The following is a 42,465-nucleotide window of genomic DNA, read 5'->3' as shown; positions in this document are numbered from 1 at the left end:
GCGGCAGACCTCGTCGTGGTTCGGGTTGTTGTGTGGAAACTCGATCCGAACCCACGACGAGGTCTTTGTGTTGGTATGTCCCTCTAACCGAGCGCGTTGCGTACAGAACTTCTGGCTACCTGCTTAGGGGGCCATCGTCGCCGTTCAGGCTTCGCCGCATGTAGGTGTCTACCGGCTGCGCCAAGTCGGGAAGGTTGGCGTGCTTAAGTCGGACACGTCCCCATAGTCACTCGGACGGCTGCTCCCACTCGCGGTATTCACGATCTCGTAGTGGCGTGATGGTCGCTGTACGGCATCTCATCACGGCGGAAGCCAACATCCGCTCATCGGCTAGAAGGCGGCACCTGATCATGGTGTTCCCGTGTATGCATCCACTACAGGCGGCGATGGGTGGACCGAGATGGGTCGGCGCGCTGGGCCCATCGTCGCCAGCGGCACCTACTGGATAATGCGGCACACGGCGACGAGCAGATGCGGCGTCACGTGCTCCGAATGTGCTCGGGGACGCGTGGTCCCTGCTGGGCAGCCGTGGTCACCACCGGGCACGGATGGTCACCGGGCCGCCGGCGCGCCAGCCGTGTGCTCCACATGTGCTCCACAGGACCGATCAGGGCGGGCAACATCCCAGCTGGTCACGTTTGGGTATGCCTGGGCACCGGTGGTCACCGCTGGTCAGTCCGGGGTCGGGTAGCATGTGCCTTCGCGCCCTCGTAGCTCAGGGGATAGAGCAACGGTTTCCTAAACCGCAGGTCGCAGGTTCGATTCCTGCCGGGGGCACCACTCCACCTCGCGCGAGCGTCCGGCGATGCCCTCAGAGGCTGCCCAGACCCAAAAAATCAGCCACATGCCCGGCCCGGCGGTCGCGTTTACGGCGTCTCGTGGCATGCGATCGCGCGGGGCAGCAGATAACTTCGCTTAACTCGTACCGGAAAATGCTTTTTTGCAATGCCGCAGGAAGGCCGCTAAGGCCGGGCTGCTGCGGTCTTGCCAGACCAGCGCCAGCAGCGCCGGAATCTCGATTCCATCGATGGGGATCGCGGTTAGATCCGGGTAAGCGCCGGCCATTGATTCGCTCAGGATCGCGATGCCCAGGCCGCGCCGGGCCAAGCCGGCGACCGTGTCCGGCGAGGTCGCCACCAGGGCGACCGCCGGATCGATATCGAGCGCGGCGCGGGCCTGGTCGAGCACGTTGCGGATGCCGGTTCCCACCGGCAGGCAAATGATGGGGTACGCCGAAAGCGCGGTTATTGAAATGCGGCCTCGGGCTGCCAGTTCACTGTTCGGCGGGGTCAGCGCGATCAGCCCGTCGCTGGTGATCACGTGCGTCAGGAGGTGTTCTGGTGGCTTGCCGGCCAGGCCGACCAGGGCCATGTCGAGGCTGCCGGAGCGCACGCGGGCGACTAGTTGGTCGGAGTTCTCCTCGACCAATTCGAGTTCGATGTTCGGATGATCCTGGTGGAACTCGGCAAGCGCATCGAAGAGGGGCGCTACCTCGCAGCCGATCACCATGCCTACGGTGAGGCGGCCGCGGATGAGTCCTTTCACGTCGTCGATCGCGTCGCGCAGGTCGGCGGCCGCGTCGAGGGCGGCGCGGGCATGGCGAAGGGCGGCCGAGCCGGCCTCGGTGAGCCGCGCGGTGCGTCCGGTGCGGTCGAAGAGAGGGGCGCCGAGCTCGTGTTCCAGGGCTTTGATCTGGGCACTTACCCCGGATTGGGTGATGTGTACGCGTTCGGCGGCGCGGGTGAAGTTGGCCGTCTCGGCGACCGCGACGAAGTATTCCAGCTGCCGCAAGTCCATGACTGGCGATTGTAGTTGCTATTAGAACTATGCGTTGGACTTGTCGTTCGCTCCACGGAAGGCTTGGGACATGACCGATCGCGAGAAGGCGTACCGACCTGAGGATCTGACCCGACTGTTCGTGGAGCGTGCCAACGCCAAGGACGCCGAGGGCCTCGCGCTGCTGTATGAGGTGGATGCCGTGATGGCGTTCCCGCCGGGCAGTCAGACGCGCGGGCGTAAGGCGATCCAGCAGCTGTGGGAGCAGCTGTTGCCGCAGATGCCGCGGTTCGAGCCGGAGCAGCCATTGCCCACCCTGGTGAGTGATGACCTCGCGCTGACCTCGACCCCACCCAAGGACGGGTCCGGGGCTCGCGCGCAGGTGGTGCGACGGCAGCCCGACGGGTCGTGGCTGCGCGTGCTCGACCAGCCGGAGTTCGTCCGGCCGGATGTCCACTGAGGTCAGTGGCTCGCGCCGGTTCCGGCTGCCCCGGGCGGGACAGCCGGAACCCGACGTTCAGACCGCGAGTCGCTGGCCCGCGTGAAGGAGGTGCGGATTGGTCAGTACCCCGTCATTGGCCCGGTAGAGGGCACGCCAACCACCAGGGAAGTCGTAACGGTTGGCGATGCCGGCGAGGGTGTCGCCGGGGCGCACGACGTGGATACGCGTGGACGCCGCTGAGGTCTTTCGAGCCGTTGCCTTCGTGGACTTGACCGGCTTGTATGCGTTTCGCTTGCCGCAGTGCGGCCAAGCGCCGAGGCCCTGACCGCGGAGTACGCGCTCGGCGACCAGAATCTGTTCGGCCTTGGTGGCCCGGTTCGCCGTGGTCGCGTACTTCGCGCCGCCGTAGGCGCGCCATGTCCCGCGGCTGAACTGAAGGCCGCCGTAATAGCCGTTACCAGTGTTGATGCGCCAGTTTCCGCCTGACTCGCAGCGGGCTATGGCGTCCCAGTTGACGCTCGCAGCTTGAGCGGGAGAGGCGGGAGCGAGAAGTGCCACGGATCCGGCAAGGCCGGCGGCGACCATGCCGAGGGCACGGTGAAGCTGCTTGTGGATCTGAACCATGTCAGTTGTCCTCCACGCCTGCGAGGTCAGCTGTCGGGTTCGGGCAGAGGTGCCCGGCCGCAGGTCGCGGCTTCACCCCGAGGCGCCTAAGCGCCGAGGAACTCTTGGGTCCCCCGCTCCATGCCTTGGGTTTCTCGATCCGTGGTCGGCGGCAGGATTCGGCGTTCCGACCACGGTGTCCGCGATTGCGGACTGCCGACGGTAGCCACCACCCGACGAGGCTGGCCATGCCTGCAAGCGGGGCCGGTGAACTTGTTCTCATAAATTAGCCGTTTTGATCTTGCTTTGTGTGAATAACTCCATAGATTTCGGGGTGTTGATTACTGATCGGTAACCACTGGTGCGGAGCCTCCACCGAGGGTGCACAATCGGCAGCCATGAGCGATGGAACGCGCGAGTTCGACGTGATCGTCTACGGTGCCACCGGCTTCGTCGGCGTCCTGGTGGCCCGGTATCTCGCCGGCCACGCACCAGCCGGGACCCGGATCGCGCTGGCCGGACGCTCACCGGCGAAACTGGAGTCAACCCGGTCCGGGCTGGGCGTCGACTGGCCGATCATCGTCGCGGATGCCACCGACGCCGAGGCGCTGGCCGCGATGGCCGTCCGCACGCGGGTCGTCATCACCACCGCGGGGCCGTATGCGAAGTACGGTCGGATCCTCGCGCGCGCCTGCGCCGAGGCAGGCACTGACTACGTGGATCTCACCGGCGAAGTTATCTTTGCCCGGGACAGCATCGACGAGAACCACGAGGTCGCCCGGCGCACCGGGGCACGAATCGTGCATTCGTGCGGTTTCGACTCGATTCCGTCGGACATCGGAGTCCACGTGCTACATCGGCTCGTCGAGGCGGACGGTGCCGGTGAGCTCACCGACACCACACTCGTGGTGACGAGTATGCGTGGCGGCGTCAGCGGCGGCACGATCGACTCGATGCGCAACCAGGTCGACGTGATGAAGCGGGATCCTCGACTGCGCAAGATCGGCGCGAGTCCGTACTCATTGAGCCCGGACCGTGCGGCGGAGCCCGACCTCGGCCGGCAAACGGACATGGTCACGCTGCCGGCATCCGAAGTGGACCCCAGCCTGCGTGGTCACCTGGCTCCGTTCGTGATGGCGTCCTACAACACCCGGATCGTCCGGCGCAGCAACGCGTTGCGTGGGTGGGCGTACGGTCGGCGGTTCCGCTACCGGGAGGCGATGAGCGTCGGAGCCTCCGCGCTCTCCCCCGTGCTGGCCTTCGGCACGAAGGTCGCGTTGAGCGGCCTGATCGTCGGGCTGGCGCTGCCGCCGACCCGGTTCCTGCTGGATCGCGTGCTGCCGAAGCCGGGCACCGGGCCCAGCGAGCGCACCCAGAGCACCGGGCACTTCACCATGGACATCTTCACCACCACGACCGAGGGGGCGCGCTACACCGCGAGGTTCCGTGCCAAGGGCGATCCGGGGTACGCGGCGACGGCCATCATGCTCGGCGAGTCCGCGCTCGCCTTGGCTCTCGACCGGGACAAGCTGCCGCCGTCCGAGGGTGGCGTGCTCACGCCCGCCACGGGCATCGGGGACGCCCTGGTGGATCGGCTTCGCGCCGCCGGCATTGAGATCACTGCCCGCAAGCAGTGATGCCCGTCAGCTCGGCCGGCGTGCGATGAACTCGAAGACGTGCCAGTGCTTCGGTCCGCCGAACGCCGGGCCAGGCGCGTCCTCCTCGTGCCAGTGCTCGATCTCCAGGCCGTCGACCAGCGAGCGCGCCTCGGCTACGCCGAAGAACGTCATCGCGGGATCGCCGGCCCAGGAGTCATGCTCACCAAAGACGTTGACCGCCAGCCGGCCGCCCGGTCGCAGCCGGGACCGCAGCACCGTCCACAACCGATCGAACGACTCCCGCCGCTGGTAGGGCAGCGAGTAGCCGGCGTGAATCAGGTCGGCCTCGGGCAGGCTGGACAGGTCCTCGAAGCCGCTCGTCCGTACCGTCAAGGCCGGGTGCCGGCCGCCGATCGCGCGCAGCAGGAGCGCCTCGGTTCCCGGCTCGCTGTCGATCGCCAGCACACGCCAGCCGGCATCGAGCAGTGCGCGCGTCTCCCGGCCGGCGCCGCATCCGAGGTCGATCGCGGTGCGCCCGTTACCGGGCCCGGCCAGGGTCATGGCCCGCCGGCACAGATCCCGGACCGGCCGCGTGGTCTGGCCGGAGTTGTACCTGGCCCAGTGGCCGGTGGTGTGACGGTCCGACATGGCCTGATCATGCCGGTCCCACGAAGATCCGGCAAAGGTGGCAAAGCCTCCCCATAGCCTGCGATCCCCGGCAGGTCAAGGGCGGTATCGAGGAGCCGACGCAATCGAAGCAAAGAAGCATGCCGGACCTTTATATCGATCGCTACTAGCCCGAACCAGGCCCATATGGGCAGGATTCTGACGTGACCGCCAGCCCTCTGCCCTATCCGCTGAGGTTGACGGGAACCGGCATCGTTCTGCGTGAGTGGCGCCCCGACGACCTGGCAGATCTGGTCACCCTGCTGGACGAGCCGGAGATCGCGCGCTGGACGCCGATGCCGTCACCGTTCGACGCCGAGTCCGGACTCGCCTACCTCAAACGCGCCTACCACGGCCGCACCAACGGCAGCCGCATCCAGCTCGCCATCACCGAGGACGGTGGCCGTCCGCTGGGCGAGGTGCTGCTCTTCGGCGTGAACGCCGATCTCCGCGAGGCGGAGCTCGGATACCTGGTGGGCCAACCCTACCGGCAGCGCGGCCTCGCATCGGCCGCGCTTGCCGCACTTTCCGGGTACGCGTGCGGCACGCTCCGCCTGCGCCGGCTGCTCTTGCGGATCGACCCGCAGAACACGGCGAGCACCTCGGTGGCCCGCCGGTGCGGCTACTGGCTGACCGGTGAGGCGCCGATCCACCAGGAGGGTCCGTACGGGCCGATCCGGCTGGAAACTTGGGAGTACGTCGACGGCCGGTCCGGCACCCGCCCGGAACGCCGCGGAAATGTCGCAGCCCGGAGGTACGGTCGCCGGTAAGTCGACTCGGGGGGAGTGCCGATGATCAACGTGGATCGGGTGCGGGTGATGGCGTACCGGGTTGCCGCTCTGGGGTTAGCGGATCGCACCGCCGACCGGCCGGCCGACCTGCCGGTGCTGGACCTCGGCATCCAGGAGTACACGCCGGGTTCACCGCAGGTCGCCCTCACCGCACGCAGCAGCGCCGAGCCCGAGGACGAGCGGCTGATCAGCGTCTGGGCCGCCCGCGGCGCGCCACACCTGCACCGGCGAGCCGACCTGCCGGCGCTGGTGCGGCAGCTCTGGCCGCTCACCGACGCCGACGCCAGCGCACGGATCAACAGCGCGCAGATCCCCGACGGTGTGCCCCTGGGGATCCGGGCGTTCACGGTCACGGCCGAGGCGTTCCGCGAGGTGGTGACGGCCCCGATGCCCCGCGGCGACGCGAGCACCGAGGTGAGCCGGCGGGTGCCGGCCGAGCTGACGTATGAGTGTCGTGGCTGCCAGGCTCGGCACATCGCCGGCAACGTCTGGCAGCACGCCGGCCTGGGCGGCGGGGTCGAGGTGCTCTCCCGTGGCCGCGACGCCCTGCTCGGTCCGATTCCGGACGCTCCCCCGATGCCGGCGGCGAACGCCGGGATCGACCGGCTGATCGAGACCTACCTGGGTTACCTCGGCCCAGCGACCCCGGCGGAGGTGGCGAAGTACCTGGGCAGTTCGACCGCCGAGATCCGCAAGGTGTGGCCGGCCGATCTGGTCGAGGTCCGGGTGGACGGTAAGAAGGCGTGGCTGCCGGAGGCGCGCGTCGCCGATCTGGAGTCGGCCGCGGCGCCGCACGGTGTCCGCTGGCTTCCCGGCATGGATCCGCTGCTGCAGGCGCGTGATCGGGATCTGCTGCTGCCCGGCCGGGAGCGCCAGAAACAGGTGTGGCGGCCGCTCGGCAACCCCGGTGTGCTGCTGGTCGACGGCGAGATAGCCGGCGTGTGGCGCGCCCGGATGGCCGGCCGTAAACGGGTCGACCTGGCCGTGACCCCGTTCGATTCGTTCGACGCCGGCCGGCGCAAACGGATCGAGAGCGAGGCCGCCGAGGTAGCTCGGGCCCGCGGTGTTCCGGAGGCGGTCGTTGCCTATGACTGACCTGCGAAGGAGCCGCCTAGCGGCGTGATTGTGTGGCCTGCCACACTGCGGCGTGGCCACGATCGGGTTTCTGCACACCGCCCATGCGCATGTCGCGACGTTCAAGCAGCTCATCGCGGAGATGGGGCCTGGGCAGGAGGACCTGCACATGGTCGATCAGCGTCTGCTGGCCGACGCGCAGGCCCATGGCGTGACACCGCAGCTGGCCGGGCGGGTGGAGAGCCGGCTGGGCGCGCTCGTGGCCGGCGGCGCCGACCTGATCGTCTGCACCTGTTCCACGATCGGCGCGGTCGCCGAGAGTGCGGCGGTGGGGGTGCGGGTCCTGCGAGTGGACCGCCCGATGGCCGACGCGGCGGTGGCCGCCGGTCGGTGGATCGGCGTGCTGGCCACCGCCGAGTCCACCTTGGAGCCGACGTTTCAGCTGCTCCGGGAGAGTGCGGCCCGGGCCGGCGTGGAGGTGACGCTGGTTGCTGGGCGCGGCTTCTCCGCCTGGCAGTATTTCGAGTCCGGCGACCTGGAGCGCTACTACGCGGAGATCGCAATCGAGGCCCGCAAGCTGGCGCCCGGCCTGGACGTGATCGTCTTCGCGCAGGCGAGCATGGCTCCGGCTGCGGCGCTGCTCGACGATCTTCGCGTGTTCACCAGCCCGCGGGCGGCGGTGAGCGCGGCGGTGGCCGAGGCGGTGGCGATAGACGCGGAATCCGAGGGCGATCACGACTGACGATCTGCCGGGTGGTCGGCCCGGCACGCGACAGCTCCGGGTCTCTGAGCGATGACGACCTGCTCGGTAGCGCTCCGGGGACGCGACAGCTCCGGTTTCGGAGAGCGACGACGAACTACTCGCCGGCACACAATCCGGCGACGACGACCCGCTCGCCAGCAACCCCACCGCACGACAAATCCGGTTTCTAAGGACACTCACGCCTGACAGGCTCCCGGCCATGCAGAGCACACCGATCGGCGTGACCGAAGCCGTGACCAGGGCAGAAACCGCCGCCTTCTCGTACTCCTCGGAGCCGGAGGCCGGCCGGCTGCTGGCCGCACTGGCTGCGGCCGTGCCCACCGGCGGGCGGATTCTCGAACTAGGCACCGGCATCGGCGTCGGCGTGGCCTGGATCCTGCACGGACTCGGCAATCGCACCGATGTCGAGGTCGTCACCGTGGAGTACGACGAGGCGACCGCAGCCATCGCCGCGCAGGCCGCCTGGCCGCCGTGGGTCGGGCTACGGATCGGCGACGCCGAGCAACTGCTTCCCAAACTAGGCACCTTCGACCTGATCTTCGCTGACGCACCGGCGGGCAAGTGGACCGGACTCGACCTCACCATCGCCGCGCTCGCGCCACGCGGCGTGCTGCTCGTCGACGACATGGATCTCGCTCGCTACCACAACCCCGAGCACGTGGCGAGCGTCGAGAACGTCCGGCGGACCTTGCTGACCGATCCACGGCTGACAGCCGCCGACCTGCCGACCGGAAGCGGGTTCATCTTGGCGACCCGACACTAACGATATATCGTTACCGTCATGAGAGGTTACGGCCGCCGGATGCCGCGCGGCGACGTGCGTACCGCGGTTCTCCTTCTGCTGGCCGAGCAGCCCATGCACGGCTACCAGTTGATGCACGCGATCGCCCACCGCACCGGCGGCCGCTGGCAGCCCAGCCCGGGCGCGATCTATCCGACGATCAGCCAGCTGGAGGACGAGGGCCTCGTCTCGGTGACAGCGAGCGCGGGCCGCAAGCTGGCGACGCTAACCGCAGCCGGCCGGGAACACATCAGCGAGAACTCCGGCACCTGGTCCGACCCCTTCACCGCGTTCCCGGAGCGATCCGGCTCCACCGACCTGCGGCCCCTGCTGGAGCAGGTGCACGACGCCGCACGCCAGGTCGGGCGGACCGGCACCGAGGCCCAGGTCACGGCCGCCGCACGCATCCTGGCCGACACCCGCAAGGCGCTCTATCTGCTGCTGGCCGAAGGGCCCGACGCACCCGAGGAGACACCATGACCCAGTACATCGCGACCGCGAGCGTCGCCACCGGCAACGCACCGCGCTACGCCAAGCAGCTCGCCTCCCACCTGGGCCGGCGCAGCGAGATCAAGGAGCTCGGCGAGGACATCGCCATCGTGCTGACCGTCGGCGAGTGCCGCCTGCACAGCACCGAGGCCGCCCTCGAGCTGACCGCCACCGCCGGCAGCGACGACGACCTACGCACGGTGACCCGCGTCGTCGGCTCCCACCTGGAGCGCTTCGGCCAGCGCAACGAGCTGGCCGTCGACTGGCGGTTCGCGGCGTAACCAAGGGGGCAACCTTTACCCGTACCCCGGCTGGTTTTTTGTGGCCCGGGATGGGCATGCCCGCCGCATGCCTGTCGAGCTGGACCCTCCGCTCCCCGCCCACCTTCAGGTGGAAGTGACCGCGGCCTGCAATCTGCGCTGCACCATGTGCCTGGTGCGCTACCGCCCGCCGGTCAACAAGCTGGCCGGCGCCATGCCGCCGGAGCTCTATCACCGCCTGGTCGATGAGGTGCCGTTGCGGCAGCTCACCCTGCAGGGTCTGGGCGAGCCGCTGCTCTCGCCCTACCTGCCGGAGATGATCGCGGCCGCTGTGCACCGGAAGATCCGGGTCGGGTTCAACACCAACGCCACGCTGCTGAACCGGCGCCGGGCCGAGGAGCTGGTGGCGAGCCGCGTCGACTGGCTGCATGTGTCGCTGGACGGAGCGAGCGCGGGGGCCTACGAGGCGATCCGCGAGGGTGCCCGCTTCGACACGGTGATCGAGAATCTGCGAGGGCTGGTGCGGGCCAAGCGGGACGCCGGCAGCGCGACGCCGTGGATCCGGGTGGTCTTCGTGGCGATGCGGGACAACGTGGCTGAGCTGCCGGATCTGGTACGGCTTCTCGGCGAGATCGGCGTCGACGAGCTGCGCGTGCAGAACCTGTCGCACAGCTTCGACGACACCGATCCGGCCGGGCGGTACCAGGAGATCCGCTCCTTCACAGCCGACCAGGCACTGTGGACCGGCGCGGATCTGGAGCTGGCCGGGAACGCTTTCGCCGAGGCTGCCCGGATCGCGGCCGACCAGGGCGTACGGCTACGGCTGCCGAACTTCCGCGACGAGGGTGGCGGCGGCTGCACCTGGCCCTGGGACGCGGCCTACATCACGAGCTCCGGCATGGTGCAGCCGTGCTGCATGGTGATGGGCGACGACCGGGTCTCGCTGGGCAGCCTGACCGAGGCGGGCTTCCCGGAGATCTGGCGGGGTGAGCCGTACCGGGACTTCCGCCGGCGGCTGGCGAGCGCCGAACCGCCGGCGGTCTGCAAGGGGTGTTCCCTCTACCACCACACCTTCTGAGCTACGGGAGGAAGACCGCCCGTACGCAGCCGTCCTCCTTCTCCTTGAAGATGCGGTAGCCCTCGGGCGCCGAGTCCAGCGGCATCACGTGCGTGGCGAGGTGTTCCGTGGTCAGTTCGCCCTTCGCCATCCGTTGCAGCAACATCGGGATGTAGCGCTGGCCGTGCATCTGGGCGCCCCGCACGGTGAGGCCCTTGTTCATCAGGGCGCCGAGCGGGAACTTGTCGACGAAGCCGGCGAAGACGCCGAGGACGAAGACCGAGCCGCCCTTGCGGCAGGCGTGGATCGCGTCGCGCACCGCCACCGGCCGGTCGGTCTGCATCCGCAGCTGCTGTTTCAGCTGGTCGTACCCGAATTGCAGGCCCGGCGAGTGTGCTTCCATGCCGACCGCCTCGATGCAGACGTCCGGGCCCCGGCCACCGCTGCGCTCCCGCAGTTCGGCGGCGACGTCGGTGCTCTCGTAATTGAGCGTCTCGGCGCCGATGTGCTTCTCCACCTGGTGCAGGCGGTTGTCGAGGCGGTCGATCACGATCACCCGGTTGGCGCCGAGCAGGACCGCTGCCCGGGCCGCCATCTGGCCCACCGCCCCGGCACCCCAGACCGCCACCACGTCACCGGGCTGTACGCCACCGAGGTCCGCTCCCATCCAACCGGTCGACGCGGAGTCGGACGCGAACACGGCACGCTCGTCGCTCACCTCGTCCGGGATGGTGAACGCGCCCACGTCGGCGAACGGCACCCGGATGTACTCGGCGTGGCTGCCGGCGTTGCCGCCCATCGCGTGCGAGTAGCCGTAGCAACCGCTCGGCGCCTGGCCCCACAGCGTCTCGGTGATGGCCGGGTTGGTGTTGCCGTTGTCGCAGAGCGAGTAGAGCTTCTGGTCGCAGTACCAGCAGCTGCCGCAGGCGATGAAGGACGAGACCACCACCCGGTCGCCGACCCGGTGCCGGCGCACGTCCGGGCCCACCTCGACGACCTCGCCGAGGAATTCGTGGCCGAGCACGTCACCCTTCTGCATGAAGGGGATGTAGCCGCCCAGCAGGTGCAGGTCAGAACCGCAGGTCACGGTCCGGGTCACCTTGACGATCATGTCGCCGGGGTTGCGCAGTTCCGGGTCCGGGACGTTGCCCACCGCCAGCTTGTTCACGCCCAGCCATTGCAGCGCCTTCACAGCAGCCCTCCCTCACGGCCGCGCCGGGTGGCGGCCTGCAACGGCCGGTTCCACAGGGTCGGCACCGTGGTGGCCGGTCCGTAGGGCAGCAGGACGTCACCGGCCTCCAGCAGGGAGCGGGTCTCTCGCAGGGCGCGGCGTACCTCCCCGCTGGTGACGTCGGATCCTTCGGGGATGCGTACGGCGATCTCGGTGCCGCGGTCACCGGGCGCGGCTCGCAGCTGAACCTCGACCCGGTCCGCGATCTCCTTCAGTGACCCGGGCAGCGGCGCGCTCTCCAACTCGGGCAGAGGCCGGTAGACGGTCACCACATGGCGATGTCCGCCGTCGCCGGCGCGAGCCGAGCGTCGCTTCCGGGCCACGATCGCGGCTCCGGCCGCGATCGGCACAACAATCAAAAAAGCCATCCTGGTACGCACGTCCGAGGGCTTACCTCGAGGAGCGGGGACTAAACCGCCATGGGTAGCTGTGAACTTCCTGGGTACTTCGTGACGACATCACGACCTTGGAGGTGTGTTCATGGCGCAGGACCTCGGCTCTCAGGCCCCCGCCTCCGGAACCATCCGGAGTCTGATACCGGCCCGCATCGACCGGCTGAGCTGGTCACCGTTCCACACCCGGATCATCCTGGCGCTGGGCACGGCGTGGGTCCTCGATGGACTCGAGATCACCGTGGCCAGCGCGGTCGGCCCGGTCCTGGCCGAGCAGGAGACGTTGGCTTTGAGTTCGACCCAGGTCGGCCTCATTGCCACTGTCTATCTGCTCGGCGAGGTGTTCGGCGCGCTCTTCTTCGGCCGGCTCTCCGACGCGCTCGGCCGCAAGAACCTGTTCATCATCACCCTCGGGGTCTACCTCGGCGGCAACGCACTCACCGCGTTGACCTGGGGTAACGGCCCTGCCGCGCTGGTCTTCCTGTATCTCACGAGATTCATCGCCGGAGCCGGTATCGGCGGCGAATACGCCGCGATCAACTCCGCGATCGACGAGATGATGCCGGCCAAGTACCGCGGGCGCGTCGACATCGGTGTCAACGGCACCTACTGGGGTGGCGCGATCATCGGCACGCTCGGCACCTACATCCTGCTCAACAACATGGACCTGAACTGGGCCTGGCGGATCGGCTTCCTGATCGGCCCGGTCATCGGTCTGGCCATCTGGGGCCTGCGCCGGCACCTGCCGGAGAGCCCGCGCTGGCTGATCATGCACGGCCGCGAGGACGAGGCCGAGGAGAACATCGCCCGGATCGAGCGGGCCGTCGAGGCCTCCGGCCAGACGCTGCCGCCGCTGGACGAGTCGAAGGCGATCGACATCCGGCCCAGCCGGCCGCACGGCTATCTCTCGCTGCTGCGGGTGCTGTTCCGGGTCTATCCCTCCCGGTCGACGCTGGGTGCCACGCTCATGATCACGCAGTCGTTCCTGTACAACGCGATCTTCTTCACCTACACGCTGGTGCTGACCAAGTTCTACGGTGTCGACGAGAAGACCGCTCCGCTCTACCTGGTGGCTTTCGCGGCCGGCAACCTGATCGGTCCGCTCACCATCGGCCGGCTCTTCGACACGGTCGGCCGGCGCAAGATGATCGCCGGCACCTACATCCTCTCCGGCGTCCTGCTGGCGATCACCGCGGTGCTCTTCCATCAGGGTGTGCTGAACGCGACGACGCAGACGATCGCCTGGAGCGTCATCTTCTTCTTCGCGTCGGCGGGTGCCAGCTCGGCGTACCTGACGGTCAGCGAGATCTTCCCGCTGGAGATCCGGGCCCAGGCCATCGCGGTCTTCTTCGCCATCGCGCAGTGCTTCGGCGCCATCGGCCCGGTCTTCTACGGCGCGCTCATCGGCGAGGGCGAGGACCCCGGCCGGCTCTTCATCGGCTTCCTGATCGGCGCCGCGGTCATGGCGGTCGGCGGCATCGTCGAATGGATCATCGGCATCGACGCCGAGGGCAAGTCGCTGGAGGACGTGGCGACGCCGCTGTCCGCCGTCTCGACCCGCCCACGAGCCACCGGCTGATCCGCCGGGTCCAAGGTATACGCAGGCCCGGGAGGGGTAGTCGGCTCGCATGAGACGCCTGCTACGCACCCCGGGCCTGCTGCTCGGCATCGGCCTCGGTGGATTCCTCGACGGCATCGTGCTCCACCAAGTCCTCCAGTGGCATCACATGCTCTCCAGCTGGCGCTCCCCGGACACCCTGCCGGGCCTGCGGATGAACACCCTGTGGGACGGCCTGTTCCACGTGGTGGCGTGGCTTTTCGTCCTCGCCGGCATCGGCACGCTCTACGCCCGGGTCACCCGGAATCACCGGCAGGCCTGGACGTCCGGCGCGCTGTGGGGCTGGGCGCTGGTCGGCTGGGGTCTGTTCAACCTCGTCGAGGGCCTGATCGACCATCAGATCCTCGGCGTGCATCACGTCCATCCCGGCCCGCACCAGCTCGGGTGGGACCTGGGCTTCCTGGCCCTGGGCGCCGCGCTGATCGGCGCCGGGTGGGCACTCCAACGGCGCGCGGCGCCGTGACCGCTCACTCTCCCGGCGGCGGCGCGGGCTTGCTGCTGGTCCTGCTTCTGGCGTTCGGGTACGAGCTGACCGCACTGCACGCCCCGGGCTGGAGCCGGTGGCGCGCCGCCTCGTTCCTGACCGGCTGCGTCGTCCTGCTGATCGGCCTCGCCCTGCCGGCACACAGCATGACCGACCACATGCGCGGCCACCTGCTGATCGCCATGATCGCCCCGCTGGGTCTGATCCTCGGAGCGCCGGTGACGCTGCTGCTGCGTACCCTCCCGGTGCCCACGGCCCGGCGCCTGACCCGGCTCCTGCGCTCCGGCCCGGCCCGCTTCATGGCCCACCCGGTGACCGCGCTGGTCCTGGTGATCGGCGGCCTGCCGCTGCTGGCCCTGCCCGCGGCACACGCGCACCCGCTGGTCCTAGCGCACTTCCTACTCGCCGGCTGCCTGTTCGCCTGGGTGATCGCCGGAGCGGACCCGGCACCGCATCGTCCCACGGTGCCGGTGCGCCTGGTGATCCTCGGCGTAGCGATCGCCGCCCACGCCATCTTCGCGCAGATCCTCTACGCGACCGCGCCCGGCGACGACCAGCGCACCGCCGCCACCCTCATGTACTACGGCGGCGACCTCGCGGAGCTGCTGCTCGCCTTCGCCGTCGTGCAGTCCCGCACCCCAAGAAGGTCCGCTCACGCTCCCTTTGAGGTACGCGTGACCGGCCGTTCCGCCGAAACGATCCCGTCCCCGCTCTCCCGCGCGAGCTGACCACCGCGCACTGCCCCACCGCGACCGCCGGGAAACACCAGTCCGTCGCGCTGCGGGCAGGACCCGGCGCGGTTGCTCGCCACGTAGACGACGGCGATTGCCCACGTTCGCCGCCGTAACCGCCAGGTGATGCTGTTTCCCGGCGGTCGCGTTGGGGCGGTGAGGGAAGGCCGGGGCTCGCGCCGGGAGAGCGGGGACGGGATCGTTTCGGCCGGGCGACCGGTCACGCGTACCGAAGGCTCTCTGGACCAGGCTGCTGGCCAACTCGGCGGCCTCGGTGCGGGCCGGAGGGGTCTAGACCAGGCCGGCGCTGCCGGCCAGGGCGGCGGCCTCCGTGCGGCTGGATACGTGGATCTTGCGCAGGAGCGAGGCGGTCAGGCGCTTCACGGTGCGTTCGGAGACGTGCAGCAGGCCGGCGATCTCGTTGGTTGACGAGCCGCCGGCGATCAGGCGCAGCAGGCGCCGGTCGGCCTCGTCGAGATGTGCGACCGCGGTCTGCGGAGGGCTTGGCTGGACCAGCGCGGCCAGCAGGAACGGCGGCAGCACCGCCCACCCGTCCAGCGCGGCCAGCAACGGCTGCCGCAGCTCGGCGACGTCGGCGCCGCGGCTCAGGACGCCGGCCGCGCCGGCGCGGACCGCTTCCATCACCGGGCCCGGCTCGTCGTCGTCGGTGACGGCCAGGACGCGGGCCTGTGGTGCGGCCTGGCGGATCGCGCTGATCGCCCGCGGTCCGCCGGCAGGCGGCAGGCGCAGACCGACGAATATCAGATCCGGTACGGCCTCGCGCACCGCTCTCGTGGCCTGCCCCGCCTCGCAGGCCGTTGCCACCACGGTCGCGCGCCCACCGCTCAGTTCGGGAAGCAGCAGCTCCAGGCCACGGACGAAACGCTCATGATCGTCCGCCACGGCCACCCGGATCCGTTTCTCCATGCAGCGGGGGATGCCCGCCCTGGGCCGACTCATGCGTCCGATTCGCGACCGGAAGGGCCGGAGGGCCGGAGGGGTCAGCGCGGGTGAGCCGCCACGAACTCGGCGATGTACTCGTCGAGCTTGCGCTCCGGGCGCCAGCCGAGCTCCATCGCCTTGGTGATGTCGGCCTGGCCCCGGGTGCGCTCGCCGCGCCGCACGGGAACCAACTGGTACTCGCAGCCGAACATCTTGGCGACGTCGAGCAGGGGCCACTCGTGACCGGCGCCGAGCAGGTAGCCGTCGCCCGAGCCCTTCCGGGCGACCAGCAGCAGGCCGCGGACGATGTCGTCGATGTGGGTGAAGTCGCGGGTCTGTGTGCCCGGGGACACCACGGTGAGCGGTTCACCGGCCAGGTACTGGTGCTCGAAGATGCCGATCACCGTGGCGTACTTGCCGGTGGTGATCTGTCCGGGCCCGTACACGTTGTAGAAGTAGGTGATCGCGTAGTCCAGGCCGTACCAGTTCGAGTAGTTCCGGATGTACTCGATGTTCTTGGCCTTGGTCCACGCGTACGGGTTGAGGTTCTCGTCCTGCCCGTCGTTGCCGAACTTCGAGCTGGACCCGGCGTAGATCAGCTTCGCGCCGTGCCCGGCCGAGAACTTCACCACCTCCTTGGTCCCCAGCAGGTTGAAGTCCCAGGTCAGATCGTGATCCTCGAAGGACTGGACGATTCGCGAGTACTCGCCCATGTGAAACACGAGCTCCGGGGCGGTCAGGCCCTGACCGGCCCAGATCTTCGCGATGTCGACGGTCGAGCCGTCGATGTAGCTGACCCGCGGGTCGTTGACGTGGTTCTCCGGTGTGCCGGTGAAGTAGTTGTCCAGGGAGACGATGGCCGCGTCCGGGTACTCGGTCAGCAGCGACTTGATCAGCGCGCTGCCGACAAATCCGGCACCGCCGGTCACCAACAGGGTTCGGCTCAACGTACTTCCTTTTCTTCCGGTCCTCGAAGCGCCGACCAGGCTACCAACCGCCCAGGCCCGATACCCTCAACGACTGATGGGACTCCGAGCGCGTGGCCGGTTCACGCTGTTTCTGGCGACGGTACTCACCGCCTGCACCGGCCCTGCCGATGTCCCGGCCTGGGAGCGGATCGACCTTCCCGGTGCGAGTGGCGTGGAGTTGCACGCCGCCGCCGACTGCGACGGCCTCTGGTACGTCGCAGGCGCTCTCCGCGACACCGGCGGCCGGACCCGCCCCGCCGCCTGGACCAGCACGGATGCCGTCACCTGGCAGCCGGTCCGGTTCAGTCCGCTGCCCACCAGCCAGTACGGCCCACAGAACGTGATCTCCGCGGTGGCCTGCGCGGCCGGGCGGGTCGCGATGCTCGGCTCGGCACCGGGCGGCGCACACGGCAACCCGCGGGTGAGCACCTGGCGCCGGCTTCCGGACGGCCGGATGGCGGAGAACGCCGCGCCGTTCGAGACGTACGGCGGGGACACCGCGGTGGATGTGGCGCACCTCAGCGCCGGGCCGGACGGGTTCGCGATGGCCGGGAACCGATCGACCGGCGCGGCCGCCTGGCTCTCCCCGGACGGCACCGGCTACACACTCTTCGAGAACGCGCCCGGCCTCGCCTCGGACGCCTCCGGCCGGACCGTGGCCCGGGACGCGGTGGCCCTGCCGGATGGCCGGTGGGCACTGGTCGGCGGCCGCGACGACCGGGCCGCGGCCTGGTTCAGCCGGGACGGCCGGCGCTGGGAGTCCGCGGACCCCCCGGCGGCCGGAGCGGACTGGACCGAACTGCAACGGGCGGTACGCGTCGGCGACGACGTGGTGGCGGCCGGCCCGCGCGGCACGACGTTCGCGACCTGGCGGCTGCGCGGCGGCGCCTGGACCGAGCTGGGCACGTTCGGCGGCGCACCGACCGGCGTGCGGTCCCTCACCGCGACCGGCGATCACCTGCTGGCGGTGGCCGGCGGCCTGTGGATCTCCGCGGACGGCGCGGACTGGCAGTCCCGCGCCGTCCCCGAGACACCGGTGGCCGCGACCGGCCGTGACCGAACCCTGCTGGTGGTCACGGCCGGCGCGGCCTGGCGATCGACGTTCTAGCCGCTCACCAGCCGGACGGTGCCGGCGGCGGGACGACCGGCGGCCGGTCGTCGCAGGTGATGGTGTTCGGCACGTACGGCCCGAGCCAGCCGCCGTCGTTGCCGCCGAGGTCGGTCAGGCTGAACTCGGAGCCCTCCGGGGTGAACCGGAACCGGCCGCAGTTGTTCACACCGACCGCACCGACGTTGCGGGCGTCCACGTTCTCGAAGGACGCCGAACCTCCGGCGCGGGCGCTGACCACGCTGGTGCCCGTACCGTCGACCCTGATGTCCTTGAATTTGACGCGATCGATCGAGTAGAGGTCCTTCACCGGCCAGTCGGCCACCAGCATGATCGCGTTGTAGGTGTTGTCCAGGAAGTGGTCGCCGGTCACCTGGACGTCCGCGTCGATGCTGCGTTCCAGCGCGAACAGCCAGATCGCCCCGAGGCCGATCTTCCAGTTCAGCTCGTACGTCCCGGCGCGCACCGTGGTGTTGTCGGTGAACCGCAGGTACCCGGTGAACGGCTCGGCGCCGAAGCGGGTGCCGGCGTGCAGGGCGCTGCCCTCCCGGATCGGGTCGGCGATCAGGTTGTTCGACACCGTGGTGTCGGTGCCGCCGTAGATCGCGATGCCGTTCGCCAGCGTGGGCGTCTGAATCGTGTTCCGGTCGAAGGTGTTGCCGGAGTTGGCGGTCTTCTCCGACCACATGGCCAGCGCGTCGTCGCCGGTGTTGCGGACGAAGTTGTTGCGCACCAGCGAGCCGGTAACCCCAGTGTGGAAGTTCAGCCCGTCGGCGATCTGGTCGACGATGATGTTGTCGGTGACCCGGACGTTCGACATCGGACCGTCGAACCAGAGGCCCACCTTGGTGTGCTGGATGTGCAGGCCGCGGACCGTCGAGTCGCTCATCGCCCCGCCGATGCCGTTCACCTGGTCGGTGTCGATCCGCTCCCGGACATCGCCCTGGATCGCGAAGTCGGCGAGGTGCACGTTGCGGCTGCCGCCGTCCGCGGCGCTCTTGCCGTAGAACCCGACACCGGTGTGCACCGATCCGTCGGGCGCCGGCTCGTCCAGCGCGACCTCACGGCCCTTGATCGTCGTGTACCAGTTGCCGGCGCCGGTGATCGTCACGTCGTCGACCAGGATGTGCCGGTTCACCTGGAAGACGCCCGGCGGCAGGTAGACCTTGCGGTGCGTCTTCTTCGCGTACGCCACGGCCTTGTCGATGGCCGGCGCCGAGTCCCGGCGACCGGTCGGATCCGCGCCGAAGAGCAGCACGTTCACCGCGGTCAGGTCGACCTTGGGCAGGCCGACCAGCTCGGAGTCGAGCAGGTCGATCGTGGTCGGCACGCTGCGTGCGGTGAGCCGGATGGTGTCGCCCGCCCGGTACGTGCGCCCGAGGTGCAGCCGCTGCTCGTCGTAGAAGTGGGTGGGCCGGAACGGCTTGGTGATCACCGGGGCCGGCTCGGTGGCGGCCGGCACACACCCGCACTCGGTGATCCACCAGTCCGGGTGCAGCAGGTCGGCCTGCGGGTCGTTGGTGAAGGGGTACTGGTTGTAGAGCCAGGAATACTGCGAGGTCAGCGTCATCGTGCGGGTGGCGTGCCGGGTGCTGACGGTCAGCGGTGCGGTGATCCCGCCGCCGCCCGGCGCGTCCGGAATGCTGTACCGCACGGTGATCGCGTTGGCCGCCCTGGGGAGCGTGAACTCTACGTACTCCCCCGGGGCGAGCGTGACCGCGGACCGGCCGGACGCCTCGGAGGGCAGCGTGTAGGCGGTCCGCTCCGGCCCGATCACGGTTCCGGTGGTGGTGGCGTGCTCCGCCTCCTGCTCGTGGAAGGCGACGGCGGCGCCGCGCCCGGTGACCAGGGCGGGATCGAGAGCGGCTCGGGTGACGGCCGGATCTGCCGTGGGTGCGGGTGCACCGGCGGCCGCCTGCGCGGTGCCGGTCACACCGAGCACCACGCCGGCGACGAGGGCGGCCCAGCGCGGTGGCACGCCGGCCCGCCTCGAATCAAAGGACATCGAGGGCTCGTTTCTCTTCGATGCGAAGGAGCGAAGTGAGCCGACGATAGATTGTCAGTGATCTAACCCACAAGAGACAGTAGTAATTTTTCGGCTTTCTGCTCGGTTCTTGCAAACCTACGCAAGTTTGAAGCGGTCCACGATTCGCCGCAGGTCACCGGACATCCCAGCCAGCTCGGACGCGGCCCGGTCCGCCTCGGCGACACCGGTTGTGGTCTGCTGCACCGACGCCGCGACGGCGTTGATGGTGTCGGCGACCCGGCTGCCGGCGTCCGCCGCCTCGGAGACGTTGCGGCTCATCTCGTTGGTGGTGACGGTCTGCTCCTCCACCGCGGAGGCGATCGTGGTCTGGAACTCGTTGATCCGGCCGATGATCTCGCTGATCTCCGCGATCGCGGCGACCGCGCCGGCGGTGTCGGTCTGGATCGCGGCGACCCGCTGTCCGATGTCCTCGGTGGCCCGGGCCGTCTCCTGGGACAGCTCCTTGACCTCACTGGCCACCACCGCGAAACCCTTGCCCAGCTCGCCGGCCCGGGCCGCCTCGATGGTGGCGTTCAGCGCCAGCAGGTTGGTCTGCTCGGCGATCGCGGTGATCACCTTGATCACGTTGCCGATCTCGGTCGACGACTCGCCGAGCTTGGCCATCACCGTGCTGGTGTTCGCGGTGACCTCCACCGCCCGCGACGCCACGTGCACGGCCTGGGTGGCGCTCTCGCTGATCTCGCGGATCGACGCGCCCATCTCTTCGGCGCCGGCCGCCACCGTCTGGATGTTCAACGACATCGTGGCGGCCGAGTCGGCCACCGTCGCGGCCTGCTGAGCGCCCCGGCCGGCGCTGGACGAGCTCTGCCGGCTCGTCTCGGCGAGCGCGTCGGCCTCGGCGGCCAGCGTCTGCGCGTGCGCGGTCAGGTCGGTCACCGTCTCTCGCAGCGTGCCGGTCGCCCGGCGCAGCGACTCGGCCATGTGCCCGACCTCGTCGCGCTGGTGCACTTCCGGGTCGCCGGAGAGGTCACCCGCGGCGACCTGGTCCAGCACCCGGCCGACCCGGCGCAGCGGCTCGATCAGCAGGCGGGCCACGTACAGCGCGCCGGCCACGGCCAGCACCAGGGCCACCGCCAGCACCGCGATGATCTCGGTACGCGTGTGCGTCACCATCGAGTCGAACTGGTGCCCCTCGAGCAGCGCCGTGTTGGCGTACTCGATCTCGTCGTTGAGCAGGCCCTCGTAGGTCTTACGCAGGTCCCGGTTCTCGCCGAGCGCGAGCTCGGTCGCCGCCCTGGGCTTCGACTCGTAGAGCTGGAACTCCGCACCCACCGCCTCGAACCAGGCGTCGGTGGCGGCCTGGATGGCGTCGACCCGTGCCACGGCCTCCGCATCGGCGACCGACCGGGCCCCGGCGAGGGAGGCGTCGAGTGACTCCTTGCGGCCGAGCGCCTCCTCGGCGAACTTGGCGTCCCCCTTGATGAGGTAACCGCGCTCATCATTGGCGGCGGCCTTCGCGGTCAGTGCGGCGGCGTTCAGGTTGGTGGCGTACGGGAGCACCTTCGCGATCTCGTTGCTCCGGGTTTCCTGCAGCTGGTTGATCCCCACGATGCTGAGCGCACCGGTCGCCACGGTCCCGGCGATCGCCACTCCGGCGACCGCGAGCACCTTGGTGGAAACCTTCCGGTCCCGGATCCACTGCCCAAGCCCACGATCAACGGCCATCTTCATACCTCTCATTGTCGTTACGCGTCCTGATCGGCGTGACGGATTCGAGGCTGAGAGAGCTCAGATGAACGGAAGATGAATCAGAATTCGGCCGGTGGCACGTTGAACGGGGTGATCACCTGCACCGCGGACGGCCGGGACCGGATCGGCCCGGGCAGCGCACCGTGCGCCCGCAGCAACACCAGGCAGGCGTGCCGCAGGTCGGTACGCAGATCCTGGTGCAGCACCGCGGAGAGCTGATGGGCCCGGAGCAGGGCGACGTTCTCCCGGTCCAGCCCGTGCGCCACGAAGACGTCATAGTTGCGGTGCTCGGCCGCGAACGCCGTGACCACGGCAGCGTTCCCGCAGGTGCCGGCCGAGTAGACGGCCCGGATCGACGGGTTCTGGGCGAGCGTGGCGCGTACCGCGCCGGTGTCCGCGCTCTCGACGGTGAGCAGGCGACGGGCCGGGGAGCGTTCCAGCAGGAGTGCCCGGAAGCCGGCCTCCCGCTCACCCTTCCCGTTGATCACCAGCACGTCGCCGGCACGGTCCGCGAGCCGCTGTTCCACCAGGTAAGCGGCGGTCGCACCGGCGTCGAAGTCGTCCACCCCGACGTGCGCGATCCGCTTGCCGGCCGGCAGGTCACCGTTCAAGGTCACCACCGGTACGCCGAGCCGCGCCACCGCGTCCGCCACCTCCGGCAGCGGCGGGGCCATCACGACCACTCCGTGCGAACGGGAGCGGCCGACCCGCTCGAGGGTCCGGATCAGGTCGTTGCCGGGACCGTCGGCGAGATGAATCCGCGGCCGCAGCGCTGCCGGGGCGAACGCCGGCAGCTCCGCCTCCAGCGCGTCCCGTACCGCCGCGCCGTGGCGGCGGGACGAGTGCAGGACCACGTCGATCAGAAAGGTACGACCGCCGAGCGGCGCCTGCGCCTGCTGCCGGTCCAGCTCGGCGATCGCCTGGTGCACCTGATGGATGGTGCTTTCCCGGACCCCGCCACGGTTGTGCAGCACGCGATCCACGGTGGCCTGGCTCAGCCCGGATTGCGCGGCGATCTCCCGAATGCGGTACGGGTGCTTCACGCGTACAGGATGAGGGGTTTTTGATGGTTTATGGAAGGTCCTTGATGTTTTTCCGCTCCTTCGCGTGACGGATTGAACCCGCCGACGGGACACTCCGTCGGGTGTGATCATGCGATCGACTCGGTAAGGTGGACCTGCCTTGCCGAGAGGCGCTGCAACGGACCAAGGTCCGCCACGCTCGGCCGGGTTAAATGACGCAAGGGCGCCTCCTGAGAGGGAGGAGCCCTCTTTTCATGTCCGAGAAGTTCCGTTCCATCAATGGCCTCGACTTCGCGGTCGCCGACCTGAGCCTCGCCGAGGCCGGCCGTCACCAGCTGCGCCTCGCCGAGCACGAGATGCCCGGCCTGATGTCGCTGCGCACCGAGTTCGGCGACTCGAAGCCGCTGGCCGGCGCCCGGATCGCCGGCTCGCTGCACATGACCGTGCAGACCGCTGTGCTGATCGAGACGCTGATCGCGCTCGGCGCCGAGGTCCGCTGGGTCTCCTGCAACATCTTCTCCACTCAGGACGAGGCGGCCGCCGCGGTCGTCGTCGGCCCGAACGGCACGGTCGACGCCCCCGCCGGTGTCCCGGTCTTCGCCTGGAAGGGCGAGACGCTGGAGGAGTACTGGTGGGCCACCATGCGGCTGTTCGACTTCGGCAACGGCCGGGGTCCGAACATGATCCTGGACGACGGCGGTGACGCCACCCTGCTGGTGCACAAGGGTGTCGAGTTCGAGGCGGCCGGCGCGGTTCCGCAGACCACCGAGGACGACAACCACGAGTACTCGATCATCCTCGAGACGCTGCGCGAGAGCCTCAGCTCGTCCAAGGACCGCTTCACCAAGATCGCCGCGGAGATCAAGGGCGTGACCGAGGAGACCACCACCGGTGTGGCGCGTCTCTACAAGCTCGCCAAGGAGGGCACGCTGCTCTTCCCGGCGATCAACGTCAACGACGCGGTCACCAAGAGCAAGTTCGACAACAAGTACGGCATCCGGCACTCGCTGGTCGACGGCCTGAACCGGGCCACCGACGTGATGCTGGGCGGCAAGCTCGCCGTGGTCTGCGGCTACGGTGACGTCGGCAAGGGCTCCGCCGAGACGCTGCGCGGTCAGGGCGCCCGCGTCGTCGTCACCGAGGTCGACCCGATCTGCGCGCTCCAGGCCGCGATGGACGGCATGCAGGTCGTGCGGATCGAGGACGTGGTCGGCGAGGCCGACATCTTCATCACCACCACCGGCGGCACCGACATCATCACGGTCGAGCACCTGTCGGCGATGAAGCACAACGCGATCGTCGGCAACGTCGGCCACTTCGACGACGAGATCGACATGGCCGGGCTAGCCAAGGTCCCGGGCATCGAGAAGGTCGAGATCAAGCCGCAGGTGCACGAGTGGCGCTTCCCGGACGGCCACTCGGTGATCGTCCTGTCCGAGGGCCGGCTGATGAACCTGGGCAACGCCACCGGGCACCCCAGCTTCGTCATGTCGAACTCGTTCACCAACCAGGTGATGGCCCAGATCGAGCTCTGGACCAAGCCGGGCGAGTACGACAAGCAGGTCTACGTCCTCCCGAAGCACCTGGACGAGAAGGTGGCCCGGCTGCACCTGGACGCGCTCGGCGTCCGCCTCACCACGCTCACCAAGAAGCAGGCCGAGTACCTGGGTGTGGACATCGAGGGGCCGTACAAGCCGGAGCACTACCGCTACTGAACCAGCCGCGACGCGCTCGACCGGGGCGACCTGGTCGAGCGCGTCACAGCGCCCGGGCATCCTTCGGGAAAGCGCCCGTTGCGCCGGTTATAGGCTGGTTATGCTGCGGATATGTCTTTCCGTAGCGTTATCGCCACCATGAGTTTGATCGCCGCTTTAGTGGTTGCGCCGGCTACCGCAGCGTCCGCGGTCGAGGCCCGCCCGATCGGCCCGGACGCCGACTTCCTCATCGCCGCCCATCAGGCCAACCTGACGCAGATGAAGGCCGGGAGGTACGCCGCCCGGAAGGCCGGCAGCGCGACCGTACGCGACCTCGGCCGCCAGTTCGCCACCTACCACCGCAAGCTGGACGGTGCCGTCCGGAAGGCCGCCCGCAGCCTCGACGTACGCCTGCCGAGCTCACCCAACTCCGAGCAGCTGACCCTCCTCCGGCAGTACCGGGCAGCGCCCGCCGCCGAGTTCGACACCCTCTTCGTCGACAGTCAGCTCCTCGCCCACCGGCGAGCCATCAAACTGGGGCAGATCGTGCTGGCCACCGGTACCGAAGCCGTCGTGCGGGACCTCGTCACCGCCGTCGTGCCCGTCGCCCGCAAGCATGCGGCCGCACTGGCCGTCGCCCGCAAACAGATCGGTGGTGCCGCTGAGCAGTAAGGATCGGCCAACGGGGACAATGATCTTATGAGCCCCGAGGAGATCCTGTTTTTCGCCCTGGGCGCGGTCGCGGTCATCGTCGCGGTCCGTTGGGTCACCGAGAAGACCGGCCTCCCCGCGGCCGTGCTCCTGACCCTGATCGGCATCGTCTACGGCTACCTGCCGGGCCCGAACGTCGATCTGAAGCCCGAGCTGATCCTCACGTTCGTCCTGCCGCCGCTGCTCTACAACGCGGCGCTCGACTCCTCGCTGCTGGACATCAGGCGCAACATGCGTACGGTGATCAGCCTTTCCGTGGCGCTCGTCCTGACCACCGCCCTGCTGATCGGCGTCGGCTTCTCCTTCTGGGTGGCCGGCGCCACCCTCGCGGCCGGCGTCGCGCTGGGCGCCGCGGTCGCGCCACCCGACCCGGTCGCGGCGCTCGCCGTCGGCCGCAAGGCCGGTCTCCCCGGCAAGCTGGTCACCCTGATCCAGGGCGAGGGCCTGCTCAACGACGCCACCGCCCTGACGATCCTCACCGTGGCGGTCACCGCGCACCAGACCGACAACTTCAACTTCGACAACGCGGTCGGCAAGTTCGTCATCTCCGCGGCCGGTGGTGTGCTCGTCGGTATCGCGGTGGCGTACACCGTACGGTTCCTCAAGGGGCTGCGGTCCGACCCGCTGAGCGCCAACGCGCTCTCCCTGATCACGCCGCTCGCCGCGTACCTGATCTGCGAGAACTCGTTCGTGCACCACTACGTATTCATCTCCGGCGTGCTCGCGGTCGTGGTGGCCGGCCTGATCATCGGACACGACACCCCGCGGTACGCCACCGGCGCCAGCCGCCTGCAGACCACCGCGGTCTGGCGGCTGATCGACTTCCTGCTGGAGGGCGCGGTCTTCCTGCTGATCGGCATGCAGGTGCCGGACGTCGTGGACGGGCTGGGCAAGTACCGGACCAGCGACATCGTCATCGCCCTGGCGATCACTCTCGGTGTCGTCCTGCTGCTGCGCCCGCTCTGGCTGGCGGCCACCCAGCTCCTGCCACGCCAGCTGCACACCCGCCTCGGCGGCCAGGAGCTCAGCGAGGTGGAGGACGACACCAGCAGCAAGCGCGAGGTCCCCCTGACCGGCAAGGAGGTCACCGCGCTGAGCTGGGCGGGAACCCGTGGCGTGATCACCCTCGCGGCGATCTTCACGCTGCCGGCCGGGTTCCCGGACCGGGAGCTGCTGTACTTCTGCGCGATCGCGGTGGTGCTGGTCACCCTGGTCGGACAGGGCCTCACCTTCGCGCCGCTGGTCCGCTGGCTGGGCCTGCGCGCCAACAAGAAGGATCAGGCCCGGCTGCGCAACGAGGCTCGCTCGGCGGCGGTCCGGGCCGCCCTGGACCGGCTCGACGACATCCAGGAGCAGCACCACGACCATGTCGAGGACGAGGCCATCGAGACCATGCGCAAGCAGCTCCAGGTCCGGCTCGACCGCTACCGCCGCCGGCTCGACCTGCTGGAGCAGGTCGAGTCCCACGAGGTGCCGAAATCCCCGCAATACGAGGCGGCACTCATGGTCCGGCAGGCGGTCATCGACGCGGAACGCGAGGAACTGCTGCGCTGGCGCGACGTGGGCCGGCTCGAGGACGACAGCCTGCGGGTACTCAACCGCGAGCTGGACCACGAGGAACTCGTCCTTCCAAAGCGCCCCAAGGACCACTAGCTCTTCATTTCGGGGTACGCGTAACCGGCGTCCCGCCGAAGCCGACGCGTCCCCGCTCTCCGGACGCGAGCCCGGCCGTCCCGCACCGCCCCAGCGCGACCGCCGGGAAACAGCATCGCCTGACGGTTACGCCAGCGAACGCGGGAAGTTGGCCGGGTTGCGCGAGGAGGGCGGGCACGGGACGTCCGGCCCAACGCGGGTGCTGTCTGGCGGCCGTCGAGTCAGCATTGAGCGTGGGCCAAGCAAGATCACCGCTTGGGGCCCTGCCTCTAGATCGGGACGTCGCGGCGGCGCAGGGCCAGCAGGCCGGCGCCGCCCAGGGCGGCCGCGATCAAGGTCAAGATCAGCAGGGGTACGGGTGTGAAGTCAGCCCCGGGCAGATGAGGCACATGGGTGAACGGCGACAGGTCCATCACCCACCGGTCCAGCTCCAGCAGCGGCCCGACCAGCAGGATCAGTAGCGCACCGGCGACCACGCCCCACGCCGCGGAGGCCAGTTTCGGCGCCACCCCGATCAGCAGCATCGCCGCACCGGCCAGCACCCAGACGGCCGGAAGCTGGGCCATCGAGGCGCCCAGGACCGGGCCTGGATCACCGTGCACGACACCGGCCAGGACGCCCTCGGCGAGCAGCGCCGCGGCCGGGCCGAGCAGGGCGAAGAGCAGGTGGCTGCCGGCCCAGGCGAATCGGCTCACGTCGGTGCTCAGCATCGCCTCGGCGTGCCCGCTCTGCTCCTCGTCACGCATCCGCAGCGCGGCCTGCACCGCGTAGCAGGCGGCGATCAGCCCGCACATCCCGGCGACCGTGGCGAAGTAGGCGTCGACGATCGCGTCGCCGCCGCCGATCCGGCTGAACATCTCGTTCACCCCGGCGGAGTCCTCGGCCAGCTGCACCACGCTGCTGCCGACCCCGCCGAAGACCAGGCCCAGTGCGGCGAATCCGGCGGTCCAGCCGAACAGCAGGCCGCGGTGCAGGCGCCAGGCCAGCGCGACCGGGGAACGCAGCCCGGGCGACGCGGTGGCCGGTCCGAGCCGGGCGGCGAGCAGGCCGGTGCCCAGGTCGCGCCGGGTCGACAGGTACGCCGCCGCGGCCACCGTGACCAGCGTGAGGACCACGGCCGGCGCCACGAACAACCAGTCGTTCGCCCCGAACGGGAAGACGCGGTGCATCCAGCCGATCGGCGACAGCCAGGACAGCCACTCCAGCCGCCCGTCGCCGAGCGCCGAGATGTCCCCGCCGAGGCGCAGCACGTACGCCACCCCGAGGGTCAGGACCGCGATCGTACGGGCCCCGCGCGCACCGCCGCTGAGCTGAGCGGCGACCGCGCCCACCCCGGCGAAGATCCAGCCGGTGAGGGCGAAGACCGCGCCCAGCGCGACCGACCCGCTCGCCGGTTGCCCGGCACCGATCATCGTGGCGGCCACCACCGCGCCCATCACCAGGCTCGCCAGACCGGTGGCGAGCAGCGCGGCGCCCAGTTGAGCGTGCCGCCCGACGACCGTCGCACGAATCAGCTCGGTACGGCCGGCGTCCTCGTCGGCCCGGGTGTGCCGGACGACGGTGAGCAGCGCGAACAGCCCGATCATCACGGGCACGAAGCCGCCCCGCCAGACCACCAGCTCGCCGGTGCTGTCGCCGTGCAGCGGGCCGTAGAGAGCCACGAAGCCCGCGTTCTCCGCGCTGATCCGGGCGTAGTCGGTCCGCTCCTGGTCGGTGGCGAAGAGGGTGTCGAAGGCGGAGAGATACAGGTACGGCAGGAGGCCGAGTCCGAACACCCAGAGCGGCATGGTGATCCGGTCGCGCCGCAGGATGAGCCGGAGCAGCCGGCCGGCCCCGGTCATCGCCCGCTCCGCTCGTCGGTCGCGTAGTGCCGCAGGAACAGCTCCTCCAGCGACGGCGGCTGGCTGACCAGGCTGCGCACCCCGGCGGCGACAAGCGATTTCAGCGCGGGCTCCAGCGCGTCGGCGTCCACGTCGAAGGCCACCCGGCCATCCTCAGTGGACAGATCGTGCACGCCGGAGAGGGCGGCCAGCCCGTTCACCGGGCTGGTCAGCTCGGCACGGATCGTGGTCCGGGTCAGGTGCCGCAGATCGTCAAGCGTGCCGGTCTCCACGGCCCGGCCGGCGCGGATGATGGTCAGCCGGTCGCAGAGCGCCTCGACCTCGGAGAGGATGTGACTGGAGAGCAGCACGGTACGGTCCCCGCGCCGCTTCTCCTGGAGGATCACCTCGCGGAAGACCTCCTCCATCAGCGGGTCCAGGCCGGAGGTCGGCTCGTCCAGGATCAGCAGCTCCACATCGGAGGCCAGGGCCGCGACCAGCGCCACCTTCTGCCGGTTGCCCTTGGAGTAGGCCCGGCCCTTCTTGCGCGGGTCCAGCTCGAAACGCTCGATCAGGTCGTTCCGGCGCTTCGGATCAAGGCCGCCACGGAGCCGGCCGAGCAGGTCGATCACCTCGCCGCCGGTCAGGTTGGGCCAGAAGGTGACGTCGCCCGGCACGTACGCCAAGCGGCGGTGCAGCGCCGTCGCGTCGGCCCACGGGTCACCGCCGAGCAGCCGCGCGGTCCCACCGTCGGGCCGCATCAGCCCGAGCAGAACCCGGATGGTGGTGGTCTTGCCCGCGCCGTTCGGCCCGAGGAATCCGTGCACCTCGCCGGTCCGCACGTGCAGGTCGAGCTCGTCCAGCGCGGTCACCGCGCCGAACCTCTTGATCAGTCCGTCGACATCGACTGCCTCGGTCATGACACTCCCCTAGAGTTCACCGCCGAACCGATCCAGGGCCTTCAAGGCCTGATCGGTCTGCTCAGGAGTGAGTAGCGGCTGCGCGAAGATCTCCACCGACGCCCGGATCATGCGCAGATAGCCCGGCAGCTCGCGGACGTCCTCGCCGAGCACGGCCGAGAGCTGATCGCTCATCAGGAACATGCCCATCTTCATGGCACCGAGGACCGCCGCGTACGCCCGCGGGTCGGACGTCTCCACGTGCGTGGTGGCCAGCCAGCGCTCGCCGTGCGTCACCGCCTGCGCGAACATCGCGGAGCCGCGGGCCGAGCCGTCCATCAGTGACCGCACCAGGTACTGCTGGAGCGCCATGACGTCCGGCGTGATCGGGCCGAGGGTGTGCGAGTCGGTGAACTGCATCTGCAGCTGGGTGATCCGGCCCATGGCCCACTCGTCGCAGGCGTCGCGGAGCCCTTCCTTCGACCCGAAGTGGTGCCGGAGCAGGCCGGAGGAGACGCCGGCGGCCTGCGCGATGTCCCGGATCGTGGCGCCGGCGATGCCGCGCTCGGTGAAGAGCGCGATCGCGGCGTCACGGATCCGGGCCCGGGCGGTCAGATCACTGTCGCTACTCACGCGTGTAGCTTACTACACAGGTGTATAGCTCAGGTAGTCGTCGATTTCCCGTTCACGGTGGCCTCCGGCACAGCGCTGGAGGAGAGGCCCCACCGGGCGAGCAGTTCGGCGTACGTACCGGACTCGATGAGCCGCTGCAACGCCGCCCGCAGACAGTCCCGCAGCGCGGTGTTGTCCTTGGCGACAGCGATGCCGAACAGGCCCGGCTCGTACTGCTCATCCGACGCGAGCTGGTAGAAGGCGCTGGTCCGCGAGTCACTGACCAGGTAAGCCGCCGGCGGGAAGTCGTTCAGCACCGCAGCGGCCTGACCGGTACGCACCTTCGCCAGCGCGTCGGCGTTCGTCGGCCGGCTGTCGATGGTGATCGGCCGGTCGCCGCAGCTCTTCTGCAACCCCCGCAGCATCTCCTCCTGGAAGGTCCCCTGCTCGGCCGCGACCGTCTTGCCGCAGAGCCCGTCCAGGCCGGTGATGCCCTGCGGATTTCCCCGCTGGACGACGATCGAGGTGCCGGTGCTGAGGTAGTTGACGAAGTCGGCCTCCTTCTGGCGTTCGGCCGTGTCCGTCATCGACGACAGCACACCGTCGTAGGTACCGGCGTTGACCTCGTCCAGGGCGGTGCTGAAGGAGTCGACCACCATCTCGGTCCGGATACCGAGCACCTCGCCGAGGGCGGCGGCCAGGTCCGGCTCGAAACCGATGACCGTACGACCGTCGGCGGCGAAGAACTCCATCGGCGCGTAACTGGCGTCGTTGACGAAGCGGAGCGACCCGCGGGCCCGGACCGCCTGCGGCAACTGGTCGTGCAGCGCCTGGTCGATCGTCACCGTGCCGATCGCGTCCAGGGCACCTGCCTGCGTGACCTCCTCGCCGCGGGCACAGCCACCGGCCGCCAGCATCGCGACCGCACCGACCGTCGCCGCAGTCCGCCGGAAGAACCTCATCTGCCTGCTCCTTCACTCAGTGGTGCACCGGCGATCTGCGGCCAGGGAGCCGGACGCCCGAAGAGATAGCCCTGCGCCTCGTCGCAACCCGCCGCGGCGAGCCACTCGCTGACTTCGACGGTCTCCACACCCTCGGCGGTGGCCCGGCTGCCAAGGCCGTGCGCGAGCTCGATCACCGAACGGACGATCGCCTGGCTCTGCGGGTCGCGGGCCACGTCGGCGACGAACGCCCGATCGATCTTGATCTCGGTGATCGGCAGGCCGCGCAGGTGCGACAGGCTGGTGTAGCCGGTGCCGAAGTCGTCCACCGAGATGCCGACACCCAGCTCGCCGAGTTCGGTGAGGGTGCGGGCCACGGTGCCCTTGTCGCTCGCCAGCGCCGTCTCGGTGACCTCCAGGGTCAGCCGGTGCGGCGCGGCGCCGGTCGCGGCGAGCACGTCCCGGACGTACCGCGGGAAATCGGGCACCTCGAGGTTGCGGGCCGAGACGTTGACCGAGAGCGGCCAGTCGTGGCCCTGTTCGGTCCAGGTCGTCTGATCGGCGAGGGCGCGGCGCAGCACCCACTCGGTGAGCGGGACGATCAGGCCGGAGTGCTCCGCGGCCGGGAGGAACTCACCCGGTGGCAGCAGGCCGCGGTGCGGGTGCTGCCAGCGTACGAGCGCCTCGACCCCACTGATCTCACCGGAGGCGACGGCGATCTTCGGCTGGTAGAAGAGGACCAGCTCGTCGCGTTCCAGCGCGTGCCGCAGTTCGGCCTGGACGACCAGCCACTGATGCGGATGACCGGTCTCGCCGCCCGCGTAGACGACGACGTTCGCGGTACCCCGCTTGCCCTGGTACATGGCCGAGTCGGCGCGCTGCTTCAAGTCGTGGAGATTCATGCCGTGCTCGGGGTAGAGGGCGGCCCCGAAACTCGCCTCGATGGACAGCGGCACGCCGTCGAGCACCATCTCGTCGGAGATCCGGTCGGAGAGCTGCTCCAGCAGCGCCACCGCCTCGGCACGGTCACGGCCGGGCAGCAACAGGGCGAACTCGTCACCGCCCAGCCTGGCCAGCACGTCGTTCGTACCGAGGCAGGCCCGCATCCGCGCGGAGACCTCCCGGAGCAGCTCGTCGCCGGCGTGGTGGCCGAGGGTGTCGTTGACCTCCTTGAACCGGTTGAGGTCGGCGAGGACCACGGCACCGGTGTCGCCGCCGCGGGCGGCCGCCTTGAGCTCTTGCTCGGCCCTGGCCCGGAATGCCGCCCGGTTCGGCAGGCCGGTCAGCGCGTCATGCGTGGCCTGGTACTCCTGGCGGGCCGCGTACCGGCTCAGCGACCGGGTGGTCGACCAGGCGAGCACGGCCAGGACCAGGTAGAGGGCGGCGAGGGCGCCGCCCACCCGCCACCAGGCCCGGCTCACCTGCGCGTGCGACTGTTCGGCGATCGACTGGTACGGCAGATACAGCTCAAGAACCCCGACGGACTGCCCGGACGCGCTCGCGACGAGCGGCTGGAGCACCCGGATCACCTCGGTGCGCCCGCTGATCACCGTGGCCCGGGACCCGCCCGCCGCGGCGGCCCGGAAGTCCGGGTCGGAGGTGGGCACGCCGCCGCTGGTCGAGCCGTCGTCGGAGAAGACCACCCGCCCCGTGAAGGAGCGCAGGCGCAGCTTCAGCACCGAGCCCCGGAACACGGCGTGCTCGGTGGCCGCCTGCATCCGATCGAGCTGGGCGGTGGTCAGGCCCTCGGTGACCCCCTCGCTGGGCGTGGTCTCACCGCTGTTCAGGGCGGGCGCGATCGCCATCTCGGCGATGACCGCGGCCTGCGCCAGCCCCTGTGCCCGGCCCTGCTCGGCCGCATCGTGCTGGTAGCCCTGCAACATCACCGCACCCAGCGCCATCACCGGCACCAGGCTGGCCGCGGCGTACGTCGCGAACAGGCGAGAACTGGTCCGAGCGCGCGGGCGTCGGCGAGCTCGGCGGAGTGACATGCGGGACTGATCGACGGCCGGCCCGCCGGCTTGAGGGTTCCCCGCCGCTTACTGGAAGCGGCCGCCGTTCGTAGGGCGGGTGCGGGCCGATGGCGATCCTGGGCAGGCGAGAGCGGGGATTACGCGTACCTATGCGGGGTTTTCCGGCGGCGCGGCCGCGCCGGTCATGATGGCCACCGCTTCGGACATGGAATGCGTTTTCGGGGTGATCACCGCGACCCGGCGGCCGAGGCGCTGGATGTGGATGCGGTCGGCGACCTCGAAGACGTGCGGCATGTTGTGGCTGATCAGGATGACCGGCAGGCCGCGGTCGCGGACGTCGCGGATCAGCTGGAGGACCCGGTTGCCCTCCTTGACGCCGAGCGCGGCGGTGGGCTCGTCGAGGATCACCACCTTGCTGCCGAAGGCGGCCGAGCGGGCCACCGCAACGGCCTGACGCTGTCCGCCGGAGAGCGACTCCACGGCCTGGCCGATGTTCTGCAGGGTGGCGACACCGAGCTCGCTCATGTGCCGGGCAGCCTCCGACCGCATGTGCTTGCGGTCCAGCATGCGAAAGACCGATCCCAGTACGCCGGACCGCCGTTCCTCCCGGCCGAGGAACAGGTTGTCGGCGATGTCCAGGCCGGGAGCGACCGCGAGGGTCTGGTAGACGGTCTCGATGCCGGCCTGCCGGGCGTCCATCGGGCTGCGGAAGTGGACCGGGCTGCCGTCCAGGAGGATCTCGCCGCGGTCCGGGATGAGGGCGCCGGAGAGGGCTTTGATCAGGCTGGACTTGCCGGCGCCGTTGTCGCCGATCACGGCGAGGATCTCACCGGGGTAGAGCTCCAGGTCGCTGCCGTCGATCGCGACGACCCGGCCGTAGCGCTTGGTGAGGTCTTTGGCCTGCAACACCGGAGTCGTCACGTCTTCACCTTCCTGATCCACTGGTCGAGGGAGACCGCGATGAGCACGAGCAGACCGATCGCGAAGCCCTGCCAGACCACCTCGACGCCACTGAGCTGCAGGCCGTTGCGGAAGACGCCGACGATGAGCGCCCCGATCAGGGTCCCGATCACGCCGCCGCGGCCGCCGAAGAGGCTGGTGCCGCCGAGCACCACCGCGGTGATCGAGTCGAGGTTGTACTCGGTGCCGACGTTCGGGCTGGCCGAGGCGAGCCGTCCGATGAGGATCCAGCCGGCGACCGCGTAGAGCAGACCGGCCACGGTGTAGACCGAGAAGAGCACCCGCCCGGTACGGATACCGGCCAGCCGCGCCGCCTCCACGTCGTCACCGGTGGCGTAGACGTGCTTGCCCCACGCCGTCGAGCTCAGCGCGTACGCGAAGAAGCCGAAGAGCAGCAGCATGATGATCGACCCGTAGCTGAGCCGGAACGAGCCGATCGGGATCGACTCACCGGTCCAGGTCATCAGGCCGGGCATGTCCGTGCCGCGTACCGTCTCGCTGTTGCTGACCACCGAGTTGAGCGAGAAGAAGATAGTCAGCGTGCCGAGCGTGACGATGAACGGCGGCAGCTTGATACGGGTGACGAGCGCACCGTTTATCGCGCCCATCACGGTGCCGCAGGCGAGGCCGAGCAGCAGCGCGATCGGTCCGGGCAGGCCGGCGTCGGTGCAGAAGAGCGCCATCAGGATCGACGAGAAGACCGCGATCGCGCCGGCCGACAGGTCGATGCCGGCGGTCAGGATGATCAGTGTCTGCCCGAGCGCCAGGGTGGCGATGACGGTCACCTGGAGGAGCACCAGGGAGAGGTTCGCGGCGGAGAAGAACCGGCCGTTGACTATCGAGAACGCGATGATCGCCACGAGCAGCACGGCCAGTGGCCCGAGAACCGGGTTGCCGTGCAACAGATGTTGCAGGCGCAGCCCGAACGAGTCGTGGCTCTTGACCTCGAAGTCCGCGGTGGTGGTCGCCATGTGTCAGCCCCAGCAGTTCTGCTTGCCCCACGCGGAGTCCTTCGCCTCCACGCCGGCCTGCGGGTCGTCGGTGATCAGCTGTACGCCGGTGTCCACGAAGTTCTTGCCGGCGGTGTTCTGCGGTCTGGTGCCGTCCTTCGCGTACTGCGCGATCGCGGCGACTCCCAGCTCCGCCATCCGGATCGGGAACTGCATCGAGGTGGCGCCGATGACACCGTTCGCCACGTTGTCGACGCCGGGGCAGCCACCGTCGACCGAGACGATCGTGACGTCCCGCTCCTTTCCGGCCGCTTTGATCGCCTCGTACGCCCCGGCCGCGGCCGGCTCGTTGATGGTGTACACCAGGTTGATCGACGAGTCCTTCTGCAACAGGTTCTCCATCGCGGTACGCCCACCCTCCTCGTTGCCGTCGGTGACGTCGTGTCCGGCGATCCGCGGGTCGTTCTCGTCGCCGATCCGGCCCGGGTCGCCGACATCGATGCCGAAGCCCTCCATGAAGCCCTGATCGCGCTGCACGTCGACGGAGACCTGGTTCGCGTTGAGGTCGAGCATCGCGATCTTCGCCTCGGTGCCCGCCTTGTCGAACTTCGCCTTCGCCCACTGCCCGATCAGGCGGCCGGCCTCGAAGTTGTCGGTGGCGAACGTGGCGTCCGCGGCGTCGGCCGGTTCGACCGGGGTGTCCAGCGCGATGACCAGCATGTCCGCCTCGCGCGCTCGGTCGATGGCCGGCACGATCGCCTTGGAGTCGTTCGGCGTGATGAGGAAGCCCTTGGCACCGAAGGAGATCAGGTTCTCGATCGCCAGGACCTGCGCCTCGTTGTCGCCGTCCACCTTGCCGGCGAAGGTCTGCAGTTCCACTCCCAGCTGCTCCGCGGACTTCTGGGCGCCCTGCTTCATCGTCACGAAGAACGGGTTCGTGTCGGTCTTGGTGATCAGGCCGGCGACCTCTTCGTTCCCGCCCCGGTTGCAGGCGGCGCCGGCGAGCGCCAGGAGCATGCAGCTCGCGGCGGCCAGGAGCCTGGATCGCTGACGCATGCCTCCTCCAGACATCGAGAGACAACGTTGTCTTGGAGTAGACGCCCACGTTTTGTACGTGTCAACAATTAGTTCCGAGTTAGTTGCGTTGTGTGATCATCGCTTGCGGGGTGTCCCACATGTCCGGAAAGCCGACCATGAACGACGTGGCCCGTACCGCCGGGGTGAGCCTGAAGACGGTCTCCCGGGTGGTGAACGGCGAGCCGAGCGTCACCCCCGACCTGGCCGCCCGCGTCCGCGCCGCGGTCGAGTCCCTGGACTACCGGCCGCATCTTGGTGCCAGCATGCTGCGGCGTAACGATCGGCGCACCCGGATGATCGGGGTGCTCCTGGAGGATGTCGCGAACCCGTTCTCCGGTGCCCTGCACCGGGCCATCGAGGACGCGGCCCGCGATCGCGGAGTGCACGTGCTCACCGGCAGCCTGGACGAGGACGAGCAGCGGGAGCGCGATCTGGCGCGCGCGTTCCGGCAGCGGCAGACCGACGGGTTGATCGTGGCGCCGGCCGGTTCTGATCAGTCTTACCTGAGCCGGTTCACCGGCACTCCGATCGTCTTCGTGGACCGGCCGCCGTCCGGCTTCGGCGCCGACACGGTGGTCTCGACGAACGTCGCGGGTGCCGCCGGCGCGGTCCGGCACCTCGTCGCGCACGGCCATCGCCGGATCGCCTTCCTCGGCGACTACCAGCGCAGAGCCACCGCCCGGGAACGATTCCGGGGCTACCTGCAGGCCCTCGGGCACCGGCCCGGGCCGGTGGTGCACGACGTGCGCGGCGAGGTCGCGGCGGAACGCGCCACGCTGGCGCTGCTGCGCCGCGCCGACGCACCCACCGCCCTCTTCACGGGGCAGAATCTGATCACCATCGGCGCGGTCCGGGCGTTGCAGCGGATCGGCCTGCACCAGTCGATCGCCCTGGTCGGCTTCGACGACTTCCCGCTCGCCGACCTGCTTGATCCACCGGTCACCGTGGTCGCACAGCACCCGGCCCGGATGGGTCGTGCGGCCGCCGACGCACTCTTCGAACGCATCGACGGCCACAACGGCCCGCCGCGCGAGATCAGGGTGGCGACTACCCTGATCCCGCGCGGCAGCGGGGAGATACGTATCGCGCCCGCCCGTTGACGCCGGCGGCGCGGAACCGAGCCGGTCCCACGCCGCCGGGTCGTTCACCTACGGGAAGTTGACGACGTACGAGGGAACGGTCGCCGTGCCCTGCGCCGGTGCACCCGTGTTGTTGACGACGTGGTCGATCACCCCGTTGCCGCCGAGTGAGACGGTCAGCAGGTTGTGCAGCCGCACCCCGGACTTAACCGGCACCTCGAAGCCACGATCCGCGTGGATCGACGGGTTCACGTTGAAGTAGCAGTAGCTACCCATGCCCCAGGCCTCGTGCGTGTTCACCGAGTCGGCGACCTTGTAGGCGGCGTACCCGTTGGCCCCGGTCCGCCAGGCCGCCTGCGTCGGCGGGTCGTACGGCATCTCGTTCTGGAAGAAGTAGGTCCGGCCGCCGTTGCCGTTCCAGATCACCTGGTACTTCTGGTAGTGCTCGACGAACAGCCCGTACGCCGTCACGTCGTTGCCGTTGACGATCAGACCGTGGTCACCGATTGCCGACGTCCAGCTGTAGGTGCCCGCGTTGCCGTGGTCCGCGCGCCACGCCCAGATGTGGTCGATGATCACGTTGTTGCTGTTCACCAGCAGGCTGTTGGTGGCCTTGCCGGCGATGTAGCCGCCGACCCGGAGGAACACGTCCTGCACCGACGACGGGTTGGCGGCGTGGTTCGCCGACGACCCGCCCTGACCCATCACCAGCAGGTTCGGCGACAGGGTGGTGCCCGCGTCGAAGAGGATGCCGGCGACCTTCACGCCGTCCACATCGGCCACCTGCATCGCCGTGACGCCGTTCATCGGGATGATCGTCGCGTAGCCCAGACCCAGCACGACGGTGTTCGCCCGGTTCACGTTGATGGTCTGGTCGACCTGGTAGATGCCCGGCTGGAAGATCAGGTTCAGGCCCTGAGCGAGCGCCTGGTTGATCCGCGCCGCGGAGTCGCCCGGCTTGGCGACGTAGAACTGGCTCAGCGGGATGCTGGTACCCGGCGTGTTGCCGTTCGCCCAGCTGACGCCGGAGGAGTTGGTCCGCATGCCCGGTACGAAGACCGCGTAGTCACCACCGGACTGGTACAGGTACGGCTTCTCCCGGATCACCGGCGTGGCCGGGATGTTGGTGTACGGCGGGTTCGGGTAACCGGCGCCCGACGGGGCACCCTGCACGCCGACGAACATCTGGTTCCAGACCCCGTTGGTGTTCGAGGCGATCTGGCTGTTCCGGGTGAGCCACTGCTGCTGCGAGTACTGTCCCAGCGAGCCGCTGACCCGCGAGTCGGCGATGTAACCACCGGAGGCCCAGCCGTAGCCGTTCGGCGCCAGGTTGAGGTTGCCGTGGATGTCCATCCGGCGGAACGGCGCGGCCTGCGAGACGGCCCACCGGTTGGTCCCGTTCACCGGGTAGACCGAGAGGTTCTCGGTGGAGCGCCAGAAGTTCTGGGTGGCGTTCCCCTGGAACCAGCCGGCGTCCACGGTGATGTCGCCGTTGATCCGTACGTCCTGCGGGTTCTGGCCGAGGCCGACCACCGAGGTGTAGAAACCGACCTGGATGTTGAGGTTGTTGTAGGTGCCCGGCTTGAACGCCAGGACGTAGCGGCCGGTGCCGAACTGCGCCGTCTCCTGCTGCCGGAAGATCTCGTCGGCCCGCGCCTGGATCGTGGCGCTCGGCATGCTCGGGTCGAACACCACGACGTTGGCGCCGAGGCTGCCGCCGCCCGGGATGTCGCCACCCCCACCGGTGCCGCTCTCGCCGAAGACCTTGAACTCCCACAGCGAGTAGCCGTAGGTGGTGGTGCGCTGGGTGCCGTACATGCGCACGTACCGGCCGGTGCCGTTGACCGTCAGCGACTGGTTGCCGCCGGTCGACGTGGTGGTCGAGTAGACGGTGGACCAGCTGGAGGCGTTGTCCGAGACCTGGATCTGGTACGCCCTGGCGGCCGCGGTCTCCCAGTTGAGTTCGACCCGGGTGATCGCCTGCGAGCTGCCCAGGTCGACCTGCAGCCACTGCGGGTCGGAGAACGCCGAGGACCAGCGGGTTCCGGTGTTGCCGTCGACCGCCTCGGTGGCCGAGTACGCGCCGGCGGCCTCGGTGGATGACGCGGTGGCCGGCTTGCCTTGGGACAGAAGCACCTCGGCGGCGGCTGCGCCGCTCGAGGTGATCGCGGTGAGCCCGGCCGCCAGGACGGCGACCAGGCCACCGGCGGCGGCCAGCCGCCAGGGGGAGCGTCTCATTGCTTCTCCTCGGGGAACGGGGAAGGCGCAAGGGGACGGTCTTGCGCCGATCGGGGAAGCTCGATGGAGAGCGCTCCCCCGGCGAACCGTAAGGAGGGTCAGGAATTCATGTCCATAGTTCGTAACAGTTCCGGAACCGGCCCGACTTCTTGCTCAAATCCCAGCTCAGGGCGGTCTACCTGCACGTTCACGCCTTGATAACAATGAATCCGGAACCGGTTCCGGCGCCGCGTGCAACAACGCCCACGGCGCCCAGCTATGGACAATTAGGATCGAAGGTATGCGCCTCGTACTGATCAGCGACACACACGTCCCGAAGCGCGCACGCGATCTGCCCGGCCCGCTGTGGGCGGCGATCGACGATGCCGATGTGGTCATCCACGCCGGCGACTGGGTCGATGTATCGCTGCTGGACGCCCTCACCGCCCGCTCCGCACGGCTGATCGCCTGCTACGGCAACAACGACGGGCGTGAGCTGCGCGAACGCCTACCGGAGATCGCCTACGCCGACCTCGACGGGGTTCGGCTGGCGGTGGTGCACGAGACCGGCCCGGCTGCCGGGCGGGAGCAGCGCAGCGCGGCCCGCTTCCCCGACGTGGATCTGCTGGTCTTCGGGCACTCGCACATCCCGTGGGACACCGTCGCCCCATCCGGGTTGCGTCTGCTCAATCCCGGGTCGCCGACCGACCGGCGTCGCCAGCCCTTCGCCACGTACATGACCGCTTCTGTCGACGCCGGCGCACTCACCGGCGTAACGCTGCACCGGTTGCCGCCCCGCCGCGGCTAGGCCGCGGCGGGGGCCGGCAGGGCTCAGCCCAGGTCGACGGACGGGTAGAGCGGGAACGGCGCCAGCAGCTCGGTCGCCTGCTTGCTCACCCGGTCGGCAAGCGCCGGGTCCAGGCTGAACTTCGCCTTGGAGCCCTCGGCCGGAGAGGTCGCGGCGAGCACCGTGTGGATCAGCTCGGCGATCTGGTCCATCTCCGCGGTGCCGAGGCCCCGGCTGGTCAGCGCCGGAGTACCGATCCGGATGCCGGAGGTGTACCAGGCACCGTTCGGGTCCTGCGGGATCGCGTTGCGATTGGTGACGATGCCGCTGTCCAGCAGGGCCTGCTCAGCCTGGCGGCCGGTGATGCCGAACGGGTGCACGTCGAGCAGCACCAGGTGGTTGTCGGTGCCGCCGCTGACCAGCTGCACGCCCCGCTTGGCGAGGCCCTCGGCGAGCGCCTGGCTGTTGGTGACGATCTGCTGCGCGTAGGTCGCGAACTCCGGCCGGCGGGCCTCGGCGAAGGCGATCGCCTTGGCCGCCATGACGTGCGGCAACGGACCACCCAGAACCATCGGGCAGCCGCGGTCGACCTGCGACGACAGCTCCGGCTGGCAGAACACCGCGCCACCGCGCGGGCCGCGCAGGCTCTTGTGCGTGGTGGTGGTGACGATGTGCGCGTGCGGGATCGGGTTGTAGTCGCCGGTGAACACGCCACCCGCGACCAGGCCGGCGAAGTGCGCCATGTCGACCATGAAGGTGGCGCCGACCTCGTCGGCGATCTCGCGCATCTTCGCGAAGTTCACCTTCCGGGGGTACGCCGAGTAGCCGCCGACGATGACCGCGGGCTTGAACTCGCGTGCCGTCTCCAGCAGGGCCGCGTAGTCGATCTGGCCGGTCGTCGAGTCGACGCCGTAGCTGCGCTGGTCGAACATCTTGCCGGAAATGTTGGGCCGGAAGCCGTGGGTGAGGTGACCACCGGCGTCCAGGGACATGCCCAGCAGCCGCTGGTTACCGAAGGCCTGCCGCAGCTCGGCCCACTCGGCGTCGGTCAGATCGTTGATCTGCCGCTTCTCGAACTTCTTCAGGTACGGCACCTCGACCCGGTCGGCCAGGATGGCCCAGTAGGCGACCAGGTTGGCGTCGATGCCCGAGTGCGGCTGCACATACGCGTACGGCGCGCCGAACAGCGCCTTGGCGTGCTCGACTGCGACCGACTCGACGGTGTCGACGTTCTGGCAGCCGGCGTAGAAGCGACGGCCGATGGTGCCCTCGGCGTACTTGTCGGAGAGCCAGTTACCCATGGCGAGCAGGACGGCCGGTGAGGCGTAGTTCTCGCTCGCGATCAGCTTCAGCGACTCGCGCTGGTCGGTCAGCTCCTTGGCGATCGCATCGGCGATGCGCGGCTCGACGGAGCGGACCACCTCGAGGGCGGAGCGGAAAGCGGTGGATTCGGCGTTCAGTTCGGACATGGGACCTCCCTATCACGGAGTGAAGAGGCCCAGGCGCACGGCATGTCGTCGTGTCGACGGAGCCGCTCCCCGATGGTTAGCCATCCGAACGCGCCAGTCACGGCCCGCCCGTCAGCATACCGGCGGCGCCTTTCGGCGGCACACCCAATGCGGGTCAGCCGGCAGCCTGCCAGTTCCGCAGGATCGCCTGGTACAGCTCGTCCGCCGTCGCGCGGAGGCCGGTCATGCCGATGTTCACACCGGGGAAGCCGGTCCCGCGGTTGATCCGCTGGAGCATCCGGTTGCTGCCGGACGTGTACTCCTTCTCGAACGCCTCGTCGACGGCGAGCACCACGAACCTCTGCCGCTGGATCTCCAGTCGGTCGACACCGCGGACGACGTGCCACGGAATCGTCAGCGGGGACAGCCGGATGTCGCGCACGCCGTCCTCGGAGACCTCGATGACCGGACCGCGTTGCAGGAGTTGCCGGCCGATACGGATGGCGCCGTAGCCGAAGAAGAGCGCCCCGAAGACGCCGATCACGCGCAACACCGGGCCCGACGAGGCGAACGCCATGTACGCGCTGGCGGCGACGAGGGCGAAAGCGGCCAGGAGCAGGCCGGCCGTCTTCGGTAGCGAGCGGTACACGATCATCGGGGCAGCCCTTCATCGACAGGTGTGCACCGCAAGGTAGCCGATCAAGGCCAACGCAAAAAGGCCCACCCGTTTCCGGGTGGGCCTTTCTGTCACGTTGAGTCCGGCGGCGTCCTACTCTCCCACACCCTCCCGAGTGCAGTACCATCGGCGCTGGCGGGCTTAGCTACCGGGTTCGGAATGTAACCGGGCGTTTCCCCACCGCTATGACCACCGAAACAACTGTCAGCACCACAAACAGCCAGCAACCCTTTTCCTGGTTTCCCAGGATCGGGGGTGGTTGTTCGTTTGCTGTGAATCACACAGTGGACGCAAGCATAAAGTTTAAGGTGGTTAAGCCCTCGGCCTATTAGTACCGGTCAACTCAACACGTTACCGTGCTTACATTTCCGGCCTATCAACCCAGTCGTCTAGCTGGGGGCCTTACCCACTCAAGGTGGTGGGATACCTCATCTCG

38 protein-coding genes, 1 tRNA gene, 2 rRNA genes, 1 pseudogene and 3 riboswitches are annotated in these 42,465 nt (G+C 69.3%); of the genes and pseudogenes, 19 read left to right on the top strand and 23 right to left on the bottom strand.

The genetic code is table 11. The features are described from left to right. Nucleotides 1–704: 704 nt before the first annotated feature. Nucleotides 705–780, top strand: a tRNA-Arg gene (locus tag I4J89_RS47060). Nucleotides 781–915: 135 nt separating this feature from the next. On the opposite strand, the gene I4J89_RS47055 is transcribed toward I4J89_RS47060, so the two are convergent. Then, complete coding sequence (locus I4J89_RS47055; protein ID WP_196420766.1) at nucleotides 916–1,797, bottom strand: LysR family transcriptional regulator; 882 nt, start codon at nucleotides 1,795–1,797, stop codon at nucleotides 916–918. A gap of 70 nt (nucleotides 1,798–1,867) precedes the next feature. Here I4J89_RS47055 and I4J89_RS47050 point away from each other — a divergent pair, with 70 nt between their 5' ends. After that, nucleotides 1,868–2,236, top strand: coding sequence for a YybH family protein (locus tag I4J89_RS47050; protein WP_196420765.1), 369 nt, complete (start codon nucleotides 1,868–1,870; stop codon nucleotides 2,234–2,236). A gap of 57 nt (nucleotides 2,237–2,293) precedes the next feature. Here the strand turns inward: I4J89_RS47050 and I4J89_RS47045 are convergent, their stop codons facing one another. Beyond that, nucleotides 2,294–2,842 carry a LysM peptidoglycan-binding domain-containing protein gene (locus I4J89_RS47045; RefSeq protein ID WP_196420764.1) on the bottom strand — a complete coding sequence of 183 codons (549 nt, stop codon included), beginning with the start codon at nucleotides 2,840–2,842 and terminating at the stop codon, nucleotides 2,294–2,296. Between the two features lies 1 nt (nucleotide 2,843). Then, nucleotides 2,844–3,016, bottom strand: a riboswitch (cyclic di-AMP (ydaO/yuaA leader). Nucleotides 3,017–3,219: 203 nt separating this feature from the next. Between I4J89_RS47045 and I4J89_RS47040 the strand changes: the two genes are divergently transcribed. Next, nucleotides 3,220–4,458 carry a saccharopine dehydrogenase family protein gene (locus I4J89_RS47040; RefSeq protein WP_196420763.1) on the top strand — a complete coding sequence of 413 codons (1,239 nt, stop codon included), beginning with the start codon at nucleotides 3,220–3,222 and terminating at the stop codon, nucleotides 4,456–4,458. A gap of 6 nt (nucleotides 4,459–4,464) precedes the next feature. Here the strand turns inward: I4J89_RS47040 and I4J89_RS47035 are convergent, their stop codons facing one another. After that, nucleotides 4,465–5,067 carry a class I SAM-dependent methyltransferase gene (locus I4J89_RS47035; RefSeq protein ID WP_196420762.1) on the bottom strand — a complete coding sequence of 201 codons (603 nt, stop codon included), beginning with the start codon at nucleotides 5,065–5,067 and terminating at the stop codon, nucleotides 4,465–4,467. Nucleotides 5,068–5,249: 182 nt separating this feature from the next. Between I4J89_RS47035 and I4J89_RS47030 the strand changes: the two genes are divergently transcribed. The 7 genes from I4J89_RS47030 to I4J89_RS47000 all read left to right on the top strand — a co-directional run bounded on the left by I4J89_RS47030 (nucleotide 5,250) and on the right by I4J89_RS47000 (nucleotide 10,321). Next, nucleotides 5,250–5,855, top strand: coding sequence for a GNAT family N-acetyltransferase (locus tag I4J89_RS47030; RefSeq protein ID WP_196420761.1), 606 nt, complete (start codon nucleotides 5,250–5,252; stop codon nucleotides 5,853–5,855). Nucleotides 5,856–5,876: 21 nt separating this feature from the next. Then, nucleotides 5,877–6,971, top strand: coding sequence for a DNA glycosylase AlkZ-like family protein (locus tag I4J89_RS47025; RefSeq protein WP_196420760.1), 1,095 nt, complete (start codon nucleotides 5,877–5,879; stop codon nucleotides 6,969–6,971). Between the two features lie 52 nt (nucleotides 6,972–7,023). Beyond that, nucleotides 7,024–7,692, top strand: a complete 669-nt coding sequence (locus I4J89_RS47020) for an aspartate/glutamate racemase family protein (protein ID WP_196420759.1) — start codon at nucleotides 7,024–7,026, stop codon at nucleotides 7,690–7,692. Between the two features lie 220 nt (nucleotides 7,693–7,912). Beyond that, nucleotides 7,913–8,476 (top strand): O-methyltransferase, encoded by a 564-nt coding sequence (locus I4J89_RS47015; RefSeq protein ID WP_196420758.1) that lies wholly within the window; start codon nucleotides 7,913–7,915, stop codon nucleotides 8,474–8,476. A gap of 18 nt (nucleotides 8,477–8,494) precedes the next feature. Beyond that, nucleotides 8,495–8,974, top strand: a complete 480-nt coding sequence (locus I4J89_RS47010; RefSeq protein WP_196420757.1) for a PadR family transcriptional regulator — start codon at nucleotides 8,495–8,497, stop codon at nucleotides 8,972–8,974. Beyond that, complete coding sequence (locus I4J89_RS47005) at nucleotides 8,971–9,264, top strand: DUF2218 domain-containing protein (protein WP_196420756.1); 294 nt, start codon at nucleotides 8,971–8,973, stop codon at nucleotides 9,262–9,264. The genes I4J89_RS47010 and I4J89_RS47005 overlap by 4 nt, the downstream gene beginning before the upstream one ends. Before the next feature lie 67 nt (nucleotides 9,265–9,331). Continuing rightward, complete coding sequence (locus tag I4J89_RS47000) at nucleotides 9,332–10,321, top strand: radical SAM protein (RefSeq protein ID WP_196420755.1); 990 nt, start codon at nucleotides 9,332–9,334, stop codon at nucleotides 10,319–10,321. 1 nt (nucleotide 10,322) lies between these two features. Here I4J89_RS47000 and I4J89_RS46995 read toward each other — a convergent pair whose 3' ends face one another. Both I4J89_RS46995 and I4J89_RS46990 read right to left on the bottom strand, forming a co-directional pair. Next, entirely contained in the window at nucleotides 10,323–11,492 is a 1,170-nt protein-coding gene (locus tag I4J89_RS46995; RefSeq protein ID WP_196420754.1) for a zinc-dependent alcohol dehydrogenase, read from the bottom strand. Beyond that, entirely contained in the window at nucleotides 11,489–11,899 is a 411-nt protein-coding gene (locus tag I4J89_RS46990) for a hypothetical protein (protein ID WP_196420753.1), read from the bottom strand. The genes I4J89_RS46995 and I4J89_RS46990 overlap by 4 nt, the downstream gene beginning before the upstream one ends. Before the next feature lie 112 nt (nucleotides 11,900–12,011). Between I4J89_RS46990 and I4J89_RS46985 the strand changes: the two genes are divergently transcribed. From I4J89_RS46985 to I4J89_RS46975, 3 genes are read left to right on the top strand one after another with little or no spacing between them, the layout of a single operon-like run. Further along, nucleotides 12,012–13,502 (top strand): MFS transporter, encoded by a 1,491-nt coding sequence (locus I4J89_RS46985; RefSeq protein ID WP_196420752.1) that lies wholly within the window; start codon nucleotides 12,012–12,014, stop codon nucleotides 13,500–13,502. A gap of 49 nt (nucleotides 13,503–13,551) precedes the next feature. Continuing rightward, on the top strand, nucleotides 13,552–14,004 hold the full coding sequence (locus tag I4J89_RS46980; protein WP_196420751.1) for a DUF2243 domain-containing protein: 453 nt from the start codon (nucleotides 13,552–13,554) through the stop codon (nucleotides 14,002–14,004). Continuing rightward, a complete protein-coding gene (locus I4J89_RS46975) occupies nucleotides 14,001–14,753 on the top strand; it encodes a cytochrome c oxidase assembly protein (protein ID WP_309238788.1) in 753 nt (250 codons plus the stop codon). The genes I4J89_RS46980 and I4J89_RS46975 overlap by 4 nt, the downstream gene beginning before the upstream one ends. A gap of 294 nt (nucleotides 14,754–15,047) precedes the next feature. On the opposite strand, the gene I4J89_RS46970 is transcribed toward I4J89_RS46975, so the two are convergent. Together I4J89_RS46970 and I4J89_RS46965 are read right to left on the bottom strand one after the other, a co-directional pair. After that, complete coding sequence (locus I4J89_RS46970; RefSeq protein WP_196420749.1) at nucleotides 15,048–15,683, bottom strand: response regulator; 636 nt, start codon at nucleotides 15,681–15,683, stop codon at nucleotides 15,048–15,050. Between the two features lie 74 nt (nucleotides 15,684–15,757). Then, nucleotides 15,758–16,645 carry an NAD-dependent epimerase/dehydratase family protein gene (locus I4J89_RS46965; RefSeq protein ID WP_196420748.1) on the bottom strand — a complete coding sequence of 296 codons (888 nt, stop codon included), beginning with the start codon at nucleotides 16,643–16,645 and terminating at the stop codon, nucleotides 15,758–15,760. 76 nt (nucleotides 16,646–16,721) lie between these two features. Here I4J89_RS46965 and I4J89_RS46960 point away from each other — a divergent pair, with 76 nt between their 5' ends. After that, nucleotides 16,722–17,774: a hypothetical protein gene (locus tag I4J89_RS46960; RefSeq protein ID WP_196420747.1), complete on the top strand. Its 1,053-nt coding sequence runs from the start codon at nucleotides 16,722–16,724 to the stop codon at nucleotides 17,772–17,774. 4 nt (nucleotides 17,775–17,778) lie between these two features. Here the strand turns inward: I4J89_RS46960 and I4J89_RS46955 are convergent, their stop codons facing one another. The 3 genes from I4J89_RS46955 to I4J89_RS46945 form a co-directional block, all read right to left on the bottom strand. Continuing rightward, nucleotides 17,779–19,779, bottom strand: a complete 2,001-nt coding sequence (locus tag I4J89_RS46955; protein ID WP_196420746.1) for a glycosyl hydrolase family 28-related protein — start codon at nucleotides 19,777–19,779, stop codon at nucleotides 17,779–17,781. 117 nt (nucleotides 19,780–19,896) lie between these two features. Then, on the bottom strand, nucleotides 19,897–21,486 hold the full coding sequence (locus tag I4J89_RS46950; RefSeq protein WP_196420745.1) for a methyl-accepting chemotaxis protein: 1,590 nt from the start codon (nucleotides 21,484–21,486) through the stop codon (nucleotides 19,897–19,899). Between the two features lie 83 nt (nucleotides 21,487–21,569). Beyond that, nucleotides 21,570–22,553, bottom strand: a complete 984-nt coding sequence (locus tag I4J89_RS46945) for a LacI family DNA-binding transcriptional regulator (protein WP_196420744.1) — start codon at nucleotides 22,551–22,553, stop codon at nucleotides 21,570–21,572. Between the two features lie 138 nt (nucleotides 22,554–22,691). After that, nucleotides 22,692–22,768, top strand: a riboswitch (S-adenosyl-L-homocysteine riboswitch). Nucleotides 22,769–22,786: 18 nt separating this feature from the next. On the opposite strand from I4J89_RS46945, the gene ahcY reads away from it, so the two are divergent. The 3 genes from ahcY to I4J89_RS46930 all read left to right on the top strand — a co-directional run bounded on the left by ahcY (nucleotide 22,787) and on the right by I4J89_RS46930 (nucleotide 26,590). Further along, nucleotides 22,787–24,247, top strand: a complete 1,461-nt coding sequence (ahcY, locus tag I4J89_RS46940; protein WP_196420743.1) for an adenosylhomocysteinase — start codon at nucleotides 22,787–22,789, stop codon at nucleotides 24,245–24,247. A gap of 138 nt (nucleotides 24,248–24,385) precedes the next feature. After that, complete coding sequence (locus I4J89_RS46935) at nucleotides 24,386–24,898, top strand: DUF4142 domain-containing protein (RefSeq protein WP_196420742.1); 513 nt, start codon at nucleotides 24,386–24,388, stop codon at nucleotides 24,896–24,898. Between the two features lie 27 nt (nucleotides 24,899–24,925). Beyond that, complete coding sequence (locus I4J89_RS46930) at nucleotides 24,926–26,590, top strand: Na+/H+ antiporter (RefSeq protein ID WP_196420741.1); 1,665 nt, start codon at nucleotides 24,926–24,928, stop codon at nucleotides 26,588–26,590. 269 nt (nucleotides 26,591–26,859) lie between these two features. On the opposite strand, the gene I4J89_RS46925 is transcribed toward I4J89_RS46930, so the two are convergent. The 8 genes from I4J89_RS46925 to I4J89_RS46890 all read right to left on the bottom strand — a co-directional run bounded on the left by I4J89_RS46925 (nucleotide 26,860) and on the right by I4J89_RS46890 (nucleotide 35,801). Then, the gene (locus I4J89_RS46925; protein ID WP_196420740.1) at nucleotides 26,860–28,431 is read right to left on the bottom strand and encodes an ABC transporter permease; all 1,572 of its coding nucleotides are present in this window, start codon (nucleotides 28,429–28,431) and stop codon (nucleotides 26,860–26,862) included. Beyond that, entirely contained in the window at nucleotides 28,428–29,330 is a 903-nt protein-coding gene (locus I4J89_RS46920; RefSeq protein ID WP_196420739.1) for an ABC transporter ATP-binding protein, read from the bottom strand. The genes I4J89_RS46925 and I4J89_RS46920 overlap by 4 nt, the downstream gene beginning before the upstream one ends. 9 nt (nucleotides 29,331–29,339) lie before the next feature. Next, the gene (locus I4J89_RS46915; protein WP_196420738.1) at nucleotides 29,340–29,942 is read right to left on the bottom strand and encodes a TetR/AcrR family transcriptional regulator; all 603 of its coding nucleotides are present in this window, start codon (nucleotides 29,940–29,942) and stop codon (nucleotides 29,340–29,342) included. A gap of 29 nt (nucleotides 29,943–29,971) precedes the next feature. Further along, nucleotides 29,972–30,883 (bottom strand): ABC transporter substrate-binding protein, encoded by a 912-nt coding sequence (locus I4J89_RS46910; protein ID WP_196420737.1) that lies wholly within the window; start codon nucleotides 30,881–30,883, stop codon nucleotides 29,972–29,974. Further along, the gene (locus I4J89_RS46905; RefSeq protein ID WP_196420736.1) at nucleotides 30,880–32,853 is read right to left on the bottom strand and encodes a putative bifunctional diguanylate cyclase/phosphodiesterase; all 1,974 of its coding nucleotides are present in this window, start codon (nucleotides 32,851–32,853) and stop codon (nucleotides 30,880–30,882) included. The genes I4J89_RS46910 and I4J89_RS46905 overlap by 4 nt, the downstream gene beginning before the upstream one ends. Nucleotides 32,854–32,982: 129 nt before the next feature. After that, nucleotides 32,983–33,756: an ATP-binding cassette domain-containing protein gene (locus I4J89_RS46900; RefSeq protein WP_196420735.1), complete on the bottom strand. Its 774-nt coding sequence runs from the start codon at nucleotides 33,754–33,756 to the stop codon at nucleotides 32,983–32,985. Continuing rightward, entirely contained in the window at nucleotides 33,753–34,766 is a 1,014-nt protein-coding gene (locus tag I4J89_RS46895; protein ID WP_196420734.1) for an ABC transporter permease, read from the bottom strand. Before I4J89_RS46895 ends, I4J89_RS46900 begins: the two co-directional genes overlap by 4 nt. A gap of 3 nt (nucleotides 34,767–34,769) precedes the next feature. Then, on the bottom strand, nucleotides 34,770–35,801 hold the full coding sequence (locus I4J89_RS46890) for a substrate-binding domain-containing protein (RefSeq protein ID WP_196420733.1): 1,032 nt from the start codon (nucleotides 35,799–35,801) through the stop codon (nucleotides 34,770–34,772). Between the two features lie 119 nt (nucleotides 35,802–35,920). On the opposite strand from I4J89_RS46890, the gene I4J89_RS46885 reads away from it, so the two are divergent. Then, nucleotides 35,921–36,922: a LacI family DNA-binding transcriptional regulator gene (locus I4J89_RS46885; protein ID WP_196420732.1), complete on the top strand. Its 1,002-nt coding sequence runs from the start codon at nucleotides 35,921–35,923 to the stop codon at nucleotides 36,920–36,922. 48 nt (nucleotides 36,923–36,970) lie between these two features. Here the strand turns inward: I4J89_RS46885 and I4J89_RS46880 are convergent. Beyond that, nucleotides 36,971–39,139, bottom strand: a pseudogene (locus I4J89_RS46880) (pectate lyase-like domain-containing protein); the annotation flags it as partial. Nucleotides 39,140–39,419: 280 nt separating this feature from the next. Between I4J89_RS46880 and I4J89_RS46875 the strand changes: the two are divergent. After that, nucleotides 39,420–39,926 carry a metallophosphoesterase family protein gene (locus tag I4J89_RS46875; RefSeq protein WP_196420730.1) on the top strand — a complete coding sequence of 169 codons (507 nt, stop codon included), beginning with the start codon at nucleotides 39,420–39,422 and terminating at the stop codon, nucleotides 39,924–39,926. A gap of 23 nt (nucleotides 39,927–39,949) precedes the next feature. Here the strand turns inward: I4J89_RS46875 and I4J89_RS46870 are convergent, their stop codons facing one another. The 4 genes from I4J89_RS46870 to I4J89_RS46855 all read right to left on the bottom strand — a co-directional run. Then, nucleotides 39,950–41,374, bottom strand: a complete 1,425-nt coding sequence (locus I4J89_RS46870; RefSeq protein ID WP_196420729.1) for a glycine hydroxymethyltransferase — start codon at nucleotides 41,372–41,374, stop codon at nucleotides 39,950–39,952. Between the two features lie 20 nt (nucleotides 41,375–41,394). Then, nucleotides 41,395–41,485: riboswitch (ZMP/ZTP riboswitch) on the bottom strand. 43 nt (nucleotides 41,486–41,528) lie between these two features. Continuing rightward, nucleotides 41,529–42,008 carry an STM3941 family protein gene (locus I4J89_RS46865; RefSeq protein ID WP_196420728.1) on the bottom strand — a complete coding sequence of 160 codons (480 nt, stop codon included), beginning with the start codon at nucleotides 42,006–42,008 and terminating at the stop codon, nucleotides 41,529–41,531. Nucleotides 42,009–42,109: 101 nt separating this feature from the next. Further along, nucleotides 42,110–42,226 (bottom strand): 5S ribosomal RNA (gene rrf, locus I4J89_RS46860). A gap of 111 nt (nucleotides 42,227–42,337) precedes the next feature. Further along, nucleotides 42,338–42,465: ribosomal RNA gene (locus I4J89_RS46855) — 23S ribosomal RNA — on the bottom strand; the annotation flags it as partial.

The organism is Actinoplanes aureus, from assembly GCF_015704865.1.
GTDB lineage: Bacteria > Actinomycetota > Actinomycetes > Mycobacteriales > Micromonosporaceae > Actinoplanes > Actinoplanes aureus.
This window is presented reverse-complemented; position numbering and strand designations above follow the sequence as displayed.

Excerpts from the sequence above, each read along its gene's own strand:
- ahcY (WP_196420743.1), top strand. The coding sequence starts at position 22,787 with ATGTCCGAGAAGTTCCGTTCCATCAATGGCCTCGACTTCGCGGTCGCC.
- I4J89_RS46875 (WP_196420730.1), top strand. The coding sequence starts at position 39,420 with ATGCGCCTCGTACTGATCAGCGACACACACGTCCCGAAGCGCGCACGC.
- I4J89_RS47025 (WP_196420760.1), top strand. The coding sequence starts at position 5,877 with ATGATCAACGTGGATCGGGTGCGGGTGATGGCGTACCGGGTTGCCGCT.
- I4J89_RS46935 (WP_196420742.1), top strand. The coding sequence starts at position 24,386 with ATGAGTTTGATCGCCGCTTTAGTGGTTGCGCCGGCTACCGCAGCGTCC.
- I4J89_RS46990 (WP_196420753.1), bottom strand. The coding sequence starts at position 11,899 with ATGGCTTTTTTGATTGTTGTGCCGATCGCGGCCGGAGCCGCGATCGTG.
- I4J89_RS47045 (WP_196420764.1), bottom strand. The coding sequence starts at position 2,842 with ATGGTTCAGATCCACAAGCAGCTTCACCGTGCCCTCGGCATGGTCGCC.
- I4J89_RS46905 (WP_196420736.1), bottom strand. The coding sequence starts at position 32,853 with ATGTCACTCCGCCGAGCTCGCCGACGCCCGCGCGCTCGGACCAGTTCT.
- I4J89_RS46865 (WP_196420728.1), bottom strand. The coding sequence starts at position 42,008 with ATGATCGTGTACCGCTCGCTACCGAAGACGGCCGGCCTGCTCCTGGCC.
- I4J89_RS47055 (WP_196420766.1), bottom strand. The coding sequence starts at position 1,797 with ATGGACTTGCGGCAGCTGGAATACTTCGTCGCGGTCGCCGAGACGGCC.
- I4J89_RS46920 (WP_196420739.1), bottom strand. The coding sequence starts at position 29,330 with ATGACCGAGGCAGTCGATGTCGACGGACTGATCAAGAGGTTCGGCGCG.
- I4J89_RS47010 (WP_196420757.1), top strand. The coding sequence starts at position 8,495 with ATGAGAGGTTACGGCCGCCGGATGCCGCGCGGCGACGTGCGTACCGCG.
- I4J89_RS46960 (WP_196420747.1), top strand. The coding sequence starts at position 16,722 with ATGGGACTCCGAGCGCGTGGCCGGTTCACGCTGTTTCTGGCGACGGTA.
- I4J89_RS47005 (WP_196420756.1), top strand. The coding sequence starts at position 8,971 with ATGACCCAGTACATCGCGACCGCGAGCGTCGCCACCGGCAACGCACCG.
- I4J89_RS46950 (WP_196420745.1), bottom strand. The coding sequence starts at position 21,486 with ATGGCCGTTGATCGTGGGCTTGGGCAGTGGATCCGGGACCGGAAGGTT.
- I4J89_RS47035 (WP_196420762.1), bottom strand. The coding sequence starts at position 5,067 with ATGTCGGACCGTCACACCACCGGCCACTGGGCCAGGTACAACTCCGGC.
- I4J89_RS46870 (WP_196420729.1), bottom strand. The coding sequence starts at position 41,374 with ATGTCCGAACTGAACGCCGAATCCACCGCTTTCCGCTCCGCCCTCGAG.
- I4J89_RS46895 (WP_196420734.1), bottom strand. The coding sequence starts at position 34,766 with ATGGCGACCACCACCGCGGACTTCGAGGTCAAGAGCCACGACTCGTTC.
- I4J89_RS47000 (WP_196420755.1), top strand. The coding sequence starts at position 9,332 with ATGCCTGTCGAGCTGGACCCTCCGCTCCCCGCCCACCTTCAGGTGGAA.
- I4J89_RS46910 (WP_196420737.1), bottom strand. The coding sequence starts at position 30,883 with ATGAGGTTCTTCCGGCGGACTGCGGCGACGGTCGGTGCGGTCGCGATG.
- I4J89_RS46885 (WP_196420732.1), top strand. The coding sequence starts at position 35,921 with ATGTCCGGAAAGCCGACCATGAACGACGTGGCCCGTACCGCCGGGGTG.
- I4J89_RS46890 (WP_196420733.1), bottom strand. The coding sequence starts at position 35,801 with ATGCGTCAGCGATCCAGGCTCCTGGCCGCCGCGAGCTGCATGCTCCTG.
- I4J89_RS46925 (WP_196420740.1), bottom strand. The coding sequence starts at position 28,431 with ATGACCGGGGCCGGCCGGCTGCTCCGGCTCATCCTGCGGCGCGACCGG.
- I4J89_RS46955 (WP_196420746.1), bottom strand. The coding sequence starts at position 19,779 with ATGTCCTTTGATTCGAGGCGGGCCGGCGTGCCACCGCGCTGGGCCGCC.
- I4J89_RS46980 (WP_196420751.1), top strand. The coding sequence starts at position 13,552 with ATGAGACGCCTGCTACGCACCCCGGGCCTGCTGCTCGGCATCGGCCTC.
- I4J89_RS47015 (WP_196420758.1), top strand. The coding sequence starts at position 7,913 with ATGCAGAGCACACCGATCGGCGTGACCGAAGCCGTGACCAGGGCAGAA.
- I4J89_RS46930 (WP_196420741.1), top strand. The coding sequence starts at position 24,926 with ATGAGCCCCGAGGAGATCCTGTTTTTCGCCCTGGGCGCGGTCGCGGTC.
- I4J89_RS47040 (WP_196420763.1), top strand. The coding sequence starts at position 3,220 with ATGAGCGATGGAACGCGCGAGTTCGACGTGATCGTCTACGGTGCCACC.
- I4J89_RS47050 (WP_196420765.1), top strand. The coding sequence starts at position 1,868 with ATGACCGATCGCGAGAAGGCGTACCGACCTGAGGATCTGACCCGACTG.
- I4J89_RS46985 (WP_196420752.1), top strand. The coding sequence starts at position 12,012 with ATGGCGCAGGACCTCGGCTCTCAGGCCCCCGCCTCCGGAACCATCCGG.
- I4J89_RS46970 (WP_196420749.1), bottom strand. The coding sequence starts at position 15,683 with ATGGAGAAACGGATCCGGGTGGCCGTGGCGGACGATCATGAGCGTTTC.